This window comes from Streptomyces sp. NPDC048606 (assembly GCF_040650855.1).
Classification (GTDB): Bacteria; Actinomycetota; Actinomycetes; order Streptomycetales; family Streptomycetaceae; genus Streptomyces.
The window spans coordinates 230,687-273,011 of record NZ_JBEZIB010000007.1; the positions used below are offsets into that span (position 1 = coordinate 230,687).

Consider the following 42,325-nt stretch of genomic DNA (forward strand, 5'->3'; position numbering starts at 1 on the left):
CGGGGCGGAGCGGGCGGGCGCGGGCACCGGCGGGTCGGTGTCGCCCAGGGCCGTGCCGGCCGCCTGCTGGGAGACGGCGGCGTCGCTCGCGGCCTGGTCGGCGATGGCGTTCAGGTGGTCGCCGTCCTCGCGGTGCGCGGGCACGTAGACGAAGGTCACGTCCCGCTCGGAGAGCAGCCGGTCGATCTCCTCTACCAGCTCCCGGTTGGCCACGGGCTTGCCGGCGGCCGTCTTGAAGCCGTTGCGCTTCCACGCCGGCAGCCACTGGGTGACGGCCTTCATCGCGTACTGCGAGTCCATCCGCACCTCCATGGCGGTGCCGACGGCCACCGCCTCCAACACCTTCTGGAGGGCGGTCAGTTCCCCGACGTTGTTGGTGGCCCGACCCAGGGGGCCGGCCTCCCAGCGTTCGGGGGTTCCGGCGGGGTCGGCGATGACCCACGCCCAGGCGGCCGGGCCGGGATTGCCCTTGGCCGCTCCGTCACAGGCGGCGATGATGCGTTCAGACATCCCCCGATCATGCCCTACGCGATGACCGGGTCCGCGCGGGCCGGTGGCGCGGGTCAGTGGCCCAGCGCCCGCTTGAGCTCGTCCTTGCGCATCGTGGAACGGCCGTGGACGTGGCGGCGCTTGGCCTCTTCGTACAGTTGGTCGTACGTGGGCCCCTGGGCCCCGGTGTGGGAGCGGAGCCCGCCGCGCCGGGCGGAGGAGATGTCGTCGAGGGAGGTCCGGCTCGCGGTCTTCGACTCGCCGGCGCGGGCCCGTTCCTTGTTGACCGTCCGGGCGGCGATCTCCTTGGCCCGCTCGGGACTCTCGCCCCGCTCCTCGGCGCTCTCCTTGATGTGCTCGTACTGGCGTTCGCGCTTGGGACTCGATCCGCGCGGCATGACGGCTCCCCGGGTCGGTACGGCCCGGCCGGACGGGGGCGCCGGGCGCCGCCGACCTCCGGGATCACGGGGCGCCTACCCGCGGCACGCCGGCGCATGCCCGGCCGGCGTGCGAGCCGCGTGCGGGCCACGCCCGGGCCGCGTTTGGGCGGGGCGGAAACGGACAGACGCGGGACGTGCCGCGGTGCCGAACATGGGCTGCACCCCAGCGCGCGGGCCTCCGCGGCACACCAGAGCACCCACGACCGGTACGACAGGAGACGCCATGACCGGCCACGACGCCCGCCGCACCGACGAAGACCCCGCGCGCCCGGCCGCTCCGCGGGACCCGGGCACGACCCCGGCCGGCGAACGGGCGGCAGGGGTGGCGGGGAGCCAGGAGAGCGAGGAGAAGGGCGGCGCCCGCCGTCCGACGCCCGCCGACCTCGCCCGGCTCACGGTCCGCAAGGCCCGCAGGACACTCGGCGTGCCCGAGGTGTAGCGGGGAGGCCCGGGGGGTGGGGCCGTCCGGCGTACCCGGACGCTCCAAACGCCCTCGCCCGCATTTCCCCCCGAGTGGCCTACGTCCGTTGGCCCCTCCGGCCGATCTGCCCTCTCATGGACACGGGCCCTTCATTGCGTCCCCCACCGAGAAGGAGGGCATGCCCGTGTACACGATGTACGCCGAACCCGACGCGGATCCCGGCACGATCCTGTGGCACGTCCTCGCCAAGGATCCCGAAGGCACCACCCTGTGCGGCCGCCACGCCGCCCAGGCCGCCGCGGACACCGAGCGGGGCACCGAACGCTACTGCGACCCCTGCATGGCGGCCTTCCGCGCGGCCGTCCGGTAGCGCGTGACGGGTCCGGGGCCGGCGGTCGGGCGACCGCCGGCCCCGGGCCGTTCGGCTCGCGACCCGCGCGGCACCGCGACCCGTCAGCGGTCGCCGCCCATCAGCAGTCGCGCCCCGTCAGCGGTCGCGGCCCGCCGTGCGCATCCGCCCGTAGGCGTAGACGCAGCCGGCGAGGGCCAGGTCGGACAGCAGCATGAAGCCGATCGCGTACGAGTCCTTCGCGCTGTAGATGGCGCCCATGACCAGCGGGGGGACGAACCCGCCCAGCCCGCCGACGGCGCCGACGATCCCGGTCACGCTGCCCACCTGGGGTTGGGGGGTGACCTGCGAGACGAGGGCGAAGACGCTGCCGCTCGCGGTGCCGAGTCCGGCCGCCATGCACAGCAGGGCGATGGTGCCGACCGGGTCCAGAGCCGGGTCGAAGGCCTGGACGATCGCCATGAGCGCCACGAGCAGGAGTCCGCCCGCGGTGACGTAGGCGGGGTGGACCCGGTCCGACAGCCAGCCGCCGAACGGCCGGAAGACCACGGTGACCAGGGCGAACCCCGCCGCCTTGGTGCCGGCGTCGGTCGGCGACAGTTCGTACCAGGTCTTCAGGTAGGTGGGCAGGTAGACGCCGAAGGCGACGATCCCGCCGAAGCCGATGCCGTACAGGGCGGAGAGTTCCCAGGTGACGCGGAGCCGGCCGGCCTCGCGCAGTCGGGCGCCCAGTGACGCGGAGGGCACGGGACGGTCGGGCCGGTCCTTGAGGAGGAGCGCCGCCAGGACGGCGTAGCCGGCCAGACCGATGGCGACGACCACGAAGGGCAGGTTCGCGCCGTGCCGGGCGATCCTCGGGGTCAGGTACCCGGAGAGGGCCACGCCGCCCATGCCCATGCCGAACACCCCGAGCGCGAAGCCCCGTCGTGCGGGCGGGAACCAGGAGTTGACGAGCGGGACCCCGATGGCGAAGGTCGTGCCGCCCAGTCCCAGCAGGAAGCCGACGACGAGCATGAGCCCGTAGCTGTCGCGGGCCGGGATCAGCAGCAGCACGGGGACGATCGTCAGGGCGGACACCAGCGGGAACATGAGCTTCGCGCCGTAGCGGTCCGTGAGCGCGCCCACGGGGATGCGCCCGAGGGATCCGACGAGGACGGGCACGGCGACGAGCAGGGACTGCTGGAAGGAGTCGAGGCCGAGGCGGTCCTTGTAGTCGCTCGCGAGCGGGGCGATCAGGTCCCACGCCCAGAAGGTGAGCGTGAAGCCGACCGTGGCCACGACCAGGTTGCGGTACGCCGCCGCCGGCACGGGTGGGCTCGCGGGCGGTGGCGCGGGCGTGGCGGCGGTCGTCTCGGAGTCCATGCCCTCAGTCAATGCAGGTCGCCGACGGTGGGCACGGCGGGATGCTCCGTACGGGGCCGTACGGGACCGCCGCCTCGACCCGGTGTTCGAGACGCCGCGCCGGAGTGCCGGACGTCCCCGGGGTCAGCCGGTCTGGAGGGTCCTCAGCAGGTCGACGGCGGGCCCGTCCACCGCGCGGGCGGTGTTGGCGAGGGCGATGACGCCGACCCCCTTCTCCGGGTCGAAGCCGACGTAGGAGGAGAAGCCGCCGGTGCCCCCGTTGTGCCAGATCTGCAGGTGGGATCCCTGGCGGGGGTGGAGGCGGTGGGACATCCAGCCGAGGTGCACCCGGCCCATGGGGTTCCTGCGGTGCTCCACGGCCCGGCTCGCGCGGATCGCCTCGGCCAGTTCGGCGGGGCCGCCGTCCAACTGGGCCCGTACGAAGGCCACCAGGTCGGCGGCGGTCGAGTGCAGGCCGCCCGCTCCGGCCAGGTCGGCCAGGTTCCACGGCGGTACGGGGCGCCGGCGGCGATCGTGGCCCCGGGCGGCGCGGGCCGCGCGGGCGGGGTCGAGGGTCACGAGGGTGTCGTCCATGCCCAGCGGGGCGCAGACGTCGCGGACGACGAGGCGCTCGTAGGGGGTGCCCGTGCGGTGGGCCAGGGCCAGGCCGAGGAGGCCGGCGCCGAGGTTCGAGTAGCGGAACCGCTTGCCGGGGGTGGCGCCGAGCCGGGTACGGGCGAGCCCGGAGAGCAGGACGTCGGCGGTGCAGTCGGCGTACGGGTCCGGCTTCGAGGGGTGCAGGAGCGCGGTCAGGAGCATGCCCTTGGGCAGGCGGGGCAGGCCCGAGGTGTGGGTGGCGAGGTGGCGCGGGGAGATGCGGACTCCGTCGCGTTCCGGAACGACCGCGCCCTCGGGCAGCAGCGCGGCGACCGGCTCGTCCAGGTCCACGGCTCCGGTGACGGTCAGGCGGGCCAGGGCGAGGGCGGTGATCACCTTGGTGACGGAACCCACCTCGAACAGGGTGTCGGGGCCGGGAGCGTCCCCGTCGGCGCCGCCCGCGCCGGTACGGCCCGCGCCCCTGATCTCCGCGCGGTCGCCCGCGACGGCGGCGACCACGACGCCGACGCGCCCCTCGGCCAAGCGGTCGGCGGTCTGCTGCACCAGGGTGCCCAGTTCTCGATCCATGGTCGACATCATCGGGGGAACCGCCCGTGCGGGCGGTCAGTCCTCGTGATGATTTCCGGACGGGCTCCGTGCGACCTGAGCAGGAGGCGGCCGGGCCGCGGACGCCCCGCCCGCCGAAAGACGGCCCGGTCAACCATTCGCCGTAGGGCGAAGTATTGGGGCACCCTGGAGGGATGAATCACCTCCCCGCCGGGGACCCGGCCGCCTCCCCCGCTCCCGACTCTCCCGACGCCGCCTCCGCCGCGTCCGACTCCCCCGCGTCCGACGCGCCCGCGCCCGCCGCGCGCCTGGCGCTGCTCGCCGGGGCACTGGCCGACGAGACCCGGGCCGCCATCTGCATGGCCCTTCTCGAAGGGCGCGCCTGGACCGCCGGCGAGCTGGCCCGGATCACCGAGGTCGCACCGTCCACGGTCAGCGGCCATCTGGTCCGCCTGATGGAGGCGGGCGTCTGCGTGACCGAGCGGCAGGGACGCCACCGCTACGTGCGGATCGCCGACGCCGCCACGGCCCGGCTGATCGACGAGCTGGCCTCGTACGCGATCCCCGACCGGGACGCGGCCCACGCGGAGCCGGTCGTCTCCGCGCCCGACCCGCTCGCGCGCGCCCGCACCTGCTACGACCACTTCGCTGGACGGTTGGGCATGGCGGTGACCGACGCGCTGGAGCGCGACGGCCTGCTGCGCACGGACGGGGCCTTCGAGCTCACCGAGGCCGGACGCCAGTGGTGCGCCCGGGCGGGCGTGGGGCTGACCCAGGCGGGGCGCAGGCCCCTGGCGAGCTCCTGCCTGGACTGGACGGAACGCCGCCGCCACCTGGGCGGACTGGCCGGGGCCCGGCTGTGCGCGCGGTCCCTGGAGGCGGACTGGGTGCGGCGTCCGCCGGGGGGCGGGCGCGGGCTCCTGGTGACGGAGTCCGGCGAGCGGGCCTTCGCGGAGCTGCTGGGGATCACCCCGCGGGCGTGGACCTGAGCGGGGGTGCGCGGGGCACGCCCGGGGGACGCGAGGGCGCCGGTTATTTCGGTGGATGCCGAAATGTAGCGGGGCTAGTCTGGACACCATGACACCCCGCCTCCGCCTGATCCCTCCCCATGTCGTGACCGTCGGCGCCGTCTCCTTCACCGTCCTCGCCTGGGCCTCCGCCTTCGTGTCGATCCGCAGCGCCGGCGCCGCGTACGCGCCCGGGGCCCTCGCCCTCGGGCGACTGCTGACCGCCTCGCTGGTGCTCGCCGTCCTGCTTCTGATCCGCCGCGAGGGCCTGCCGGCACGGGGCGCGTGGCGCGGGATCGTGGTGTCCGGCGTGGTCTGGTTCTTCGGCTACACGGTGATGCTGAACTGGGGCGAGCGCCTGGTGGACGCGGGCACCGCCTCGCTGCTCGTCAACACCGGCCCGATCCTGATGGCCCTGCTCGCGGCCCGGCTGCTCGGCGAGGGGCTGCCGCCGAGGCTGTTGGCGGGCATGGGCGTGTCCTTCGTGGGCGCGGTGGTCGTCGGCCTGTCGATGTCCTCCTCGTCCGGCGCCGAAGGGTCGACGTCGGTCCTCGGGGTCGCGCTCTGCCTGCTGGCGGCGGTGGCGTACGCGACCGGCGTGATCGCGCAGAAGCCCGCGCTGTCCTTCGGCACTCCGCTCCAGATCACCGCGTACAGCTGCCTCGTCGGCACCGTCGTCTGCCTGCCCTTCGCCGGGCAGTTGGCGGCGCAGGTGCCGCGCGCGCCGCTGTCCGCGACCCTGAACATGGTCTACCTCGGGGTGGTCCCGACCGCCCTGGCCTTCACCACCTGGACCTACGCCCTGGCCCGCATGCCCGCCGGGAAGCTGGGCGCGACCACGTACGCCGTCCCGGCCATCGTGGTGTTGTTGAGCTGGGCGCTGCTGGGCGAGGTGCCGGCCTGGCTGACGCTGCTGGGCGGCGCCCTGTGCCTGGCCGGGGTGGCCGTCTCCCGCAGGCGGCCGACCGCGGAGCCCGCCCCGACCGCGCCCGGAGCATCCCCCGCCGCCGCGACACCGGCCCCCGACCCGGCGCCGGAGCGGCGCGCCGGGGGCTGACGGGTCACGGCGGGGCCGCCCCTCGGGCGGGGCGGGACACCGCCGCGGCCCCGGACGCCCGGGCCCGTACGCCGCGCGGACCCTCGACGCGCCCCTTCCACACGGCTCGGCACACCTCCCGATCCGAGACCCGAGCCCGAGCGCCTTGGGACTTCGGCCCCGCACACCCCAACCGGGCCACCCTCTGGTCGAGTTGGTCCAGACCATCTAGGGTGGGCGCGGCCACCCCCACTCCCCCCGAGGTTCACGATGATCACTCGACGGTCCCTGCTGGCCCTGTCCGGGCTCGCCGGACTCGGCGCGGCCCCCCTGCTCCTGCCCGCCCCTCCCGCCCGGGCCGCGACCGTCGGCACCCTCCTGCCGACCCCCACCGGACCCCTGCCGGTCGGCACGACCTCCCTGCACCTGGTCGACCGCGCCCGGCGCGACCCGCTGGCGCCCGACCGTCGCCCCCGCGAGCTCATGGTGCAGCTGTGGTACCCGGCGCGCCGCTCCGCGGGCCGCCCCCGGGCCGCCTACACCACGGACCGGGTCGCCTCCGCGCTCGAAGCGACCCTGCCGCTGACCCCGGGCACCCTGGCCTCCGTACGGCCGCACGCGCGGCTCGGCGCCCCCGCCGCGCCCGGTCCGCTGCCCCTGCTGCTGCTCGGCCACGGCCGTCAGGGCGGACGGTCGAACTGCACGGCCCTGGCCGAGGACCTGGCCTCCCACGGCTACCTGGTGGCCGGCCTCGACCACACCTACGACGCCCGCGTGGTGGAGTTCCCCGACGGCCGCGCCGTCCCCGGCGTCCTGCCCGACGAACCCGCCGACTGGGACGCCCAGGAACGGCTGGAGATCGGGGTGCGCGTCGGCGACCTGCGCTTCGTCGCGAGCGCCCTCACCGGACGGCCCGGCGGGCGCCCGTCGCCCGCGCGCGGCCCGGCGCTGCCCGAGGCGGACCCGCGGCGCATCGGCGTCCTGGGGCACTCCATGGGCGGGGCCGCGGCGGCCGAGGCGCTGCGCGTGGACCGCCGCTTCCGGGCCGGCCTCGGCCTGGACGGCGCCTTCTTCGGCTCCCCCGTCGCCGACGTGGGCCTGGACCGGCCCTACCTCCTGCTCACCGCGCCCGCCGACCACGACACCTGGCGGCGGTGGCGGGAGCACCCCCGGGGATGGGCGCGTCACCTGGGCCTCGCCGGCACCGGGCACCTGAGCTTCGTCGACCTCCCGCACTTCGCCGTCGCGGGCGGCCTGGACGGCGTCTGGCCGCCGGAACTGTACGCCGAGCTGCTGGGCACGTCCGCGCCCGGCCGCACCTGCGAGGTGCTGCGGACCTACGCGCGGTCCTTCTTCGACCGCGCGCTGCGCGGCCTGCCGGCGCCCCTGCTCGACGCGCCCGACGCCCGCTACCCGGAGGTCTCCTTCCGCTGGGCGCACGACGGACCCGGACTCTGACGCCGCACCCGAGTGGCCCCGACGGGGGAGGGCGTCGGCGGAGGTCATGGGGGTGTCACGGATCCGCCACAGGGCGGTCTCCCCGCGAACCGGACGGGGCGTCCCATCGTGTCCGTCGGCGCGAGTGCCGGTGTGGGACCGGTCGTGGACCTCGGGAGCACCCATGCAGTACACAGCAGTCGGCCGGCGCGGCGCGCTGGTCGCGGTGACGGCCGCGGCGGTCGCCGCCCTCATGACGGGTTGTACGCCGACCGGGGAGGACGGCGGCGCCGCCGGCCCGTCGGCACCGGCGGGCACGGGGTCGGCCGCGCCCACGGCGTCGGCCCCGCCGACCGCCGGGGGTTCCGGCGGGGGCGGACAGAAGCCGGGGCCGTCGGCTTCCGCCCCGGCTTCGATGTCGCCCCCGGCCGGGGGCGGCGCCGGGGGCGAGAAGGCCTGCGCGAGCGGCGCGGTCAAGGTGTCGGAGGGCCGGCAGGCGGAGGTCCGGCCGCCCGGCACGGGCACGGGAGCGGCCGTCGTCTCGGTGACGAACACCTCCGCGCAGCCGTGCACGCTGAACGGCTTCCCCACCGTCGCCGGCGCGGGCAACGGTTCGCCGGACAAGAACCGTCCCCTCGCCGTCACCCGCGACGGCGCGGCGACGACGGTGACCCTGGCCCCGGGCGCCCGCGCCTGGACCAAGCTCACCTTCGTCAACGTGCAGGGCGAGGCGGACGGCTACTGCGTGTCCGGCGCCACCCCCTCCTCCTTCCCCACGCTGGTGCTGGGCCTGCCCGGCGGCGCGGGCGCGCACCAGATCGCGATGGACGACGGGGTCTTCGCCGAGTGCGACGACAAGGTGACCGTCACGGCGTTCTCCTCGACCCGACCCTCCTGACCCGGCGCCCCCCGATCCGGCGCCCGTGGCCCGACGCCCGTGGCCCGGCGCCGGCGCGACGGTCAGCCGGTGAGGATCCAGCCGTGCTGACCGCCGATGGTCTGCCCCTCGCAGTTCGTCGAGTTGGACTCGAAGAACTCCCGCTGCTTGCCGACCATGCAGCGCATCAGGGGTGCGGTGGCCACGCCGGAGGGCTCGCTCGGGTAGAACCAGCCGAGCCGCGAGACGTACGTCTGCCCCTCGCAGTTGACGTCGTACGAGAGGAAGTTGTCCTTGCGGACGACGCAGTGGTAGATCGGGATCGTGCCCTCGCGCGGGCTCGTGTAGAGCTGCCCGAGGCTGCCTTCGACGGTGTAGCCCGGGGGCACGTTCCAGACGGTGCTGATGTGCTCGCCGCTCGGGCCGATGAGGCGGTTGAGGCTGCGGGTCGGCGTGGTGACCGCCGGCTCTCCGCTACAGGTGGCCTTGATCATGGCCTGGTAGTGGTTGCCGGTCACGTGGACCAGGATCGGCCCCTCCGTCACCCGGCACTGGGAACCGGAGAACCCGGCGTCGGCGGCCTGTCGGTTGAGGTGGTCGTAGGCGGCCGCCTGCGCGATGTTCGGCGGGCCGCCGCCGATGCCCGTCAGGTAGAGCACCACGGGCCCGACGGCGGCGACGGACGCCGGGGCGGGGGTGGCGGGTCCAGGTGCGGGGGCCGCGCCGGCCGGTGCGGCGGCGGTCACGGCGGCCGCGAACGCGGCGATGAGTGCGAGGAGGGTCGTACGCGTACGAGACGTGCGGCGCAAGGCTGAACTCCCGGTCGTCGGCCGCGAGGGCCGGTGGGCCGTCGCGGGGCGGATCGACTGTGCGTACCGCCCGATAGGCGGCATCACCGCCATTCCACCCTTGGGGCCCACCCCGGGACCAGACGGTCTTCGGCCGACCCCGGGGGGCGTCCACCGGCCGCCCGAATCGAACGGACTCCCACCCCCGCCTCCTACGATCTCGACCATGACCACCCTGATCGTCTTCGACATCGACGGCACGCTGCTGCGCAGCGTCGCCGCCCACCAGGCCGCCTTCGTCGCGGCCCTGCACGACAGCGGGCTCACGGACTTCGACACGGCGTGGGCCGGCTACACCCACCACACCGACTCCTGGATCCACCGCGAGGTGTTCCGCAGACAGTGGGGCAGACTGCCGGACGCCGCCGAGAGCCGGCGGTTCGCGGACCACCTCCACGCCCGCTTCCTGGCCGCCACTCCGGCCGGGGGCATCGAGCCGATACCGGGCGCCACCGGCTTCCTGCGGGCCCTCGCCTCCGACGGCGACTACGCCACGGCCTTCGCCACCGGGGCCCTGCGCGAGGTCACCACCGCCAAGGTGGCGGCGCTGGGCGCCGTCGGCCCCGTCGTCACCGGCAGCGACCACACCTTCCGCGCGCACCTGGTGCGCGAGGCCGTCCGTCGGGCCTCGGACCGGGCCGGCGGCGCCTTCGACCGGGTGGTCTGCGTGGGTGACGGGCCGTGGGACGTACGGGCCGCCCTGGACACCGGCAGCGAGTTCATCGGCATCGGCACGGACACCGCGCCGTTCGGGGACTGGTTCCCGCGCAACCGTCTGTTCGCCTCCTTCGACGACGTCGACCCGGCCGCCGACTTCACCCTGACGCCGCCCCCGGGACGGACCGTCGCCGAACCCGACGCGGACAAGGCCTTCGCCGCCGGCCCGGCCGCCTGCCCCTGCTGGACCTGACCCGGCGGCACCGGCCCTTCCGCGCCACACGGTCCGGTTCACCGGGAAGTTCCCGACCGACGCACTAAACTGACGGGCTGTTTGGTGCCGGATCGGAACAACCCGGGCAGACCCGGACTCCCCCGGCTCCCCGGTCTGGACCGGGACCGAGACGCGAGGGCCGATGGCAGCCACACCTGAGCACGGTGAACTGACTCTGCTCGACGACGGGGACCCGTGCGGGGAACCGGGCAAGTCCGCCCGCTTCACCGCCGGGCCCGCCGCGCCGACCCGCACCCTGATCGACGTCTTCGAGGCGACCGTACGGGCCCACCCCGACGAGCCCGCCCTGGACGACGGCACCGCCCTGCTGACCTACCGGGCCCTCGCCACCGAGGTCGAACGCGGCCGGCGCGCCCTCGCCGCCGCCGGGGTGGGACCCGGCGACCGGGTCGGCGTACGGGTGCCGTCCGGGACCAACGGGCTGTACGTGGCCGTCCTCGCCGTGCTCGCCGCCGGCGCCGCCTACGTACCGGTGGACGCGGAGGATCCGGACGGGCGGGCCGAGCTGGTGTTCGGCGAGGCCGGGGTGCGGGCGGTGGTGGGCCCCGGCGGTCGCGTCGAGCCCACCGGCCGCCCCGGCGCACCCGAATCCGTCACCGTCACCGCTTCCGGACCCGCCGCCGCCGCTTCCGGACCCGCCGCCCGGCCCGGACCCGAGCACGACGCGTGGATCATCTTCACGTCCGGCTCCACCGGCAGGCCCAAGGGCGTCGCCGTCAGCCACCGCGCCGCCGCCGCCTTCGTGGACGCCGAGGCGCGCCTGTTCCTGGCCGAGGACCCCGTCGGCCCCGGCGACCGGGTCATGGCCGGGCTTTCCGTGGCCTTCGACGCCTCCTGCGAGGAGATGTGGCTGGCCTGGCGGCACGGCGCCTGCCTGGTGCCCGTCCCCCGCTCCCGGGTGCGCGGCGGCGCGGACCTCGGCCCCTGGCTGGTGGAACAGGAGATCACCGTGATCTCCACCGTGCCGACGCTGGCCGCCCTGTGGGAGCCCGAGGCCCTCGACGGGGTACGGCTGCTGATCTTCGGCGGCGAGGCCTGCCCGCCCGAGCTGGCCCGCCGCCTGGTCACCGAGGGCCGCGAGGTCTGGAACACGTACGGCCCCACCGAGGCCACCGTCGTCGCCTGCGCCGCGCTCCTGACCGGCGAGGAACCCGTGCGCATCGGCCTCCCGCTGGCCGGCTGGGAGCTGGTGGTCGTCGACGAGTCCGAGGAACCGGTGCCGATGGGCGGCAGCGGCCGGCTCGTGATCGGCGGCGTCGGCCTGGCCCGCTACCTCGACCCGGACAAGGACGCCGAGAAGTACGCCCCGCTGCCCTCCCTCGGCTGGGAGCGCGCCTACCGCAGCGGCGACCTGGTCCGCGCCGACCCCGAGGGCCTGGTCTTCCTCGGCCGCGGCGACGAACAGATCAAGCTCGGCGGTCGTCGGATCGAGCTCGGGGAGGTGGACGCGGCGCTCCTGGCCCTGCCCGGTGTCACCGGCGCCGCGGCGGCCGTCCGCACGGCGCGCGGCGGCAACCAACTCCTCGTCGGCTACCTGGTCGTGCGGGAGGACTGGGACCGCGGCGCGGCGCTCGAACGGCTGCGGGCCGAGCTGCCCGCGGCCCTCGTGCCGCTGCTCGCCCCGGTCGCCGACCTGCCGACCCGCACCTCCGGCAAGGTGGACCGGGACGCGCTGCCCTGGCCGCTGCCCGACCTGGAGTCCGCGCGGCCCGCGGAGCGCCTGTTCGGGACCGAGGCCTGGCTCGCCGAACAGTGGGGCGAGACCCTCGGCGTGAGCGTCACCGGCGCCGACGACGACTTCTTCGCGCTGGGCGGCAACAGCCTCGCCGCCGCGCAGCTCACCACCCGCCTGCGCACGCGCTACCCGGGGGTGGCCGTCGTCGACGTCTACCGCCGGCCCACCCTGCGCAAGCTGGCCCGACGGCTGGAGAAGTCCCTGCGCGACGACGGCGACACCCGTGAGGTCGTCCCCGTGCCGCCGCGCGCCCGGGTGGTGCAGTCGCTGTTGCTGCTCCCGCTGTTCACCCTGGTCGGCGCGCGCTGGACGGTGGCGCTGGTCGCGGCGGGCAACGTACTGCACCGGTTCGGGCCCCATCCGTGGGCGCCGACCGCCTCGTGGTGGCTCGTCGCCGCCGCGGCCGTGCTCCTCTTCAGCCCGCCGGGGCGCCTCGCGATCGCGGCCGGCGGGGCGCGCCTGTTGCTGCGCGGGGTGACGGCCGGCAGCCACCCGCGCGGGGGGAGCGCGCACCTCAGGCTGTGGACCGCCGAGCGCCTGGCCGAGTGCTCCGGCGCGACCTCGCTCACCGGCCCCTGGCTGGAGCGGTACGCGCGGGCCCTCGGCGCCAAGGTGGGCCGCGAGGTGGACCTGCACTCCCTGCCCCCGGTGACGGGGATGCTGACCCTGGGGCGCGGCTGCGCCGTGGAGTCCGAGGTGGACCTGTGCGGGCACTGGTTGGACGGGGACCGGTTGGAGATCGGCCCGGTCAGGGTCGGCGCGGGGGCCGTGGTCGGGACCCGCAGCATCCTCTTCCCCGGGGCGCGGGTGGGCAAGGGGGCCGAGGTCGCCCCCGGTTCCGCCGTGGTGGGGCAGGTGCCGACCGGACAGCGCTGGGGCGGCGCGCCCGCCGCGAAGATCGGCAGGCCGCGGCGCAACCGGCCCGCGGGGCGTCCGCCGCGCGGGGCCCTGTGGCGGGCCGCCTACGGGGCCACCGGTCTCGGTCTCACCGCGCTTCCCGCGCTCGCGGCGCTGCCGACGCTCCTCGTGGTCGGCCGGTTCGTGCCGGCCGGCGCGGGGCCGGCCGGGGCGCTGCCTGGGGCCCTGTTCGCCGTGGTGCCCGGGGCGCTCGTGTTCGGCTGCGCGTACGCGCTCGCGCTGCTGGTCTGCGTACGTCTGCTCAGTCTGGGCCTGCGGACGGGGGTCCATCCGACGCACAGCCGGGTCGCCTGGCAGGCGTGGACGGTCATCCAGCTGATGGACCGGTCCCGGGAGACGCTGTTCCCGCTGTACGCGGGGCTGATCACCCCGGTGTGGCTGCGGCTGCTCGGGATGCGGATCGGGCGGGGCGCGGAGGTGTCCACCGTCCTCGCGCTGCCGAGCCTGACCACCGTGGGCGACGGGGCCTTCCTGGCCGACGACACCCTGACGGCCCCCTACGAGCTGGGCGGCGGGTGGATGCGGATCGGGCACTCCGAGATCGGGCGGCGGGCGTTCCTCGGGAACTCCGGCATGACGGCGCCGGGGCGCGCGGTGCCGGACGACGGGCTGGTGGGGGTGTTGTCGGCGACGCCGAAGAAGGCCAAGAAGGGCAGCTCGTACCTGGGGCTGCCGCCGGTCAGGCTGCCGCGTTCGGCGGGCGGCGGCGAGCGGAGCCGGACCTACGATCCGCCCGTGCGGCTGCTGTGGGCGCGGGGTCTGGTGGAGCTGTGCCGGCTGGTCCCGGTGTTCTGCTCGGCGGCCCTGACCGTGTTGACCGTGGCCGCGCTGTGCGCGTTGAGCGCGGCGGACGGCGTGGGCGTCGCGGGGGCCGCGCTGTCGTCCGGGGCGGTGCTGCTCGCCGCCGGTGTCCTCGCGTGCGCGGTCTCGGTGGTCGCGAAGTGGGTGCTGGTGGGTCGCCACCGGCCGGGGGAACATCCGCTGTGGAGCGCCTTCGTGTGGCGCAACGAGTTGGCCGACACCTTCGTGGAGGTGTTGGCCGTACCGTGGCTGGCCGGATCCGCGCCCGCCACTCCCCTGCTGACGCTGTGGCTGCGCGGGCTGGGGGCCCGGATCGGGCGGGGCGTGTGGTGCGAGAGCCACTGGCTGCCCGAGACGGACCTGGTGGTGCTGGGCGACGGGGTGAGCGTGAACCGCGGCTGCGTGTTGCAGACACACCTCTTCCATGACCGGATCTTGAGGACGGATACTGTGGTCCTCCGCGAGGGCGCCACTCTGGGCCCGGGCGGAATCGTCCTGCCCGGGAGTACCGTCGGAGCCCACAGCACCCTGGGTCCCGCCTCCCTCGTGATGGCCGGGGAGTCCGTCCCCGCCGGCACCCGTTGGCTGGGCAACCCGATCAAGGCGTGGCGCACCTGACACGGCCCGAGCACAGCGCGGGGAGCGGAAGCGGCAATGAGCGGCCAGACGACAGCGGCATCCGACCCGTACTTCCCCGCGAACGGTGACGCCCGGTACCGCGTGCACCGGTACGAGATCTCCCTGGAGTACCGTCCCGGCCCCAACCGGCTGGCCGGGACGGCCCGCATCGGCGCCATCGCGGGGCGGGCCCCGCTCGCCGAGTTCCACCTGAACCTGGCCGAATTCAGACTGGGCCGGGTCCTGGTGAACGGCCGCGTCCCGCGCTTCACCCACCGGGGCGGGAAGCTGCGCATCCGGCCGGCGAAGCCGCTGCCCGCCCACGGCGCCTTCACGGTGGAGGTGCACTGGGCGGGCAATCCCCGACCGGTCCGCAGCCCCTGGGGCGGCATCGGCTGGGAGGAGCTGTCGGACGGGGCCCTGGTGGCCAGCCAGCCGGTCGGCGCCCCGTCCTGGTACCCGTGCAACGACCGGCCGGCCGACAAGGCCTCGTACCTGATCTCGGTCAACACGCCTTCCGCCTACACGGTCGTGTCGGGGGGCCGACTCCTCACCCGCACGACCCGGGCCAGCACCACCACCTGGGTGTACGAGCAGCCGGCGCCCACCTCCAGCTACCTGGTCGGCCTGTCCGTCGGCGTGTACCAGACGGTGCTGCTGGGCGACCCGGGGCTCGACGGCGTCCCCCAGAGCGCCCACGTGCCGGCCCACCTGCTGGCCCGGTTCTCCCGGGACTTCGCCCGGCAGCCGGCGATGATGCGCCTGTTCGAGGAGCTGTTCGGCCCCTACCCCTTCGGGGAGTACGCGGTGGTGGTGACGGACGAGGAGCTGGACGTCCCGGTGGAGGCCCAGGGCCTGTCCACCTTCGGCACCAACCACGTGGACGGCGTACGCGGTTCGGAGCGCCTGATCGCGCACGAACTGGCGCACCAGTGGTTCGGCAACAGCGTGAGCATCGCCGACTGGCGGCACATCTGGCTCAACGAGGGGTTCGCGAAGTACGCCGAATGGCTCTGGTCGGAGCGCTCGGGCGGGCGGACCGCGCACGAGATGGCGCGGGGCGCGCACCGGTTGCTGACCGGGCTGCCGCAGGACCTCGTGCTCGCCGACCCCGGCCGCAAGCTGATGTTCGACGACCGGCTGTACCAGCGCGGGGGCCTGGCGGTGCACGCGGTGCGCTGCGCGCTGGGGGACGGGGCGTTCTTCCGCATGCTGCGCGAGTGGACCACCGTGCACCGGGGCGGGTCGGTGACCACCGCCGGGTTCGCCGGGCACGTGTCGCACTACGCGGATCGGCCGCTGGAAGGGCTGCTGCGGGCCTGGCTGCACGAGCCGGCGCTGCCGCCGCTGCCCGCGCCCGGGGCCTGACGGGCACGGGGCCGACCGTCCGCAGGGGCCGACCGGCCCGGGGATCCGCCCGCCCCGGGGCGCCGACGGCGCGTGGCCGTCGGCTCCGGGGTTTCGCGCGGGAGGGGTCAGACGATGCCCTCGGCGATCTCGGCCTGTTCCCGGGCGTTCCCGTACGCGGACGGGGTGCCGTAGGAGCGTCGGGCGACGTACCACCACACGCTGGCGAGGACGAGGACCACGGCCAGGGCGATCACGGCGTAGTTCATGGAGTCGACGGTGACCGGGGACTTCTGCGGCAGGCAGAACAGGACGGTGACGACGGCCACCCAGACGACGGCGGTCCAGCCGATGGGCTTGCTCCAGCGGCCGAGGTTCCACGGTCCGGGGGTGAAGCGGGAGCCGGCGCGCAGGCGCAGGTAGATCGGGATGGCGTAGGCGGGGGTGATCCCGATGACGTTGATGGCGGTCACGGCCCCGTAGGCGGTGGCGGACCAGAGCGACGGCAGGGCGAGGACGCCCGCGACGGCCACGGAGAGCCAAACGGCCGGGACCGGGGTCTGGGTGCGGCTGCTGACCTTGCGCCACACGGACGAGCCGGGCAGGGCGTTGTCACGGCTGAAGGCGAACACCATGCGGCTGGCGGCGGCCACCTCGGCGTTGCCGCAGAAGAGCTGGGCGACGATCACCACGAGGAGGAGGGCGCTGGCGCCGCCCGAGCCGAGGGCGTCGAGGAAGATCTGGGCGGGCGGTACGCCGGTGGCGGTGCCCTGGACGGCCGCGTAGTCCTGGATGGCGAAGGTGAGGCCGGCGAGGAGCGCGAAGCCGGCGACCCAGGAGACCCAGATGGCCCGGACGATGCCCTTGGCGGCGGTGACGGAGGCGTTGGAGGTCTCCTCCGAGAGGTGCGCGGAGGCGTCGTAGCCGGAGAAGGTGTACTGGGCGAGCAGCAGGCCGACCGCGGCCACGTAGAAGGGGTTGGCCCAGCCGGTGTCGTTGACGAACTCGGTGAAGACGAACGAGGCCGACTGGTGCCGGTCGGGGACGAAGGCCAGGGCGCCGACGATCAGGGCCACACCGCCCAGGTGCCACCAGACGCTGATGGAGTTGAGCACGCTGACGAGGCGGACGCCGAAGAGGTTGAGCGCGGCGTGCAGCAGCAGGATGCACAGGAAGATCAGGAAGGTGGAGCCGGCGGTGGGCTCGAAGCCGAACCGGAGGTTCAGGAAGGCCCCGGTGAACAGGGCGGCGCCGTAGTCGATGCCGGCGATGGCGCCGAGCAGGCCGAGGAGGTTCAGCCAGCCGGTGTACCAGCCCCAGCGACGGCCGCCGAGCCGGTCGGCCATGTAGTAGAGGGCCCCGGAGGTGGGGTAGGCGCTGGTCACCTCGGCGAGGGCGAGGCCCACGCAGAGGACGAAGAGGCCCACGCCGATCCAGCCCCACATCATCACGGCCGGTCCGCCGGTGCCCAGGCCGAACCCGTACAGGGTCATGCAGCCGGAGAGGACGGATATGACCGAGAAGCTGATGGCGAAGTTGCCGAACCCGTTCATGCGGCGGGCGAGGACGGGCTGGTAGCCGAGCTCTCTGAGTCGTTCCTCCTCGTCCTTGCGCGGTGGGCCGGTGCGATCGGGGCGAGCGGTGGGGGTGGTGCGGGACACGGGGGTACCTCCGGGGTTCGTGGGGCACGGGGGAACGCGCGGGGGCGCGCGGAACCGGGGGTTGAGCAAGGGGGGTGGAGCAAGGGGGTGTGGAGCGGGGGGTGGTGGAGCGGGGTGAGCGGGGGTGGTGCCGCCGCCGCAGGGGGGCGGGGCGGGTCAGGTGCGGTCGGCCAGGCTGCGGGACCTGGAGCGGAGGAACACCTCCTCGGCCAGCGCCTGGTCGGCCGGGTCGCGGGTGCGGTAGGCCCACGGGAGGGTGGTCCAGTAGCGGCCCATCGCGTCGAAGACCCGGGCCGCCTCGTCGAACCGGTGGGCGCCCGCCAGGGCGTGCGCGAGGTGGTTGAGGTCGAGCGGGGAGGCGAGCCCGGGGTCGGCGTACCGGAACCAGGCGTCGAGGGCGTGGTTGGCGTCCCGTACGGCGTCTTCGGCGACCCAGTGCAGGTCGAGCGCGCGCTCCTGGCCGTTCTCGCGCCGGTAGCGCTCGACCCTGACGTAAAGCGGAAGGACGTGCACGGCGGAGCCGAGCGGAGCGGAACCGGTCGCCCAGTGCACGAAGTTGGTGGCGCCGGAGAGCGGGCCGGGGTTGTCCGCGTACACGAACTGGAGCATCCGGTGGTAGGCCTCGCGGTTGTGCGGGTCCCGCTTGTCGGCCTGGGCGAGGATGCCCCAGGGGCCCGGGGGCAGCATGAGGCCGGGGGGCGCCTGGCGGTGCTCGTCCATCTGCCGGTGCTCGTCGAGCAGGGCCAGGGCCAACAGGCACACCCAGGGCACGGGATCGGCCGGGCTGAGCTCCGCGGCGACCCGGCAGGCGTCCCATGCCTCCTGCCACAGCTCGTGCGTACGGGCGTGGCGGGCTCGGTGGGCGCGGACGGCCCGTTCGACGGTGACGCGGGTGTGCATCACGGTCGCGGCGACGCTGCGCGGCTCCTCGGTGCGCCACGCGCGGACCACGTCGGATCCGGCGGCGACCGCGGCGAGGACCTGGGTGCGCTGGGTCCACAGGCCCCAGCCCTCGGTCCGCTCCAGGAGGTGCGCCATCGACAGCCAGCGGCCGGTGCGCACGTCCTGGACGGCGAGGCGCAGGTCGTTGTCGTGGCCGGCGGGGTGGTAGACGGGCCGGAATTCGCCGCCCGCCATCACCTCGTCCCGGTCGACGGGTGGCCGCTGCGGGCGGGTCGTGCGGTGGTCGTGGTCATCAGTCCTCGCGTCGCAGGAAGGTCGCGCCCGTTGATCGGCGATCACTATAGAGCGCGTCCGGACGTCCGCGACCCGATTCCCGTTCGAACGCAAGTATCAAGCCAACGGGGTGATGTGATTCTGAGTCAGTTTGTTCCGCGAGCCGGGACGGATCTTGACGGGGGCGGTCCACTGGGGAAGTCTTCGATCGGCCATCGCCGAAGAACGATCGACTCCGGTCGATCACGAACACGGTCATGACACGAGACAGCACGGAACAACACCGCGCGGCACGGCACGGCACAGCGCCCCCGGGGCACGGTACGGCGCGGCAACATGCGTAACAGCAGGACGGAGTGGTGATGACGGGCCCGGTGCTCGCTGTCGACCAGGGCACCTCGGGAACCAAGGCCCTCGTCCTGTGCCCCGAACGCGGGGTGATCGGCTCCGCCTCCGCCCCCGTACGCCCCCGGTACCTGCCCGGCGGCCGGGTGGAGGTCGACCCCGCGGAACTGCTGCGCTCGGTCGTCGACGCCGGACGCGCCGCGCTGGCGGCGGCCGGTGAACCGGTCGTGGCGGTGGGCCTCGCCAACCAGGGCGAGACCGTGCTCGCCTGGGACCCGGCCGACGGGGAGCCGCTGACCGATGCGATCGTCTGGCAGGACCGCCGCGCCGAGCCCCTGTGCACCGAACTCGCCCCTCACGCGGAGTCGTTGCGTGCCTGGACGGGCCTGCCGCTGGACCCCTATTTCGCCGCGCCCAAGATGGCCTGGATACGCCGCAACCTGACCCGGGACGGCGTGGTCACGACCAGCGACGCGTGGCTCGTCCACCGGCTCACCGGCGCCTACGTCACCGACGCGGCCACCGCGGGACGCACCCAACTCCTCGACCTGGACACGGTCGACTGGTCGGGCGCGGCGCTCGACGTCTTCGGCCTCGGCGGCGAGCGACTGCCGCGGATCGTCGACGCGGACACCCCCGTCGGCACCACCACCGCCTTCGGCCCCCGGATCCCGCTGACCGGGCTCCTCGTCGACCAGCAGGCCGCGCTCCTCGCCCAGAACGTCACCGAGCCCGGCACCGCCAAGTGCACGTACGGGACGGGCGCGTTCCTGCTCGCCCAGAGCGGGCCGCACCCCCGGCGCAGCGCCTCGGGGCTCGTGGGCTGCGTGGCCTGGCGGCTCGCCGGCCGGACCGACTACTGCCTGGACGGGCAGGTGTACACGGCCGCCTCCGCGGTGCGCTGGCTCACCGACCTCGGCGTGATCTCCGGCGCCGAGGACATCGACGCCGTCGGCGGGGGCGTCCCGGACGCGGGCGGGGTCACCTTCGTGCCCGCCCTCGCCGGGCTCGCGGCCCCCTGGTGGCGCGGCGACGTCCGGGGCTCCGTCACCGGCCTGGGGCTCGACACCACGGCCGGCCACCTGGTCCACGCCCTGTGCGACGGCATCGCCGCCCAGGTCGCGGAACTCGCGGACGCGGTCGCCGCCGATCTGGGCACCCCGCTCTCCGCCCTGCGGGTCGACGGCGGACTGACCCGCTCCGCGCTCCTCATGCAGACCCAGGCCGACCTGCTCGGCATCCCCGTCGAGGTGTCGGCGCTCCCGGACGCGACCGCGCTCGGCGTCGGCGCGGTGGCCCGGCTCGGACTCGACCCCTCGCTGACGCCGACCGAGGCCCTGCCGGAGTGGAAGCCGTCGGCCGTCTACGAGCCGAGGATCGACGCGGGGGCGGCGGCGCAGCGCCGGGCCCGGTTCCGTACGGCGGTCTCGGCCCTGCTCGACGGCCCCGCGTGAGCGTCACCACCGGGGTCGTCACCACCGGGGTCGTCACCACCGGGGTCGACGCCCTGCCGGGGGGCGCGTACGACGTGACGGTCGTCGGCGCCGGCGTGGTCGGGTCGGCCATCGCCCGCGAACTGGCCCGGCTGCCGCTGCGGATCGCCCTGCTCGACGCGCGCGACGACGTGGGCGACGGCACCTCCAAGGCCAACACCGCCATCCTCCACACCGGGTTCGACGCCGTACCCGGTTCCCTGGAGGCCCGGCTCGTCCGCGAGGGCCACGGGATGCTGAGCGCGTACGCCGCCGAGTGCGGCATCCCGGTGGAACCCCTCGGGGCGCTGCTCGTGGCCTGGGACGAGGAGCAGCGGGCCGCGCTGCCGCGCCTCGCGGACAAGGCGGTGGGCAACGGTCACCCCGGGACGCGGATCCTGTCGGCCGAGGAGACGCGGGCCCGCGAGCCGGAACTCGGGCCCGGGGTGCTGGGGGCGCTCGACGTGCCGGGCGAGGCCGTCATCTGCCCCTGGACGACCACGCTCGCCTACGCGACGCAGGCGGTGCGAACAGGTGTCGACCTGCATCTCGACTGCCGTGTGGAGAAGGTGGACTTCGACGAGTTACACGTGTTGCGCACCAGCCGGGGCACCCTGCGCACCCGGCACCTGGTCAACGCCGCCGGCCTGTACGCCGACGAGGTCGACCGGCTCCTGGGCCACACCGACTTCACCGTGACCCCCCGCCGGGGACAGCTGATCGTCTTCGACTCGCTCGCCCGCTCCCTGGTCCGCCACATCCTGCTGCCGGTGCCCGGCGCGCTCGGCAAGGGGGTCCTGGTGACCCCCACCGTCCACGGGAAGGTGATGCTCGGTCCGACCGCCGAGGACCTGGACGACAAGACCGCCACCGGCTCCACCACCGAGGGGATCGCCTCCCTGCGCGAGCGCGGCCGACGGATCCTGCCGGCGCTCCTGGAGGAGGAGGTCACCGCCGTGTACGCCGGTCTGCGGGCCGCCACCGAGCACGACGACTACGCGATCCGGGCCCACCCCGCACAGCGGTACGTCACCGTCGGCGGGATCCGTTCCACGGGCCTGAGCGCCTCGATGGCCATCGCCGCCCACGTGGTGGAGCTCCTCGCCGACGGCGGCCTGCCGACGAGCGGGGCGCGGGACCTGGAGCCGGTGCGGATGCCGAACCTGGGCGAGGCCTTCCCCCGGCCCTACCGCGACGCCGCGCTGATCGCGGCGGATCCGGAGTACGGCCGGATCGTCTGCCACTGCGAGCGCGTGACCCGCGGGGAGGTGCGCGACGCCCTTGCGGGGACGATCCCGCCCGGCTCCCCGGCCGGTCTGCGGCGGCGCACCCGCGCGGGGGCCGGGCGCTGCCAGGGCTTCCACTGCGGGGCGGCCGTCCGCGCGCTGTTCGAGGAGGGCCGCCGATGACCCGTAGGGACGTGTCCGTGGACGTGCTGGTGGTCGGCGCCGGGCCCGCCGGGCTGGCCGTGGCCGCCCGTCTCGCGCGGGCGGGCGCCGGACGGGTGGAGGTGCTCGAACGCGAGGAGGAGGCGGGCGGGGCGCCGCGCCACAGCCCGCACGGCGCCTTCGGCGGGCCCGCGTACCCGTGGTCGCCGCTCGCCGCCCCGCCGTTCCCCCGGCTGCGCGGACCGCAGTACGCGCGGCGGGCCGTCGAGGCCGCGGTGGACGCCGGGGCCTCGGTCCGCACCGGCGTCGGCGCCACCGGCTGGGCCGGGCCGCTGTCCCTGGAGGCGACGGGCCCGGCGGGCCCCGAGCGGATCACGGCCCGGGCCGTGGTCCTCGCCACGGGTGCCCGGGAACGTCCGCGCGGCGCCCGGCTGATACCGGGGACCCGTCCGGCGGGGGTGCTGACCACCGGCGAACTCCAGCGGTCGGTGCACCGGTTCGGCCGGTCCGTGGGCCGGCGGGCCGTGGTGGTGGGCGCCGAGCCGGTGGCCCGCGAGGCGGTGCGCACCCTGCGCGGCTCGGGGACGGAGGTGGTCGCGATGGTCACCCGGCACCCGCGGGCCGGCGGCGCGGCGGGGGTGCCCCTGCTCACCTCGACGACGGTCGGCGAGCTGTTCGGGCACGGCCGGCTGTCGGGGGTCGCCGTCCACCACGCGGACGGCCGCACGGGGGTGCTGGCCTGTGACACGGTGGTCTTCACCGGGGACTGGATCCCCGAACACGAACTGGCCCGGCGCGGCGGGGTCGCGATGGACCCCGGCACCCGGGGCCCCGCGGTGGACGCGTCCTTCCGCACCTCGGCGCCGGGGGTGTTCGCCGTCGGCGACGCCCTGCACGGCATCGAACGGGCGGCGACCGCCGCCTTCGAGGGCGCCCGCGCCGCGGCGCCCGTACTGGCGCACCTCTCGGGTGCGCCCTGGCCCGAGCCGGGACCGCGGCTGGTCGTGCGGGCCCCGTGGGCGTGGGTGGTGCCGAACCGGTTCACGGTCCCCGCCGGGCGGCCCCTGCTGCTGCGCTCCGGGGAGGCGTTGACCGCGCCCGTGGTGACGGCGGAACAGGACGGTCGGCCGCTCTGGCGGCGCCGGATCCCCGGCCGGGTGTCGCCGGCCCGCTCGCTGCGGCTGCCGCCCGGCTGGACGGGGCGCGTCGACCCCGGGGGCGGTCCGGTCGTCCTGGGCCTCGGCTGACGGCCCGGAACCGGAGGCGGTCGCATCCGGGGCCGGCCCCTCCCGCCGCACGCATCGCGGCGGGAGGGGCCGGTTTGTACCGATCAGGTGCGGTACGCGAAGTAACGCGCGTCCGGGTACGACGCGATGATGCTCGCGAGCGACTTCCGGTACGTGTTGGTGGAGTGGTACGTGAGGTACGGCATGCCCTTGGCGTTGCGGTACGTCACCATCATGGAGTGGTCCTTGGACCCGTCCTTGTTGAAGTCCACCTGGAGGATGTCACCGATGTCCATCTGGTAGACGTTCTCCAGGTTGGCGGCCCGCTGGTTCGACAACGTGAACCAGGCCCACTCGTTGGCGCCGATCCAGGAGGTGCTCTGGCGGGTGCCGTCGTACCACCAGTTGCGGTAGTCCGAGGACGTACCGGGAACGGGCTTCCAACCGCCGGCCTTCAGCGCCTGGCTGATGAAGTTGGTGCAGTCGCCGCCGTTGCCGCTGAACTTGCGGTACGCCGGGTTGTAGTTGCTCCAGTACTTCTCGGCGTACTTCGCCATGGCGTTGTAGTCGTAGGCGCCGCCGGTCTTCGCCTTGGGCTTCGGCGCGGCCGGGTACTTGGTGGCCGCGGGCGTGCCGTCGGGGTACTGGTTGCCGTCGTCCTTGACGACGTTCACCTTGGCCGCGACGGGCTCGTTGACGGCGACGGGGCCGTTCTCCTGCGACTTGATGGAGGTGAGCTCCCAGCCGCCGCCCTTCTTGCCGGTGAGCGTCAGCTCGTAGCGGGTGCGGAAGTCGGTCGTCTCCGGCTCGTCCCCGGTCACCTTCTTGTAGGTGAGCTTGGTGTCCTCGGTGACCTGGACCGTCGCCTTGCCGCCGGTGACCGTGGCCTTGTCCACGGTCACCTTGGTGTCGGAGCCGGTGTAGGCCTCGCCGAGCTCCGCCAGCCGCGTCTTGCGCGACCGCAGGGCCGACAGCGCGCCGTCCTCGTCCTTCTTGAACTTCGCCGACATGCGGGCCTTCGTGGCCGTCTGGGTCACGCCGCGGCGTCCCGGGCGGTCCTCGACGAGGGCCTCGGAGCGCTGCGAGAGCACGTCGTCGGCTATGCGGGCGAAGGCGTCGGTGGTGGCCTTGTCGGCCGCCTTGGGGCCGGAGCCGGCGTTCGCGGAGTAGGCGAGCAGGCTGCCGGTCGTCAAGGCCACGGTCAGGGCGCCGATGGCGGCGGGCCTGAACCTCTTTGGTATCACTGTGTTTCCCCTTGTCACCCGGTTCACACGAACCGGGGGACGGCATCTTCGCACAACCGGGCGACTCTTTCGCCGCGTTCCGCTTCGTCCACGTCCGTCGGACGGTGGTCGGTTCCCGGACAGGACGAATCAATTCCGCTTCATCACGGGGAGTGGCCGCGCCACCACGCGGCGGCATCCGACCACCACCCCGCAGACTTCACAGACATTGCATCTAGGGTGTGCGGGAAAGCACAGTAGAGGGGACATTCGGAGTGGGCGGGCAGGATACGTCGGGAAGAGGGCGCTCGCGGGGCAGGCGAGCGGCCCCCAAGGGTGCCGGCGCGCCCGCGTCGAGCCGCCGCAGGAAGGCCGGTTCGCGCCGCCGTTCCCGGGCCGCCTCCGGCCGCGGCGGCCTTCGGCTCGACCGCCTCGCCGCCCTGCTCGCGCCCGCGACCGCGGTGGCGCGCACCCGACTGCGGCGCCTCAGGCCGGCCTACCCGCGGCCGGGCCGCGCCGACTGGCGCCGCTGGATACCCTCCTGGCGCCAGTGGCTGGGCGCCTGTCTGTACCTGTTCACGGGGATGGCCTGCTTCACCGCCATCGCGTACGCGGTGACGGACATACCCGACGACCTCAACTCATTCGCCACACAACAGGACAACGTCTACTACTGGGCCGACGGTTCCACGATGGCCCGCACCGGTTGGGTCAGCCGCCAGGAGATGCCCCTGGAGAAGGTGCCCGCCAAGGTCCAGGGGGCCGTCCTCGCGGCCGAGAACGCGAGCTTCTACTCGGACCCCGGAGTGTCCCCCTCCGGCGTCCTGCGGGCCGTACGCGCCGCCCTGACCGGCGGCGAGACCCAGGGTGGGTCCACCATCACGCAGCAGTACGTGAAGAACGCCTACCTGAGCCAGGACCGGACCCTGTCGCGGAAGTTCACCGAGCTCCTGCTCGCCGTGAAGATGGACAACCAGAAGGACAAGAAGCAGATCCTCCAGGACTACCTGAACACCAGCTGGTTCGGGCGCGGCACCTACGGCATCCAGCGCGCGTCGCAGGCGTACTACGGCAAGGACGTCTCCCAGCTGAACGCGAGCGAAGGAGCCTTCCTCGCGTCGCTGCTCAAGGGCGCGGGCCTCTACGACCCGGCCGTCGGCCCGAACAACCGCGAGCGGGCGGTCGAGCGGTGGAACTGGATCCTGGACCGCATGGTGGAGACGGGCCACCTCTCCGCCTCCGAGCGCGCCACGTACACGAAGTTCCCGGAGCCCTCGGCCACGAACCTCGCCGGCATCCCGGGCGCCCAGACCGGCTACCTGGTGGAGATGGCCAAGGCCTACGCGGTCAAGGCGGGGCACATCCAGGAGTCCGACTTCGACCTCGGCGGCTACCAGATCTACACCACCTTCGACAAGGCCCGCATGACCGCGCTGACCACCGCGGTCCAGGAGGCACAGAAGGGCTTCGACCCGGAGAAGCGCCCCGATACGGACAAACACGTCAAGATCGGTGCGGCGAGCGTGGCCCCCGACGGTCGGCTGCTCGCCGTGTACGGCGGCCCCGACTACCTCAAGCAGGGCTTCAACGAGTCGAACGCGACGACGATCCCGGTCGGCACCGCGTTCACGCCGATCGTCTACGCCGCCGCCCTGGAGGAGGGCGTGGTCCGCACCCGCGGCAAGGCCCGTACGCCCGTGTCCCCCACCAGCGTCTACGACGGCAACGACCAGGTGACCGTGCAGACCCCCGAGGGACCGTACTGGGACCGCAGCGGCAAGGTGCTCAAGGGCCACAACGACAACGACCGCAACTGGGGGCAGGTGACCCTGCGCCAGGCCGTCGCGGACTCCGTGAACACGCCCATGCTGCAACTCGGCATGGACGTGGGCCTCGACCGCGTGGAGGCCTTCGCGGAGCGGACCGGCCTGCTGGCGTCGAGCCTCGGTCCGCGCATCCCCATGTTCGTGCTCGGGGAGAACTCGAAGCCGAGCGCGATCCGCATGGCCGGCGCCTACCAGACCTTCGCCGCCGGCGGCATGCACACCGACCCCTACTCGGTGCGCTCGGCCACCCGCGCCGGCGCCGCGGTGCCGCTCGACCCGCCGAAGCCGACGCGGGCCGTGTCGGCGTCCACCGCCCGGGCGGTGACGGACGCCCTGCGCCAGGGCGTCTCCGAGGGTTCGGCGAAGTCGGCGGCCAAGGTCCGTCCGGGCGCCGGCGGCAAGACCGGTACGACGGCGGCCAACACGGCGGGCTGGTTCGTGGCCACCACCGACCAGGAGTCCACGGCCGTGGTCGTCTACCGGATGGCGCTGACCGATCTGCAGGCGCTGCCGCTGACCGGGCTGGGCGGCGACGCCCCGGGCACGCTCCCGAGCGAGCGCGCGGTGCGCCTGTGGTCCGACTACGCCAAGGCCGTGAAGTAGGCGTACGGGCCCGGCGCCCGCCGGATGCGGCGGGCGGCGGGCCCGTACGCCCGCTCCCCTACTTGACCAGCGTCTTCCACTCCGGGGCCTGCGCCGGGTCCAGCAGGCGCAGGCGTGCCAGGACCTGCGGGTCCTGGACGTCGAGCCAGTCGGCCAGCTCGCGGAAGGACACGCACTTGACGTCCTGGCGGGGGCAGACCTCCCGCATGGTCTCCTCGACGGCCTTCATGTAGATGCCGCCGTTCCAGTCCTCGAAGTGGTTGCCGATGAACATCGGCGCGCGGCTGCCGTTGTAGACGCGGTTGAAGCCGTTCATGTACGAGCCGCGGACCTGGGCCTGCCACGCCGAGAACTTCGCCGGGTCGCCCTGGGTGCTGTCGCCGGACTGGTTGTAGAGGAAGTTGAAGTCCATGGAGAGGACCTGCACCTCCTTGCCCTGCAAAGGGACGAGTTGCAGGGGAAAGTTCCATATGTCGTTCTGCTTCGACGGCCAGAGCTGGAAGTCGCCCGAGGAACTCGCGTCGTAGCGCCAGCCGTACGGCTTGATCGCGGTCAGCAGGTTCTTCTGGCCCTCCAGGCAGGGCGCGCGACCGCCGACCACCTCCCGGTCCGGGTCGAAGGGCAGCGGCGCGGTCTTGGTGAAGCCGGTGTTCGTCTTCCAGTTCTTGATGAACGAGTACGTCTGGTCGATCTCGCTCTTCCACTCCTCGGGGCTCCAGTCCCCGCCGCCCTTGGGGCCGCAGAAATGCCCGTTGAAGTGGGACCCGATCTCGTTGCCGTCGGTCCAGGCGCCGCGCAGCTGCTCCAGCGTGGTCTTGATGTGCGGGACGGTCGGGTAGGAGATGGCGGCCGCGCCCTGGCCGTGCTGCGGCGGGTTGTAGAGCGACTTCTTGCTCTCGGGCAGCAGGTAGATGCCCGTGAGGAAGAAGGTCATGTGGGCCTTGCTCTCCCGGGCCACCTTGCGGAAGTGCGAGAAGAGGTGGTCGTCGCCCTCCAGCGCGCCGTCCCAGGAGAACACCACGAACTGCGGCGGCTTCTCGCCGGGCTTCAGCCGTTCCGGCTTGAGCCGGCCCGGCTGCGGCCCGGTGTAGGAGGTGGAGCCGTCGCCGAGCACCTTGACCTTGCCGTCCCAGGGCTCCTCGGCGCCCTTGGCGGCGGCGGCCCCGTCGGCCGTGCCCGACCCGAGCTTGGCGTCGCCGCGGGCGGAGTCCGAGGCGCCGCCCCACGCGACGGCGTACGCCCCGGCGGCGGCGCCGCCGAGGGCGAGCACCGCGATGCCGATGCCGAGGCGCCGCCGGTTGCGCGCCTTGCGGCGCACCTTGCGGTCGCTGCGGGATTCCGCCCGGCTGCCCGGAGCGGTATCGGTATCGGCCATCTCCCTCGTACCCCCTGATCACCGCAGCCGGGCCGCGCGTGGATGGTTCGTACGAATATAGAACGTGTTGGCACCTCACCCGTACGCCGGACCCCTCCCGCACACCTGTTCACAGCCGGTTCACAGCACCGGCGCCGCCGCGCGGCCCGGCGCAGGGTCAGCGGTGCCTGAACTCGGCCGCCCGCTTGTCCACGAAGGCGCTCATGCCCTCCTTCTGGTCGGCGGTGGCGAAGACCGCGTGGAAGAGCCGGCGCTCGAAGCGGACCCCTTCCGCGAGGGTGGTCTCGAAGGCCCGGTCGACGGCCTCCATGCTCGTCTCGTACGGGGACTCGGTCACGGGGTGGTTCCGTTCTGGTCGGTGGCGTCGGGGCGGCGGGCGCGAGGTCGAAGCCGAGCACGCGCCGGCCCGAGGCGGCGAGGTCGGCGGCCATCGGGCCGCCCATGTGGCCGAGGCCGACGAAGGCGATGACGGTGGACACCAGGGCACCTCCCGGGGGAGTCGGTGGTGGCGGGGCACAGCTCGCGCTCCGCGTCGAACGGGTCGAACCACCGGGCGACGTCGTCGGGGCCATCGACGCACTCGACGCCGACGTCATCAGCCTGGAGGCCGCCCGCTCCCACATGCAGGTGGCGCGCGAGCCGGCCGCGCACGGCTACCCCCGTGAGGCCGGACCGGGCGTGTGGGACATCCACTCCCCGCGCGTGCCCGGCGTACCCGAGGCCGCGGCCCTGCTGCGGGCGGGCCTGGAGGCCATCCCCGTCGAGCGACTGTGGGTCAATCCCGACTGCGGCCTGAAGACCCGCGGTTGGTCGGAGACACGGGCTTCGCTGGAGAACCTGGTGGCGGCGGCCCGTGAGGTGCGCGCCGAGGTGGCCGCCGAGCGCTCCTGAGGCACGACCCCGCCGCGGGCCCGATCACGCCATCGGGCTCGCGGCGGAGCCGGGGGCGGATCCCGGGGCGGGCTCCGGGGCGAACTCGGCCTGGAGCAGTTCGGTGAACGCCGCGATCGGGAAGTTCCAGTCCCCGTTGGCGTTGACCGACACCATGCGCGCTCCGTCGCGGGAGCCGAAGGTGTAGGTCCAGGAGCCGTTGATCGCGCCGCCCATCCCCCACACCGTCACTCCGCCCGGCAGACTCACCGAGGCGACGCCGAGGCCGTAGGCGGTGTCGGGGATCCACTGCTCGGTGGTGACCGTGGTGAACATCTGCGCCTGCTGCGCGGGCGGCAGCAGTCGGCCGGCGAGCAGCGCGGTGAAGAAGCGCAGGAGGTCGCCGGTGGTCGAGACGGCCCCGCCGGCGGCCCAGCCCCAGGACGGGTCGAGTTCCGTCACGTCGTGGACGGTGGCGTCGGGCTCGGGCAGCATCAGCTTCGAGTAGTGCCGTCCGTGGGGTCCCTCGATCACCGACTCGCCGGCGCGCGGCAGGTACGTCGCCGTCAGGCCGAGGGGGCGGGCGATCCGCTCCGCGAACGCGTCGGCGAGCGGAGCGCCCGTCACCCGCTCGATGATCATCCCGGCCAGGAAGTAGTTGGTGTTGGAGTACCCGAAGCGCTCGCCCGGGGCGAAGTGCGGCGGGTGGGCGAGGGCGAGACCGACGAGCTCCTCGGGCCGGTAGACGTCGAAGCGGTGCCGCAGGAACGGCTCGCCCATGCTCCGCCCCACGATGACGGGGTCGTGGACGTAGTCGAACAACCCGCTGGTGTGGTTCAGCAGCTGCCGGACGGTGATCCCCCGGGCGTCGCGGTCCGCGCCGCGCACCAGGTCGGGCAGCAGGGCCTCCACCGGGTCGTCGAGGTCGAGCCGGCCCTCGGCGACGAGTTGCAGCACCACGGTCGCCGTGAACGTCTTGGTGGTGCTCCCGATGCGGAAGCGGTCGTGCGGCAGGCGCTCGCGTCCGGTCGTCGTGTCGGCGACCCCGGCCGTGGCGACCCAGGTGCCGCCTTCGTCCGCGATCTCGGTGAGGATGCCCGGGACCCCGCCGCCGGCCACGGCCCGGTCCAGGACGAGCCGGGCGGCGGCACGGTCGGCGGCGGAGGCGGGGGCGGGGGCGGCGATGTCGTTCGTCGTCGTGTTCATGATTAGATCGTCGGACCCTGACGCAGGGTCAGGGTCAAGCGGCTGCTTCCGTCGATTTTCCGGGGGGAAAGCGATGTTGACGATCGGCCAGGTCGCGACCGCTCTCGGCGTCACCGTGCGGGCGATCCGCCACTACCACCAGCGGGGTCTGCTGCCCGAGCCCGAGCGCGACGCCTCGGGCTACCGGCGCTACGGGGCCGAGGCGGTCGTCGCCCTGGTGCGCATCCGGACCCTGTCGGAGGCCGGGGTCCCGCTGGCCCGCATCGAGGAGCTGATGGGCGCCTCCCCCGAGCGGTTCACGGAGGCGGTCGCGGACATCGACAAGGAGCTGCGGGACCGGATCAGGGAGCTGCGCCTGCGCCGGAGCCGGATCGCCGAGCTGTCCGCGGGCGACGCCCTGTTCCTGCCGGAGGAGGTCGTGCTCCTCCTGGAGCGGCTGCGCCGGATGGGACTCAGCCCGGAATCGGTGCGGACCGAACGCGACACGTGGATCCTGCTGGTGGCGAGCCACCCCGAGCAGGTGGCGGGGTGGGCGCTGCGCAAGCAGGCCCTCTTCGACGACCCCGGCTTCCGACGGCTCTACCTGACGGCCGACGCCGCCGCCGGCTGGGACCGCGACGACCCCCGCCTGGAGGCCCTCGCGGACGAGGTCAACGCCTTCGGCGGACTGCGGACACCCGACGCGGACGACGACGGGACCGTCCTCCCGGCCGTCGACGCGCTGGTCACCGTCACGCTCATGGCGGCCCAGACCGGCAGACCGGTACCGGCCTGGGAACGCCTGGTGGAACTGTGCCGGCTGCGGGCCCGCCCCGACCGGCCCGCGGACGGGCCCGCGGACGGGTAGGGCAGGGGTGGCGCGGGGGGCGTCCGGACGGGATGTGCCGCGCGACGGCACCGCGCGCGGGGGTATGGGGCGGCCGATTCGGGGAACGTGCCTTCGTGTGAGGAGAGGACGGACCTCGTCCAGGAGAGGAGTGATGACTCCTACGCCCCGGTCACAGCCCCCGTCACGGCCCCGGCTGCACCTCGAACTGGACGCCGACTCCCGCGCCGCCGCCCGTGCCCGCGAGGCCACGTCCCGGTTCCTGCACCGCGGCACCGGGCGCCCCCGCCCCCTGCCGGCCCCCGTCGAGGACGCGGCCCTGCTGATCGTCACCGAGCTCGTGACGAACGCCGTCCGGCACACGCACGGGCCCTGCACGCTGGACCTGGCGCTGCACGGGGAGGTGCTCGACATCGACGTCACCGACACCAGCCCCGCGCCGCCGAAGCCACGGCCGCCGCACCTCGACGGCACCGGCGGATGGGGCTGGATCCTCGTCGGGCACCTCGCCCGCGAGGTCGACGTCCACCCCACGCGCGCGGGGGGCAAGACCGTCCACGCCGCGCTGGCCGTCGCCTGAGCGTCGTCGGTCCCCTCACGCGAGCGTCGCGCGGTCCTGTCAGGTGAGCGTCGACTCCCGTCAGCCGATGCCGTTCGCGGAGAGGTGGTAGACGGCGAAGGCCCGGTCGATCACCGGCATCGCCACGTTGCGCACCCGCACGCCGCCCGCCGTCAGGCCGTGCTCCGTCCCCAGGTGGGCGTGCCCGTGGACGGCGAGGTCCGCGCCCTGCGCGTCCACCGCCTCCGCGAGCAGGTAGCTGCCGAGGAAGGGGTAGATCTCCGGGGGTTCCCCGGCGAGGGTGTCGGGCACCGGCGAGAAGTGCGTCAGGGCGATCAGCAGGTCGCTGCCCGCCTCCCGCAGCTCGCGCAACGACCGGGCGAGCCCGTCGGCGCAACGTCGGGTGCAGCGGACGAAGTCCTTCATCTCGGGTTCGCCGAATTCACTGGCGCAGCGCCCCGCGAACCCGCCGCCGAAGCCTTTCGTGCCGGCGATCCCCACCGTGGTGCCGTCGACGTCGACGCGTACGCCGTCACCTTCCAGCACCGTCACGCCGCCCTCGGTGAGCACCCGGGTGAGCTCCTCCTGCCGGTCGCTCTGGTAGTCGTGGTTGCCGAGCACCGCGATCACGGGAACGGGCAGGTCGGCCACCTCGCCGACCACCACCCGGCCCTCCTCGGGGGTGCCGTGCCGGGTCAGGTCGCCCGCGAGGAGCAGCAGGTCGGCGCGGTCCCCGAGGGTCTCGAACGCGGGCCTCAACAGGCCCTCGGCTCCCGGGGCGAGGTGGATGTCGCCGACGGCCGCCACGCGGATCACGACAGTTCCTCGGAGTGGTCGGGGGGTGCGGAGCCGTTGACGGTGACGTCCTGGTGCCAGGGCAGGCCCGTCAGCTCCTCCTCGGCGATGCGCAACACGGCGGCCCGGCAGCCCGTGCTGTTGACCCGCCCCCAGACCAGGGCGCCGGCGCCGCGGGCCTCGACGCGGACGCCGAGTTCGGAGATCTCCTCCCGCGCCAGGCGCTCCCGTAGGTGCTGGAGCCGGTACTCGATGAGTTCGTTCGATGTCACGGTGTGTCCTCCCGGGACGCGGGGTCGACGACCTGGAGTCGTTCGAGGAGGTACAGGAAGGCGTCGGACAGCGGATTGTCGCGATGTCGTTCGTGCATGCGGCGCCAGTCGATCTGTTCCCGGAGCATGCGGGCCATCGGGAGCAGATCACCGAAGTCGCAGTAGTGCTCGCAGAGCGCGGTGAGCCGGGCGTCCATCAGGTCGGTGGGCGCCAGTACGGGCATCCACACCGAGTCGACGGGGCGGGTCTCGGCCCGGGCGAGCAGCTCGGTGCTCACCGGACGCCGCGCGAGTTCGAAGATCAGGTCGATCTCCTCGCCTCCGGACCGCCCCTTGACCAGCCAGTCCTCGGGGGCGCGACGCATCTCGATGCCCCCGTCCTCCAGCGCCTTGACCACCACGGCGGAGTCCTCGGGGCGGACGCAGAAGTCCGTGTCGTGCTGGAAGCGGGCCGGGAGGCCGTGGGCGAACGCGGCCACGCTGCCGGCGAGCGCGAAGGGCCTTCCGGAGGCCTTCAGGAGGGCGGCCACGTGCTTGGTGGTCTCCAGGATCGCCTGGGTGTGGTCGCGCGGCAGCGGACCGGCGCCGTCGGCGCCCGCGGGCCCCGAGGGCGCGAGCCCGGCCGACGGCGGGGGAAGGAGCTCGTCCCTCACGGCATGCCCCACGGGGATCGCGTCATGGGCTGCGCCTTGCCCGCCGGCGCCCGTTCAAACCCGCCGCGCCTCGCGAATTGTCCGATTCCGTCCGGGGATGATCGGTTCTGCTTGGGTGGGGCCGCCCTGCGTGTTCTCATCGCCGCGCGGTCCGCCGTGCGCGACCATACGGACGCCGATACCGGCACGAACCGGTGCCTCTCGCGGGGTTCACCCATCCCGTCGGCGCCGGTGACACCAGCACGGGAAACACCGAGACAGGAAGAAGGGCGGACGTGTCCGGCAGCGAAAGCGAGAACCCAGCGATCCCCTCCCCGACCCCCGCGCCGCCTCGGGCCAGGACGAACCAGGACTGGTGGCCGAACCAGCTGGACCTACAGGTCCTGCACCAACATTCGCCCCTGTCCGATCCGCTGGGCGCGGAATTCAGCTACGCGGAGCACTTCGCGGACCTCGACGTCGAGGCGCTGAAGCGGGACGTCTTCGAGGTGATGACGAACTCCCAGGACTGGTGGCCCGCCGACTACGGCCACTACGGGCCGCTCTTCATCCGGATGAGCTGGCACTCCGCGGGGACGTACCGCATCGCCGACGGCCGCGGTGGCGGCGGCGCCGGCGCCCAGCGCTTCGCCCCCCTCAACAGCTGGCCGGACAACGCGAGCCTCGACAAGGCGCGGCGCCTGCTGTGGCCGGTCAAGCAGAAGTACGGGCAGAAGATCTCGTGGGCAGACCTGCTGGTCTTCGCCGGGAACTGCGCCATGGAGTCCATGGGGTTCAAGACGTTCGGCTTCGGCTTCGGCCGGGCGGACGTGTGGGAGCCGGACGAGGTCTTCTGGGGACCCGAGGACACCTGGCTCGGCGACGAGCGCTACAGCGGTGACCGGGAACTCACCGGTCCCTTCGGCGCGGTCCAGATGGGACTGATCTACGTCAATCCGGAAGGCCCGAACGGGAACCCGGACCCGATCGCCGCCGCCAAGGACATCCGCGAGACCTTCGCGCGCATGGCGATGGACGACGAGGAGACCGCCGCGCTCATCATCGGCGGCCACACGTTCGGCAAGTGCCACGGCGCCGTCGCCTCCGACTACATCGGGCCGGAACCCGAGGGGTGCCCCGTCGAGGCACAGGGCTTCGGCTGGCACAACACGTACGGCAGCGGGGCGGGCGTCGACGCGCTCACCAGCGGTCTGGAGGGCGCGTGGACCTCCCAGCCGACGAAGTGGGACAACGGGTACCTCGACAACCTGTTCCGCTACGACTGGAAGCTGACGACGAGCCCCGCCGGGGCGCAGCAGTGGACCCCCACGGACCCGTCGGCCGAGGGCACCGTGCCCGACGCCCACGATCCGTCGAAGCGCCACGCGCCCATGATGCTGACCACGGACCTCTCGCTGAAGATGGACCCGGTCTACGGGCCCATCGCCAAGCGCTTCCACGAGAACCCCGACCAGCTCGCGACGGCCTTCGCGAAGGCCTGGTACAAGCTGCTGCACCGTGACATGGGGCCCCTCTCGCGCTACCTCGGCCCGTGGATCCCCGAACCGCAGCTGTGGCAGGACCCCGTCCCCGCCGTCGACCACCCGCTGGTCGGGGACGCGGAGATCGCGGACCTCAAGGCCCGGGTCCTCGCCTCCGGGCTGACCGTCCCCCAGCTGGTGACGACCGCGTGGGCCTCGGCGGCGAGCTTCCGCGGCACCGACCGGCGCGGCGGGGCCAACGGGGCCCGGATCCGGCTCGCGCCGCAGAAGGACTGGGAGGTCAACGACCTGCCGGAGGTCGCCGAGACGGTGCGCGCCCTGGAGGGGATCCGGCGCGACTTCGACGGGGCCCGGGCCGGCGGGGCCGGCATCTCCCTCGCCGACCTGATCGTCCTGGGCGGGTGCGCGGCCGTCGAGCAGGCCGCGAAGAAGGCCGGGCACGAGGTCACGGTCCCGTTCGCGCCGGGGCGCACGGACGCCTCGCAGGAACAGACCGACGTGGAGTCCTTCTCCGTCCTGGAGCCCCGGGCGGACGCCTTCCGCAACTACCTCCGGGCGGACGAGAAGCTGTCGCCGGAGACGCTGCTGCTGGACCGCGCCAACCTGCTGACCCTCACCGCACCCGAGATGACGGTCCTCATCGGCGGCATGCGGGCCCTGAACACCGGCTTCCGCGGTTCCCGGCACGGGGTGCTCACCGACCGGCCGGAGGCGCTGACCACCGACTTCTTCGTCAACCTGCTCGACATGGGCACGGGCTGGAAGGCGTCGACGACGACCGCGAACGTCTTCGAGGGCACCGACCACGCCACGGGCGAGGTCAAGTGGACCGCGACGGCCGCCGACCTCGTCTTCGGGTCGCACTCCCAGCTGCGGGCCATCTCGGAGGTCTACGCGTCCGCCGACGCGGGGGCGCGGTTCGTGCGCGACTTCGTCTCCGCGTGGGACAAGGTGATGAACCTGGACCGGTTCGACCTGCGCTGATCCCGGTGGCGGGGCCCGACGCCCCGGCCGGCCGCTCCCCGGCCGGCCGGGGCGTCGGCGCGGCGCGACGCGCCTCGGGCGGGCGCGTCGGGCCCGTCGTCATTCCCCGTACGCTTCGGACCCCTCGCCCGCCTCGGACTCCTCGGGCTCCTCGGGCAGCTCGATGATGTGCATCGCGGCCTCCTCCGCCGAGGCCGCCCCGCCGTTCACACCCACGTCCTCGGCCACGACGGACACGTGGTACGGGGGGCCGGGCTCGTCCCGGGGCGCCAGCCTGCCGGCCCGCACGGAGCCGGCCTGGGAGGGTTCGCCGCTCTCGTCGGCGCCCTCCTCGTCGCTCTCGTCGTAGGCGTCGGGCTCGGGCAGCTCGCGGGCGAGGCGCCGGTCGAGGCTCTCCCCGGCGTGCCGCCCCGCCGCCGTGGTGGCGGGGTCGTTGACCGCCAGCGGGCGCTCGAACGGCGAGTACCCCGCGTCGAGCGTCTCGTCGAGCCCGGGCTCGTCCAGGGCGTTGTCCATGTCCGGCGCCGCCTCGGACGGCTCGTCGCCCTCGTGCGGTTGGTAGACGTCGTCGCCGTGCGACTCGGTGCTGCTCATGCTGTCTCCCTGTTCGAGGGTCGCGTACTGCGGGTGGACTCGGGGAGACGCGTGGCCCGGGGACGGAAGCCTTCCGCGGTCGTCCCCGTCCGGGTCATCCCTACCCGAAGAGGGACGTTTCGCCGGCGAGACCCGCCGCTTCGCACACCTCGCGCGTGCGGACGGGTGACGGGCTCCGCGCACCGGCGCGGCGCGGCGCGGGGCCGTCCGGGGGCGCCAGTATGGACCCTTGGCCCACGCGCCCGAGGCGTGACCCGGAAAGGACCGCTCGTGCTGGATCGTCGACACCGCAAGGACGCCACCGACGTCATCTTCGCCCGACCGGACGGCGCCCCGCCCGGCGCCGTCGGCGTCGTGGGCACCTTCGGCGGCCGGCAGCCGGGCGAGGGGGTCCGGGCCGTGGTCGTCGCCCCGCCCGTCGAGGGGAGGCGTCCCGCCCGCCATCTCACCGCGGGCGACTACTGGTTCGACGACGAGGGCGCGGACGGCCGCGACGACCCCCGCGGCCTGCTGCGCGCCTGACGCGGTTCATCGCGCCCTGAGGGCCGGCCCGTCGCCCGTCCTGCCGGCCCCTTCGACGCGTGCTTCGTCGAGCGCTTCGGCGCACGCTTCGTCGAGCGCCAGGGCGAAGGCCCGCGCCTGTGCCGAGGGGTTCAGGCGGGGCCGTACGAGGCCCAGTTCGGAGTCGGGCAGGCCCTCGACCGGCACGAAGGCGAGGGACGCGCGCCCCGCGTGGTGGTTCGCCGTGGACCGGCACAGCAGCAGGGCGCCACGACCGGCCGCCGCCAGACCCAGCCCCTCCTGGAGCGTGTCGACGGCCGGCCCGGCCGGTACGGGACGCCCGCCCGGCGTCACGGCCGGGGCCTGGGCCCGACGCCAGTAGGCGGGGGCGTCGCCGGCGACACCGATCAGCCGGCAGTCCGCCAACTCCTCGGCGGACAGCGACTCCCGGGCGGCGAAGGGGTGTCGCGCGGACACCGCGAGGGTCTGGGGCTGCCGTGAGAACACCGGCCCGAGCAGGAGGTCGTCCTCGGCCACCGGCAGCAACACCACCGCGCAGTCCACCTCCCCGCGACGGAGCGCCCCGAAGGGATCGCGGAGCGGGATCTCGACGACGTCGACGGCGCAGTCCGGATACCGCCGCGCGAAACGTTCGACCGCCCGGCCGAGATGGTCGTCCACGGCACCCTGGAAGCCGATGCGCAGCTCTCCCCCGGTGCCGCGCGCGTCGGCCCGGGCGGCGGCGACGCCGGCGCGCAGGGCGGCGTACGCGGGGCGCAGATCGGCCAGGAAGCGCTCGCCCAGCGGGGTCAGGCGCACCCGGCGGCTGGTGCGTTCCACGAGCGGGGCGCCGATGCGGTGCTCCAGGGAGCGCAGCATCTGACTGACCCGGCTCTGCGAGACGTACAGCCGCTCGCCGGTGCGTCCGAAGTGCAGCTCCCGGGAGAGCACGAGGAACACCTCCAGCTCGCGCAGCTCGATGCCGCCGACGTCCACGACGTCCGCGCTGCCCTCGGCCCGGCTCATGGTTCCCCTTCCGCACGGCCGCTCGGCGTGGTCGCCGATCGAGTGGTCCCGCTCATCGAAGCATGAGGAACCGGCCGTTGTTCCCGCAGGCCGGGGCCGGTTGGCTGGTGGCATGACGCAGAGGGACAGAACGACGACGACGGACGGGACGACGACGGGCGCCCCGGCGGCGCACGAGGTGAAGGCGGGGCGAGGGGCGTCCCGGGGCCGACGGGGGGTGGCGGCGGTCGCGGGCGCGACGTTCACGGTGGTGACCTCCGAGATGCTGCCCGTGGGCCTGTTGACGCCCCTCGGGGAGGCGCTGGAGGTGACCGAGGGCACCGCCGGCCTGACCCTGACCATCACCGGCCTGGTCGGCGCGGTCTCGGCACCGCTGTTGACCCCCCTGGCGGCCCGGTTCGACCGACGGACGGTGCTGTGCGCGCTGATGGCGGTCCTGGCGGTGGGCAACCTGCTCGCGGCGGGGGCCCCGGACTTCGCGGTGATGGTCGCCGCCCGGGTGCTGGTCGGCATCGGCATGGGGGGCGTCTGGACGATCGCGGCGGGGCTGGCGGTGCGTCTGGTTCCGGCGGGGTCGGTCGGCACCGCGACCGCGTCGATCTTCAGCGGGATCGCGGTGGCCTCGGTGCTCGGCGTTCCCGCCGGCACCTGGCTCGGTGGACTGCTGGGCTGGCGGGCGGCGTTCGCGGCCATGGCCGCGCTGTCCCTGGTGGTCGTGGCCGCCCTGGCCCTGCTGCTGCCGGCGCTGCCGGCCGAACCGGGCGTGCGATCCGGCGGTGTGCCGCGACTGCTCCGCCAGGCACGGGTGCGGGCCGGGCTGGCCGTGGTGGCACTGCTGGTGACCGGTCACTTCGCCGCCTACACCTACGTACGACCCGCCCTGGAGGAGCTGTCGGGCGCGGACGCCGGCACGATCGGCACCCTGCTGGCGGTGTACGGAGTCGCCGGTGTGGTGGGCAACTTCGCGGCCGGCGCCGGGGTCGGCCGCTCGCCCCGCGCCACCCTGGTGGTGATCGGCGCCGTACTGGCGGGCTCGATCGCGCTCGTACCGGCGCTCGGCCGGACCGTACCGGTGGCCGCCGTGCTCCTCGTCCTGTGGGGGCTGTCCTACGGAGGCGTGTCGGTCGCCGCGCAGAGCCGGCTGATGGCTCCGGCTTCGACCTCGACCTCGGCCTCGGCTCCGGGTGACCGCGAGGCCCTGTCCGCCCTGTTCGTCGGGGTCTTCAACGCGGCGATCGCCCTGGGCGCGCTGCTCGGCGGTCTGGCCTCCGACGGCGCCGGGGTCAGCGCGGCCCTGTGGCTCGGCGGCGGACTCGCGGCCGCCGCCCTGGCGGTGACGGTGCCGCACAGGGCCCCGTGACCAAGATCCATGATCCGCTAGGGTGTTCGACGTTCGCGGCGGTGTCCATCTGCCGCGCGAGGCACACGGGGACCCGGGGGAACACCGATTGAACAGCGCCGCGCCGCACGGGGCTTTCCACACCCATGTGGAGGGGCTCCTGCCCCGACCGGTCGACCGCGTGGACGACGGCGCCATCGACGCGATGCGGATCGGACGTACCGTGCTCGGCATGGTCGCCGCCGTCTGGCTGGTCATGGCCTACCCGCTGAGCGACGGTCGGCAGGAGTTCGTCCTCGGCAAGGTCGTCGAACTCGGCATCGCCTGCGCCGTCCTGCTGCTCGGGAGCGTCATCGGCATCGCGGCCTTCCTCGCCGCGAGCACGCGTGACCGGCGCCGTGAACTCGCCGGCCGGCTGACGGGGCCGGTCGTGTCCGTGCTGGCGCTCGCCCTGGGACCCACGGTGATCTGGGGAACCGCGAAGACCCTCAAGGGCGAACTCGTCGAGGGAGCGGACCTGATGGACTTCTTCTCCGGGATCGTCGGCCGGGGCGTCCTGTGCTCCCTGCTCAGCTTCCTGGTGCTCGCCATCGGCTGGCTCCTCGCCCTGATCCTGCTCCTCGCCGCCATCCCGTACACCCTCGTCGTGGCCTACATCTGCGTGGTGTCCTGCTTCCGCGCCTCGGACGTCCACCAACTGCTGCCCGCGCTGCTCTCCCCCCTGCTCGTGTGGTCGCTCTTCGCCTTCCAGCTCTTCGACGGCCCCGACGTCGCCGCGCCCCCGCTGGTGCTGTACACCTTCCTCCTCGGCGGCCCGCTGTCGGTGACCGCGCTGTCCGTCTGGGAGGTGCGTCGGCTGCGCGCCCGGCACGGGATCACCCTGCGCACCGCGTTGGGCCGCTGACCGGCCGCAGACCTGCCGCAGACCGCAGGCTTGCAGGCCGGCCGCCGGCCGCCGGACCGGCGTTCCGACGTACCTCCGCATGGCGGGGCCGGGGGCGGGTAGCCGCACCTCGAAGGGTCCCGAGGCGGCGACCGGCACCAGGGGGGTGTGGGGCCGCCGACGACACGGAAGGGGTGCGCATGTCGCACGTCGAGGAATACGTCGAGGTCAACGTCCCGCTCCGCACGGCCTACAACCAGTGGACGCAGTTCGAGGACTTCCCCGCCTTCATGGAGGGCGTCGAACGCATCGACCAGCGCACGGACACCCTCACCCACTGGGTGACGAACGTGAACGGCGTCCGGCGCGAGTTCGACGCCCGGATCACCGAGCAGGTCCCGGACCGCCGCGTCGCGTGGATGACGGTGGACGGCGAGGCGCGACAGGCGGGGCTGGTCACCTTCCAGCCGATCGACGCGAGCACCACCAGGGTGGACCTGCACATGAACTGGGTGCCCGAGGGCATCGCCGAGGCGGCCGCCGACCGGCTCGGGTTCGTCAAGCGCCAGGTCGCGGGCGACCTGAAGAGGTTCAAGCTGTTCATCGAGTCACGCGGGGCCGAGACCGGCGCCTGGCGGGGCGAGGTCTGACCGCCGTGGGTGGCGCGACCGCGACCAGGGGCGTCCGCTCCGCGGCGCCCGGCGGCGACGCCCGGGAGGTCGCCGCCCGCTGCGGACTGGTGGCGCGCGGGGTGCTGTACGTACTCATCGGGACGCTGGCCCTGCGCGTGGCCTTCGGTGACTCCGGGGCAGCGGAGGCCGACCGGCAGGGCGCTCTCCAGGAACTCTCGGGCACGCCGTTGGGCGGCGTCCTCATCTGGGCCGTCGCCATCGGGCTCGTGTGCATGATGCTGTGGCGGCTGTCGGAGGCCGTGTTCGGTGCCGCCGGACAGGACGGCGGCCGCGCGACGAAGCGCCTGGCCTCGGCCGGCCGGACGGTCTTCTACGCCTCCGTCGCCTTCTCCGTCCTGGCGTTCGCGGCGGGCGGCGGCGGGCGTTCCGGGGACGAGCAGTCACGCGACGTGACGGCCCGGGCCCTGGAGTTGCCCGCCGGACGGTGGCTGGTGGGCGCCGTCGGAGTGGGCGTCGCCGTCGCCGGCGTGGTCATCGCGGTCCAGGCGGCCCGACGGAGCTTCCGCAAGCACATGGCCATGGGAGGGGTCTCGCGGCCGTGGCGGCGGACCGTCGACGTCCTGGGGGTGGCCGGTGGCCTGGCCCGGGGCGCCGTCTTCGCGGCGGTCGGCGGCTTCCTCGTGCACGCGGCGGTGCGCTACGACCCGGCCCGGGCGAAGGGGGTGGACGACACCCTGCGGTCCTTCGCCGGCACCCCGGCGGGCCCGTGGCTGCTGGTGGCGGTCGCCGTCGGGCTGGTGCTGTTCGGGGCGTTCTCCTGGGCGATGGCCCGGTGGCGGGAGGTCTGACACCGGGGTCGTTGCGCCGGAGGGTGGTCGGTCGGCGACCCGACGCGGCGACCCGACATCGGGCGGGTAATCCGATTGCGGCGGGCCGGCCCGGTCGGATAGGAAGCTCGCATGCTCAAAGGTGGCAAGGTCGGGCTCAGGGCCCGGCACGAGGACGACATCCCGATCCTGCGGACGGAGCTCTACGACGACGTGGTCAACTCCTCACGGGCCGAATCCGGTCCGTGGCGCCCGATCACACCCGGATCGAAGGACCCGCGACTGACCGCGGACGCGGAGAATCCGGCGCACGTCCCGTTCTCCGTGATCGACCTCGAACGCGGCACGCTCGTCGGAACCGCGACGCTGTGGGGCATCGACAACCACAGCCGGGCCGCGCACATCGGCCTGGGGCTGCTGCCGTCCGCCCGCGGCCAGGGCTACGGCACCGACGTGGTCGCGGTGCTGTGCCACTACGGGTTCGTCGTGCGCGGCCTGCACCGGATCCAGATCGAGACCCTCGCGGACAACACCGCGATGCTCCGCTCCGCCGAGCGCAACGGCTTCGTCCGCGAGGGCGTGCTGCGCTCCTCGGCGTGGGTGCTGGGCGAGTTCCTGGACGAGGTGATCCTCGGGCTGCTGGCCCGGGACTGGAAGCAGGACCCGGCGAAGGTCTGAGGCGGGGCCCGCGGGGGCGTGTGGCCTCCCCCCGTCGCGATGACGACGGGGGGAGGCCCCTGCGGCGAAGTCCCACCAGGAGGTGTTCTCGAACTCGTCTTCGTGCCTGGCCCGGCCGCTGGTG

The 42,325-nt window shown here is 74.1% G+C and carries 37 protein-coding genes and 3 pseudogenes (1 of these 40 only partly in view); 23 read left to right on the forward strand and 17 right to left on the reverse strand.

Going from position 1 to position 42,325, the window contains the following annotated elements; genetic code table 11:
• Nucleotides 1-510: the 5' portion of a ribonuclease H gene (locus tag AB0D01_RS10500; protein ID WP_363054711.1), read on the reverse strand. The gene continues 213 nt to the left of window position 1, outside the view; the window shows 510 of its 723 coding nt (coding positions 1-510); its start codon is at nt 508-510; its stop codon lies beyond the left edge, outside the window.
• A 53-nt stretch (nt 511-563) separates the two neighbouring features.
• On the reverse strand, nt 564-887 hold the full coding sequence (locus AB0D01_RS10505) for a plasmid stabilization protein (protein WP_363054712.1): 324 nt from the start codon (nt 885-887) through the stop codon (nt 564-566).
• 265 nt (nt 888-1,152) lie between these two features.
• Between AB0D01_RS10505 and AB0D01_RS10510 the strand changes: the two genes are divergently transcribed.
• Together AB0D01_RS10510 and AB0D01_RS10515 are read left to right on the forward strand one after the other, a co-directional pair.
• Nucleotides 1,153-1,368, forward strand: a complete 216-nt coding sequence (locus tag AB0D01_RS10510; RefSeq protein ID WP_363054713.1) for a hypothetical protein — start codon at nt 1,153-1,155, stop codon at nt 1,366-1,368.
• Between the two features lie 160 nt (nt 1,369-1,528).
• Complete coding sequence (locus AB0D01_RS10515; protein ID WP_363054714.1) at nt 1,529-1,720, forward strand: hypothetical protein; 192 nt, start codon at nt 1,529-1,531, stop codon at nt 1,718-1,720.
• 117 nt (nt 1,721-1,837) lie between these two features.
• Here AB0D01_RS10515 and AB0D01_RS10520 read toward each other — a convergent pair whose 3' ends face one another.
• A complete protein-coding gene (locus AB0D01_RS10520; RefSeq protein WP_363054715.1) occupies nt 1,838-3,061 on the reverse strand; it encodes an MFS transporter in 1,224 nt (407 codons plus the stop codon).
• A 123-nt stretch (nt 3,062-3,184) separates the two neighbouring features.
• Entirely contained in the window at nt 3,185-4,225 is a 1,041-nt protein-coding gene (locus AB0D01_RS10525) for a serine hydrolase domain-containing protein (protein ID WP_363054716.1), read from the reverse strand.
• A 173-nt stretch (nt 4,226-4,398) separates the two neighbouring features.
• Here AB0D01_RS10525 and AB0D01_RS10530 point away from each other — a divergent pair, with 173 nt between their 5' ends.
• From AB0D01_RS10530 to AB0D01_RS10545, 4 genes are all read left to right on the forward strand, one after another.
• Nucleotides 4,399-5,193 carry a helix-turn-helix domain-containing protein gene (locus AB0D01_RS10530; RefSeq protein ID WP_363054717.1) on the forward strand — a complete coding sequence of 265 codons (795 nt, stop codon included), beginning with the start codon at nt 4,399-4,401 and terminating at the stop codon, nt 5,191-5,193.
• Nucleotides 5,194-5,281: 88 nt separating this feature from the next.
• Nucleotides 5,282-6,268, forward strand: coding sequence for a DMT family transporter (locus tag AB0D01_RS10535; protein WP_363054718.1), 987 nt, complete (start codon nt 5,282-5,284; stop codon nt 6,266-6,268).
• Between the two features lie 249 nt (nt 6,269-6,517).
• The gene (locus AB0D01_RS10540; protein WP_363054719.1) at nt 6,518-7,705 is read left to right on the forward strand and encodes an alpha/beta hydrolase; all 1,188 of its coding nucleotides are present in this window, start codon (nt 6,518-6,520) and stop codon (nt 7,703-7,705) included.
• 163 nt (nt 7,706-7,868) lie between these two features.
• Nucleotides 7,869-8,582 carry a DUF4232 domain-containing protein gene (locus AB0D01_RS10545; RefSeq protein ID WP_363054720.1) on the forward strand — a complete coding sequence of 238 codons (714 nt, stop codon included), beginning with the start codon at nt 7,869-7,871 and terminating at the stop codon, nt 8,580-8,582.
• 62 nt (nt 8,583-8,644) lie between these two features.
• On the opposite strand, the gene AB0D01_RS10550 is transcribed toward AB0D01_RS10545, so the two are convergent.
• Nucleotides 8,645-9,370 (reverse strand): hypothetical protein, encoded by a 726-nt coding sequence (locus AB0D01_RS10550; protein WP_363054721.1) that lies wholly within the window; start codon nt 9,368-9,370, stop codon nt 8,645-8,647.
• Between the two features lie 205 nt (nt 9,371-9,575).
• Between AB0D01_RS10550 and AB0D01_RS10555 the strand changes: the two genes are divergently transcribed.
• From AB0D01_RS10555 to AB0D01_RS10565, 3 genes are all read left to right on the forward strand, one after another.
• The gene (locus AB0D01_RS10555; protein WP_363054722.1) at nt 9,576-10,319 is read left to right on the forward strand and encodes an HAD family hydrolase; all 744 of its coding nucleotides are present in this window, start codon (nt 9,576-9,578) and stop codon (nt 10,317-10,319) included.
• Between the two features lie 163 nt (nt 10,320-10,482).
• A complete protein-coding gene (locus AB0D01_RS10560) occupies nt 10,483-14,433 on the forward strand; it encodes a Pls/PosA family non-ribosomal peptide synthetase (RefSeq protein WP_363054723.1) in 3,951 nt (1,316 codons plus the stop codon).
• A gap of 36 nt (nt 14,434-14,469) precedes the next feature.
• The gene (locus AB0D01_RS10565) at nt 14,470-15,801 is read left to right on the forward strand and encodes a M1 family metallopeptidase (protein ID WP_363054724.1); all 1,332 of its coding nucleotides are present in this window, start codon (nt 14,470-14,472) and stop codon (nt 15,799-15,801) included.
• Nucleotides 15,802-15,908: 107 nt separating this feature from the next.
• Here the strand turns inward: AB0D01_RS10565 and AB0D01_RS10570 are convergent, their stop codons facing one another.
• Nucleotides 15,909-17,441: an amino acid permease gene (locus AB0D01_RS10570; RefSeq protein ID WP_363054725.1), complete on the reverse strand. Its 1,533-nt coding sequence runs from the start codon at nt 17,439-17,441 to the stop codon at nt 15,909-15,911.
• A 156-nt stretch (nt 17,442-17,597) separates the two neighbouring features.
• Nucleotides 17,598-18,578, reverse strand: a complete 981-nt coding sequence (locus AB0D01_RS10575; protein ID WP_363054726.1) for a hypothetical protein — start codon at nt 18,576-18,578, stop codon at nt 17,598-17,600.
• Between the two features lie 401 nt (nt 18,579-18,979).
• Between AB0D01_RS10575 and AB0D01_RS10580 the strand changes: the two genes are divergently transcribed.
• From AB0D01_RS10580 to AB0D01_RS10590, 3 genes are read left to right on the forward strand one after another with little or no spacing between them, the layout of a single operon-like run.
• On the forward strand, nt 18,980-20,416 hold the full coding sequence (locus AB0D01_RS10580) for an FGGY family carbohydrate kinase (RefSeq protein WP_363054727.1): 1,437 nt from the start codon (nt 18,980-18,982) through the stop codon (nt 20,414-20,416).
• 53 nt (nt 20,417-20,469) lie between these two features.
• Entirely contained in the window at nt 20,470-21,843 is a 1,374-nt protein-coding gene (locus AB0D01_RS10585; RefSeq protein WP_363054754.1) for an FAD-dependent oxidoreductase, read from the forward strand.
• A complete protein-coding gene (locus AB0D01_RS10590; protein ID WP_363054728.1) occupies nt 21,840-23,069 on the forward strand; it encodes an FAD-dependent oxidoreductase in 1,230 nt (409 codons plus the stop codon). The genes AB0D01_RS10585 and AB0D01_RS10590 overlap by 4 nt, the downstream gene beginning before the upstream one ends.
• Nucleotides 23,070-23,152: 83 nt before the next feature.
• Here AB0D01_RS10590 and AB0D01_RS10595 read toward each other — a convergent pair whose 3' ends face one another.
• Nucleotides 23,153-24,292: an amidase domain-containing protein gene (locus tag AB0D01_RS10595; protein WP_363054729.1), complete on the reverse strand. Its 1,140-nt coding sequence runs from the start codon at nt 24,290-24,292 to the stop codon at nt 23,153-23,155.
• 440 nt (nt 24,293-24,732) lie between these two features.
• Here AB0D01_RS10595 and AB0D01_RS10600 point away from each other — a divergent pair, with 440 nt between their 5' ends.
• A complete protein-coding gene (locus tag AB0D01_RS10600) occupies nt 24,733-26,700 on the forward strand; it encodes a transglycosylase domain-containing protein (protein WP_363054730.1) in 1,968 nt (655 codons plus the stop codon).
• A gap of 58 nt (nt 26,701-26,758) precedes the next feature.
• On the opposite strand, the gene AB0D01_RS10605 is transcribed toward AB0D01_RS10600, so the two are convergent.
• The 3 genes and pseudogenes from AB0D01_RS10605 to AB0D01_RS10615 form a co-directional block, all read right to left on the reverse strand.
• The gene (locus tag AB0D01_RS10605; protein ID WP_363054731.1) at nt 26,759-28,075 is read right to left on the reverse strand and encodes a hypothetical protein; all 1,317 of its coding nucleotides are present in this window, start codon (nt 28,073-28,075) and stop codon (nt 26,759-26,761) included.
• Nucleotides 28,076-28,232: 157 nt separating this feature from the next.
• A pseudogene (locus AB0D01_RS10610) lies at nt 28,233-28,388 on the reverse strand (enoyl-CoA hydratase-related protein); the annotation flags it as partial.
• A 67-nt stretch (nt 28,389-28,455) separates the two neighbouring features.
• Nucleotides 28,456-28,698: pseudogene (locus AB0D01_RS10615) on the reverse strand (NAD(P)-binding domain-containing protein); the annotation flags it as partial.
• On the opposite strand from AB0D01_RS10615, the pseudogene AB0D01_RS10620 reads away from it, so the two are divergent.
• Nucleotides 28,628-28,966, forward strand: a pseudogene (locus tag AB0D01_RS10620) (5-methyltetrahydropteroyltriglutamate--homocysteine S-methyltransferase); the annotation flags it as partial. The pseudogenes AB0D01_RS10615 and AB0D01_RS10620 overlap by 71 nt on opposite strands.
• A 24-nt stretch (nt 28,967-28,990) precedes the next feature.
• Here AB0D01_RS10620 and AB0D01_RS10625 read toward each other — a convergent pair.
• Complete coding sequence (locus AB0D01_RS10625) at nt 28,991-30,151, reverse strand: serine hydrolase domain-containing protein (RefSeq protein WP_363054732.1); 1,161 nt, start codon at nt 30,149-30,151, stop codon at nt 28,991-28,993.
• 73 nt (nt 30,152-30,224) lie between these two features.
• On the opposite strand from AB0D01_RS10625, the gene AB0D01_RS10630 reads away from it, so the two are divergent.
• Both AB0D01_RS10630 and AB0D01_RS10635 read left to right on the forward strand, forming a co-directional pair.
• The gene (locus tag AB0D01_RS10630) at nt 30,225-30,998 is read left to right on the forward strand and encodes a MerR family transcriptional regulator (RefSeq protein WP_363054733.1); all 774 of its coding nucleotides are present in this window, start codon (nt 30,225-30,227) and stop codon (nt 30,996-30,998) included.
• Between the two features lie 133 nt (nt 30,999-31,131).
• Complete coding sequence (locus AB0D01_RS10635; protein ID WP_363054734.1) at nt 31,132-31,557, forward strand: ATP-binding protein; 426 nt, start codon at nt 31,132-31,134, stop codon at nt 31,555-31,557.
• 60 nt (nt 31,558-31,617) lie between these two features.
• On the opposite strand, the gene AB0D01_RS10640 is transcribed toward AB0D01_RS10635, so the two are convergent.
• Genes AB0D01_RS10640 through AB0D01_RS10650 form a run of 3 tightly spaced genes read right to left on the reverse strand, consistent with a single transcriptional unit; the run spans nt 31,618 to nt 33,256 of the window.
• The gene (locus tag AB0D01_RS10640; protein WP_363054735.1) at nt 31,618-32,352 is read right to left on the reverse strand and encodes a metallophosphoesterase; all 735 of its coding nucleotides are present in this window, start codon (nt 32,350-32,352) and stop codon (nt 31,618-31,620) included.
• Nucleotides 32,349-32,603, reverse strand: coding sequence for a hypothetical protein (locus AB0D01_RS10645; protein ID WP_363054736.1), 255 nt, complete (start codon nt 32,601-32,603; stop codon nt 32,349-32,351). Before AB0D01_RS10645 ends, AB0D01_RS10640 begins: the two co-directional genes overlap by 4 nt.
• Nucleotides 32,600-33,256, reverse strand: a complete 657-nt coding sequence (locus AB0D01_RS10650) for a nucleotidyltransferase family protein (RefSeq protein WP_363054737.1) — start codon at nt 33,254-33,256, stop codon at nt 32,600-32,602. Before AB0D01_RS10650 ends, AB0D01_RS10645 begins: the two co-directional genes overlap by 4 nt.
• A gap of 275 nt (nt 33,257-33,531) precedes the next feature.
• Between AB0D01_RS10650 and katG the strand changes: the two genes are divergently transcribed.
• A complete protein-coding gene (katG, locus tag AB0D01_RS10655; protein WP_363054738.1) occupies nt 33,532-35,721 on the forward strand; it encodes a catalase/peroxidase HPI in 2,190 nt (729 codons plus the stop codon).
• A gap of 99 nt (nt 35,722-35,820) precedes the next feature.
• On the opposite strand, the gene AB0D01_RS10660 is transcribed toward katG, so the two are convergent.
• Entirely contained in the window at nt 35,821-36,315 is a 495-nt protein-coding gene (locus AB0D01_RS10660) for a DUF5709 domain-containing protein (protein WP_363054739.1), read from the reverse strand.
• Nucleotides 36,316-36,585: 270 nt separating this feature from the next.
• On the opposite strand from AB0D01_RS10660, the gene AB0D01_RS10665 reads away from it, so the two are divergent.
• Nucleotides 36,586-36,837: a hypothetical protein gene (locus AB0D01_RS10665; RefSeq protein WP_363054740.1), complete on the forward strand. Its 252-nt coding sequence runs from the start codon at nt 36,586-36,588 to the stop codon at nt 36,835-36,837.
• 6 nt (nt 36,838-36,843) lie between these two features.
• Here AB0D01_RS10665 and AB0D01_RS10670 read toward each other — a convergent pair whose 3' ends face one another.
• Nucleotides 36,844-37,842: a LysR family transcriptional regulator gene (locus AB0D01_RS10670; protein ID WP_363054741.1), complete on the reverse strand. Its 999-nt coding sequence runs from the start codon at nt 37,840-37,842 to the stop codon at nt 36,844-36,846.
• A gap of 112 nt (nt 37,843-37,954) precedes the next feature.
• Here AB0D01_RS10670 and AB0D01_RS10675 point away from each other — a divergent pair, with 112 nt between their 5' ends.
• The 5 genes from AB0D01_RS10675 (at nt 37,955) to AB0D01_RS10695 (ending at nt 42,201) form a co-directional block, all read left to right on the forward strand.
• A complete protein-coding gene (locus AB0D01_RS10675; RefSeq protein WP_363054742.1) occupies nt 37,955-39,202 on the forward strand; it encodes an MFS transporter in 1,248 nt (415 codons plus the stop codon).
• Nucleotides 39,203-39,290: 88 nt separating this feature from the next.
• The gene (locus AB0D01_RS10680) at nt 39,291-40,085 is read left to right on the forward strand and encodes a hypothetical protein (RefSeq protein WP_363054743.1); all 795 of its coding nucleotides are present in this window, start codon (nt 39,291-39,293) and stop codon (nt 40,083-40,085) included.
• 179 nt (nt 40,086-40,264) lie between these two features.
• Nucleotides 40,265-40,714, forward strand: a complete 450-nt coding sequence (locus AB0D01_RS10685) for an SRPBCC family protein (RefSeq protein WP_363054744.1) — start codon at nt 40,265-40,267, stop codon at nt 40,712-40,714.
• 5 nt (nt 40,715-40,719) lie between these two features.
• Nucleotides 40,720-41,544 (forward strand): DUF1206 domain-containing protein, encoded by an 825-nt coding sequence (locus tag AB0D01_RS10690; protein WP_363054745.1) that lies wholly within the window; start codon nt 40,720-40,722, stop codon nt 41,542-41,544.
• Between the two features lie 111 nt (nt 41,545-41,655).
• Nucleotides 41,656-42,201 (forward strand): GNAT family protein, encoded by a 546-nt coding sequence (locus AB0D01_RS10695; protein ID WP_363054746.1) that lies wholly within the window; start codon nt 41,656-41,658, stop codon nt 42,199-42,201.
• Nucleotides 42,202-42,325: the final 124 nt, after the last annotated feature.

What these genes read in the sequence shown, in the direction of transcription:
- AB0D01_RS10505 (WP_363054712.1), bottom strand. Translation starts at nt 887, where the DNA reads ATGCCGCGCGGATCGAGTCCCAAGCGCGAACGCCAGTACGAGCACATC.
- AB0D01_RS10510 (WP_363054713.1), top strand. Translation starts at nt 1,153, where the DNA reads ATGACCGGCCACGACGCCCGCCGCACCGACGAAGACCCCGCGCGCCCG.
- AB0D01_RS10515 (WP_363054714.1), top strand. Translation starts at nt 1,529, where the DNA reads ATGCCCGTGTACACGATGTACGCCGAACCCGACGCGGATCCCGGCACG.
- AB0D01_RS10520 (WP_363054715.1), bottom strand. Translation starts at nt 3,061, where the DNA reads ATGGACTCCGAGACGACCGCCGCCACGCCCGCGCCACCGCCCGCGAGC.
- AB0D01_RS10525 (WP_363054716.1), bottom strand. Translation starts at nt 4,225, where the DNA reads ATGGATCGAGAACTGGGCACCCTGGTGCAGCAGACCGCCGACCGCTTG.
- AB0D01_RS10530 (WP_363054717.1), top strand. Translation starts at nt 4,399, where the DNA reads ATGAATCACCTCCCCGCCGGGGACCCGGCCGCCTCCCCCGCTCCCGAC.
- AB0D01_RS10535 (WP_363054718.1), top strand. Translation starts at nt 5,282, where the DNA reads ATGACACCCCGCCTCCGCCTGATCCCTCCCCATGTCGTGACCGTCGGC.
- AB0D01_RS10540 (WP_363054719.1), top strand. Translation starts at nt 6,518, where the DNA reads ATGATCACTCGACGGTCCCTGCTGGCCCTGTCCGGGCTCGCCGGACTC.
- AB0D01_RS10545 (WP_363054720.1), top strand. Translation starts at nt 7,869, where the DNA reads ATGCAGTACACAGCAGTCGGCCGGCGCGGCGCGCTGGTCGCGGTGACG.
- AB0D01_RS10555 (WP_363054722.1), top strand. Translation starts at nt 9,576, where the DNA reads ATGACCACCCTGATCGTCTTCGACATCGACGGCACGCTGCTGCGCAGC.
- AB0D01_RS10560 (WP_363054723.1), top strand. Translation starts at nt 10,483, where the DNA reads ATGGCAGCCACACCTGAGCACGGTGAACTGACTCTGCTCGACGACGGG.
- AB0D01_RS10565 (WP_363054724.1), top strand. Translation starts at nt 14,470, where the DNA reads ATGAGCGGCCAGACGACAGCGGCATCCGACCCGTACTTCCCCGCGAAC.
- AB0D01_RS10575 (WP_363054726.1), bottom strand. Translation starts at nt 18,578, where the DNA reads ATGGCGGGCGGCGAATTCCGGCCCGTCTACCACCCCGCCGGCCACGAC.
- AB0D01_RS10580 (WP_363054727.1), top strand. Translation starts at nt 18,980, where the DNA reads ATGACGGGCCCGGTGCTCGCTGTCGACCAGGGCACCTCGGGAACCAAG.
- AB0D01_RS10590 (WP_363054728.1), top strand. Translation starts at nt 21,840, where the DNA reads ATGACCCGTAGGGACGTGTCCGTGGACGTGCTGGTGGTCGGCGCCGGG.
- AB0D01_RS10605 (WP_363054731.1), bottom strand. Translation starts at nt 28,075, where the DNA reads ATGGCCGATACCGATACCGCTCCGGGCAGCCGGGCGGAATCCCGCAGC.
- AB0D01_RS10625 (WP_363054732.1), bottom strand. Translation starts at nt 30,151, where the DNA reads ATGAACACGACGACGAACGACATCGCCGCCCCCGCCCCCGCCTCCGCC.
- AB0D01_RS10630 (WP_363054733.1), top strand. Translation starts at nt 30,225, where the DNA reads ATGTTGACGATCGGCCAGGTCGCGACCGCTCTCGGCGTCACCGTGCGG.
- AB0D01_RS10635 (WP_363054734.1), top strand. Translation starts at nt 31,132, where the DNA reads ATGACTCCTACGCCCCGGTCACAGCCCCCGTCACGGCCCCGGCTGCAC.
- AB0D01_RS10660 (WP_363054739.1), bottom strand. Translation starts at nt 36,315, where the DNA reads ATGAGCAGCACCGAGTCGCACGGCGACGACGTCTACCAACCGCACGAG.
- AB0D01_RS10670 (WP_363054741.1), bottom strand. Translation starts at nt 37,842, where the DNA reads ATGAGCCGGGCCGAGGGCAGCGCGGACGTCGTGGACGTCGGCGGCATC.
- AB0D01_RS10675 (WP_363054742.1), top strand. Translation starts at nt 37,955, where the DNA reads ATGACGCAGAGGGACAGAACGACGACGACGGACGGGACGACGACGGGC.
- AB0D01_RS10685 (WP_363054744.1), top strand. Translation starts at nt 40,265, where the DNA reads ATGTCGCACGTCGAGGAATACGTCGAGGTCAACGTCCCGCTCCGCACG.
- AB0D01_RS10695 (WP_363054746.1), top strand. Translation starts at nt 41,656, where the DNA reads ATGCTCAAAGGTGGCAAGGTCGGGCTCAGGGCCCGGCACGAGGACGAC.